The sequence below is a fragment of the Clostridioides sp. ZZV15-6598 genome, from assembly GCF_020657705.1.
In the GTDB taxonomy this organism is placed as follows: Bacteria; Bacillota; Clostridia; order Peptostreptococcales; family Peptostreptococcaceae; genus Clostridioides; species Clostridioides difficile_F.
Map to the genome: position 1 here is coordinate 57,672 of NZ_JAGWCS010000001.1, position 40,856 is coordinate 98,527.

Sequence of the window (40,856 nt, forward strand, 5' to 3'; positions counted from 1 at the left end):
GTATTTTCTGTATAGATAAGTATCTTGTGAATAAATAAGTATAATTAGAGGCACATTTAGTCATATTTTCTATGATAATGTGCCTCTAATTTTTGTTTTTGCTATATTTTATATTAATGTATCTATACATATTTAATTAAAGATATATAATTATAAGTAAATAAAGATAATGCATGTAATAAGTTTAATTTGCATAAGTTTATATACCTAAGAAAAATTGATTTATGTAAATAAATTTAATATGTCTCTAGTTAATTTTGGAGGAATAATTATGAATACTAGTATTTTATTTTTTAATCAAATCGATGAAGATAGCTTTAAACTAGTTGGGGGTAAAGGATTTAATCTTGGAAAAATGACTAGAAAAAAATTTCCTGTACCAGAAGGATTTTGCATAACTACAAGGGCTTTTTATGAATTTATAGAGCCTATAAAAAGTCATGAACTTTTTAAACAACTAGAAAGTATAGATGATGATGATTTAGAAAAAATTAATGAGTTAACAAAAGAGATAAGAAATTTAATTAAAAAACAGTCAATTTCAAATACTACAAAACAAGATATAGGAGAAGCACTAAAAAGCATTGGAGAAGATAATTTTTATGCTGTGCGTTCTAGTGCAACAGCAGAGGATTTACCAGATATGTCTTTTGCAGGTCAACAGGATACATATTTAAACGTATATGGATTTGAAAACTTAATTGAAAATATAAAATACTGCTGGGCTTCACTTTATACTCAGAGAGCAGTTATATACAGAAAGAAAAATAATTTGGATGAAAATGATATATTAATCTCTGTGGTAGTTCAAAAGATGGTAAGTTCACAAAAATCAGGAATTATGTTTACAGTTGACCCTATTAGCAATAATTATAATAACTTGACTATTGATGCAGGATTTGGACTTGGTGAAGCTTTGGTAGGGGGCTTAATAACACCAGATTTATACAAGGTAAATAAAAAGACAAGTGAAATTATATTAAAAGAAATAAATACAAAAAAGATAGCCATATATAGAAAAAATGGTGGGGGTACTGAGCAAGTTTCTTTGGAAAAATCTAAACAAAAAGAGCAAGTACTTTCAGATGAAGAAATTAATGTTATAGCAAAGTTAGGAAGCGAAATAGAAGAATATTATCAAGTACCACAAGATATAGAATGGGCAATTGATGAACATGGAAAGGTATACATATTACAAAGTAGAGCAATAACATCATTATACCCTAGAGTTGAAAGTAGTGATATAAATGAAAAATCTCAAGTATATATATCAGCAAGTCATCTTCAAGTAATGCTAAAGCCTATTAAACCTTTAGGTCTAGATATATTTAAAAGGATAATGCCCTTTGATAAAATCGAAGAGGGTAGCAATTTTAAGATAATGAATCAAGCTGGTGGTAGACTTTATGCTAATTGTACAGAAATAATAAGCTTACCTATAAGAGGTAAAATAATTAAAGATTTATTGCCAAATGTAGATTACTTAATGGCAAGTGCAATTGTAGAATATACTGAAAAATATCCTCTAAAGAAAAAACTGCCTTCTAAAAATATAATAAAAATGTTGAGATTTTTAGGAATGCCTATTTTAAAAGAGGCAAAGAAGAACTATTATTGTGAGGAAAAACCAGAATCATTAAGAAGTTTGATGAGTTTAAGAGATAAATTTATAGATGATACATCTAAAAACTTAAATAAAAGCAGTGACTTAAGTGAGAAGATTATGAATATAAAAGAAGTCTTATCAGCTTTTATATTTAAATTGGCAGAAAATTTTATTCCAAATGTAGTTCCAGGAGTTTTAAGTGATAGAAAGCTTAGAAATATACTTAATGAGCTGGATTTATTGTATTTAGAGGATAATTTTGTAAGTGGATTAAAAGGAAATATTACTACTGAAATGGGTCTGAAAGTAGGAGATTTAGCTGATTTAATAAGAGATGATTCAAAAGAAATAGAGATATTAAAAAATAACCCTGAAAATGCTCATTTGTTGCTTTTAAAAGAAGGTAATGAAGAATTAAAGAGAGAATTAAATGATTTCTTAGAACAATTTGGTATGAGAGGAATTGGAGAAATAGATATAACAAATCCTCGTTATCAAGAAGATTTTACTCCAATAAGTATGTCCATATTAAATAACATAAACACATTAAAGTCAAATGAACATAGAGAAAACTATCAGAGATTAGTTGAAAAATCAAATGAAAGTGAACGATTGATTTTAGAAGCATGTGAAGGATTAGGGAAAAAAGATTTAGCTAAAAAAGTCAAAAATCATCTCAACAATATAAGAACATTTTTACCTTTACGTGAATATGGTAAATATATTATAGTTGGTGTATTTAATGAGGTAAAAAAGGTACTTGAAGAAGTAGGGTATAAATTAGAAGAAGATGATTTGATTGAAAATAGACAAGATATATTTTACCTAAATCTTGATGAAATATATCAAATATTAAGTAAGGGAGTAAATTTTAGAGAGAATATAAAACGCAGAAAGATAGAGTATGACAAATATGAAAAATTGAATCCACCAAGGGTAATTACAAATGAAGGTGAGATATTCTCTGGAAGTTACTCAAAAGAGGGGATACCAGATGGTGCATTTGTTGGGATGCCTGTATCAGCTGGGATTTGCGAAGGATATGCTAGGGTTATATTAAATCCTAATGAAGATAGTTTACAAAAGGATGAGATTTTAGTGACTAAATTCACAGACCCTGGTTGGACACCACTCTTTATAAATGCAAAAGGATTAGTGCTTGAAGTTGGTGGACTTATGACTCATGGTGCGATAGTATCACGTGAGTATGGGATACCTGCTTTAGTTGGAGTGAAGGATGCAACAAGTCTGATTAAAACAGGAGATTATTTAAGAATAGATGCTTATAAAGGGTATGTTGAGATTATATCCAAATAGAGCGGAGTTATAAAAACATTATATATACAAAACATATAAAAAGAATTTGATTAAAAAGTATATGATATATAAAAATACTTCTATAACTATAAAAACACTTCTATAGATAATAAATTTATTGAAAGATAATAAATTTGTTTATAGAAGTGTTTTTAGTTATAATACTGTTTTTAGTTTTGTGAATATATCTGTTATAATACTGTTTTTAATTTTAGAAACATATATATTATAACCCTATTTTTAGTTTTAGAAATATATCTGTTATAATACTATTTCTAGCTGTAAGAATATATAGTTATGATACTATTTTTGTTTGTAAGATATAAAGATTTAACTTCATGTAGTTTATATAACTTTTTAATATATATATTTATCTTTATGTAATTTATATAACGCTTTAATATAGCTATTTTTTGTTAGTTGTTTTTTATAATATTTAAATTGGCACTTGTAGTATCCACATACATCTTTGCAGTTCCATTTTTATAAATATATGAATCACCATCCTGAAGTAATTTAAAACTACTATTTAAATTACCAGAGACCTTACTAAGATCTAAGGTAAATCCTGAATTTTCAGGAATATACAAATCAATATCGCCAGAAATAGTATCACATTTGAAATAAGATAACATTTCACTTGAATTAATTTTTATATCACCACTAGTTGCCTCAGATTTAATATTAGAAAATCTACCTTCTATATTAACTTTACCTGAAGTTGATTCGCATATAAGATTCTTATTGTCCATATTTTTTAAATCTATATCTCCGCTTGTTGTATTTATATTCAAATCGTCAATTTTACCATAAAGCTGAATTTTACCAGAGACTGAGTTACAGGTAACATTTTTACTATCAAGTTTTTTTATGTTGATATTGCTACTAGTTGTCTCTAAAGTCATTTTGTCAATCTTACCAGACATTTCTATATTGCCTGAAACTGATTCAATATCTGCCATGTTACTTTTAAGATAAGTACTATATATATCTGCTGAAGTAGTAGAGAGATTTATATTGTTATATAATTTTTCAGGTAAATATAGTTCAAGTACTGTTGATTTTGGAAGGCCAATTCCAATGAAGAATTTTTTTGCAGAATTATCAATGATAGAAAGAGTATTACCATCAACCTTTATTTTTGCAATCTTTTTCTTTGAAAAATTAGAAGGAGCTTTTTGAATTAATTTGATTTTATTAGAATCACTTTTTAAAACTCTAACTTCACCTGAAATCCAGTCAACATCAATATTATTTATTTTATTTGAAAAACTCTCACTTTTAACTGTTATATACTTATCATAATTTTTATTAGAGGATAAAAAACTTTCATTTTTAACTGAATTTTTAATCAAATCTTTGACATCATATTCAGATGAAGTTATAGTATTTGCAAGGAAAATAATAAATATTATAGAAAATACTATAGCTACAATACTCCAAACGATAATTTTTATTTTTAAAAATTTTTTATTCATATTTATCATCATCCTCCGCGTCTTTTAATTGTAGTACACCTTTAACTATATGAATTCCCGCAGCACCTATTATGAATATTATCCATGAAAAGCTCTCAGCATCAAAACATATATTAACAATTAAAAAAATGCCAACTATTATCATCCAATATGCACTCATAAATGACTTATAAGCAAGGTTTGTGCTTTCAGTTTTTACTCTCCATTCTTTGAATTCCTCTACCATAGTATCATCAGATGGACTATAGTTTTGTTTTGTCATTCCATTGTAGACTAGTAGGCCTGTTCCAACTGCTATTAATAGAAACATTGGAAGACTAGCTAGAGTTGGTTGAACACCAAAGGTTACAATTAAAACTGCAGTTAAAAATGGACTTATTATAAAAAGAGCAATTGCTATTGATACTCTCAAAGCTCTTTTCTTTCTTTCTTCAATTAATTCAGAAGACATAAAATATGGCTCTTTGACACTTTCAATTAATTCAGATAAATCTCCAATCCCAGATATTACTGAATTGTATGCTTCTTGCTTTGATTTACCATTTTGTATTTGGTCGTTGTATTTTTCCTTTAGATTTTCGAATAGTTCATCTTTAAGTTCTTTGACCTTTCTTGTTTCTTTAACTTCTGTAAAGCTTTGTTCAATATAATCATGTATTTTATCTAACATATTTTCACCTCCTAAATTAATGTGTCTATTAACAATTTTGTATTATCCCATTCTTCACGGCTTTTTTTATATTTTTCTCTACCTTCGCTTGTTATAGAATAATATTTTCTTCTAGCCCCAGTGGCTTCATCTCCCCAATAAGATGTTATTGCACCAGATTGTTCAAGTCTACGAAAGGCTGTGTATAAAGTTGCTTCTTTTAACTCATACAAACCTTGTGTTTTTTCTAATATAGATTTATTAATTTCATAACCATAGCTATCTTTTTCAAGTAAATGCTTTAAGATAATTGTTTCTGTATGACCTCTTATCATATCAGATGCGATTGTCATAAACATCACCTCCGTTTAAGTATATAATACTTTTATATACCTCGCCTGTCAATGTATTTCGTGTGATAAAATTTATTTTATTATAATTCTTACGGTTTTATGCCGTTTTAGGTAAGAATTACATACTAAATCATATAAAAAACGTACTTTTATAGTTATTTATAGAGAAATGATGTTGTTATTAAATTGGAAGAAGGAATAATGCTTAAATAGATTAGCATATGTAATGATATGATTAAAAAACAAAATAAAATTCAATTTATTTAGGATAATTCTATCAAGGTATTTACTACACGTGTAGAGTCGTATATAATTAAATTATATGGAAAATTTTAAAATTAAATTATTAATACACTAGGAGAAAACATTATGATAAAGTCAAATTTGTTTTGGAATACTTTCATTGCTATGTCTTTTATCATAGAATGGTTTGTTTGTAAAAAAATATTAGATTACACAAGTATACAAAGAATTTCCAATGAAAGAATAAATCTTTACATGATAGGTATTATTATTTTTGCTAACATATTTTATTTTTTTGACGTACTTCCAAATATAAGAGTAATTATATCTGTTATGATTATGATTGCATTTTACAAAATTTCATATAGCGTAAGGATTATAAAAGCCATACTAATATCTTTAATGTATTGGATGTTGTTAATGGGTATAGATGCTTTGAGTATGTCTTTAACAATTTGGATTAATTCTATAGAGGATACAAGCAAAATATTAACAGAAAATATATACAGGATTGAGTCAATTGTATCTGGTAAGATAATTTTGCTTTTAGTTTTATTTTTATATAAGACATTAAAAACAAAATTTAACATAGAAATAAATAAAAAGACTTTAGCATATGTAATTATACCTATACTTGCTAATATAGCGTCTTTTTTTACTATTTTTGAATACATATTTAATCCTAAAGCTAATGGTGGTTTAATACATAATTATCAATTACTCATTATCTCTGCAATGTTACTTCTATCAAGTTTTATATTGATTTTAATTGCTAAAAAATTACAACAGTATAATGCATTGATGGCAGAAAATAATATGATTAAAAACGTTTTACACACTAAAAATGAATATTATGAGGATATAGAAAAGAAACATTTAAAAACTAGATTATTAAGTCATGATATGAAAAATCATATCTTATGCATAAAGACTATGGTTAAAAAAGGTATTGATGTTACTTCATATTTAGATGACTTACAGACAGAGATTCAGGGTAATGATATTTCATTTAATACTGGTAATTTTATCTTGGATGCTATATTGAGTGAGAAGAAAGAAGTTTGTGATAAAAATAATATAGAACTTAAAATAGGAATAAATTTTGGTCACTGTGAAGCTATTGAATTAATAGATGTATGTCATATATTTTCAAATATCTTAGATAATGCAATTGAAGCATGCAAAAAAATTGATGAGGGAAGTAAAGTGATTTGTGTTAAAGGTGATGTTTTACAAAATTTTTATCTTATAAGGGTAGAAAACACTAAAGTAAATGAAATTATCACAAAGAATGGACAAATTGTAACAGATAAAAAAGGTGCACTTCATGGGTTAGGAATAAAAAGTATAAAAAACTCTGTAAATAAATATGGTGGAAATGTTGTAATTGAGTATGATGATAAAAAATTTGTAGTCAAGATTGCAATACCACTTAGAAAGGTAAAAAAAGCAATTAATATATAATTTGTTGTGTTATGAGTAAATAATATAATTTTATCAAGATAATGTGACTGGAAGTAGATAACATGGCCGGAATCAGTAAATAACATATAAAAAAGAAGTTGCATCGAAAGGAGAAAAACTCTTTAGAGATGTAACTTCTATTGCAATTAAAGTTATGTTATGCCTATATTTCCATTTCTGGAATTAGGCTTCTCATAGCCTCTATAGTTGTTTGTATAAGCTTGTCAAGTTCCCAATCAAGCATTTCTGCACCAGTTCTTATAACATCTCTAGAACAGCCAGCAGCAAAAGATTTATCTTTAAATTTCTTTTTAACAGACTTTAACTCTAAATCAGATACACTTTTTGAAGGACGCATTATTGCAGCAGCACCAATTAATCCAGTAAGTTCATCTACAGCAAATAAAACTTTTTCCATAAATTGCTCTGGTTTAACATCTGAGCCAGTCAATCCATATCCATGACTTACGGTAGAATCGATTATTGACTTATCTAAATCAAGTTCAGTCATTAATTCTCTTTGTTTAACACAATGTTCTTCAGGATACATCTCAAAGTCTAAGTCATGTAAAAGTCCAACGATTTCCCAAAATTCTACTTTTTCAGGGTCGTATTTTTTTGCATAATATCTCATAACACCAGATACAATTTGAGCGTGTCTTATATGAAATTCTTCCTTATTGTATTTTTTTAAGATTTCCCATGCTTGTTCTAAATTTGGCATGTAACTCATTACTATCACTCCTCTAGCTGAATATTTTGAATTTTTATAAAGCTTATTTTTCATTGATTATATCAATCAATTTCCAATACGTCAACACACTAATGCATAATTTTGCATTTAAATTCAGAAATTAGTGAAAATTAAAATTTTATCAGTGTATATGACATATTCGTATATTATGCTACAGTTGTATAGTTTTGTATGTTTTGTAAAGTTAACACTAAAATTAAACATAGTAGTGTATATATGAATATAATAGTAATGTATCTATGAATATAAATGTTATACTGATATTATTTGTGAAAAATACAATTGGATATATAATAAAATCCTTACTTGTTACACTTAGTACTTTTGTCTTTTAATATTACTTTTGAAATAATTGCTACAAAGAATGTAACTATACCAACTCCTAGGATAATAATGTAAACTCTATCTGATAATAAATCAAAAAGTTTACCATATATGACCTGACCAAGAGGCATTGCGGCTGCTGTTCCTGCAAAAAGTATAGCCATTACTTTTCCTAACAGTTCACTTGGCGTTTCTAATTGAGTGATTGTTATGGCAAATATTGAGATAATTGTTGTCATGAAAAATATTAACATAGAGGATATTACAAGAATTAAAAATGGTACTGCCAACCCTGTTTCTAATATAGGTGGATATACTGAAAATGCCATTGGAATAAACATTAGTGCACATACACAAAGGTATATATATAAATTACTAATTTTTAGATGTTTAGAGAACATGCCAACACTTATAGCAGCTACTAGCGAACTAAATGATATTGCTCCTTGTGCGGTGCCATATAAGGTATCATTAGCACCCATTGTTATTTTTATTATATAGGGGATACCTACAATTAGCATTGAAGTTAAAAAGAGGTTTAATGCCATTGCTATAAATAATATCTTTAATAGAGTAGGATTTTCTTTACACATGTGTATAACACCATCTTTTATATCATTAAAGATAGATTTTATGATATTACCAGACTGTTCTTGTTTAACAAAAGGCATCTGAATAAATATTTCCATAATCGCTGATAAAAAGAAGCTTATACAGCTGATAATTACAATAGCATTAATTCCAATAATGCCGTATAAAACACCACCTAGTACAGGTCCAGCGATATTTGTAAGAGATGCAACTCCAGCTACGATACCATTTGCATTCATTAAATTTTTACTATCAACTAGGATAGGTGTACTTGACTGAACAGTGGGTTGATACATCGTACTTATTATTGAAAGTATGGTCATGATAATTCCTACAAGTAGTATTGAACCTTTATTGTTAAATAAAAATAATGCTAAAACTAGAACAGTTAAACTACTTGAAAAATCAAAAATAACCATTAGATTTTTTTTGTTAAATTTATCTGCAATAGCTCCACCAATAGGGGAACATATTATAATTGGAATTGAGGATACTGCAAGTATTGTAGCAAATATTCCTGCTTTTCCAGTTATATCAAGTATGTATAGAGATAAAGCAAATTTAAGTATTGAGGCACCAAACAACGAAATTATTTGACCTAATACCATTAAATTGAAGTTCTTGTTGAAAGTATTTAGTGATTTTGTCATATATACACCTACCTATCTAAAATTATTAAAATATTTATAATAATTGTTATAACACCAATTACTATTGGAAATGTTCTTTTTATCTTAATTCCTAACACTATCAAAAATATAGAAAATATTATAGATAGAATAGAGTAGAAAGGCATAAGTTCACTACCAGGGTCTACAAGTTTTGTATGTATGTTTAATTTTTCATTTATTTTATATATAGCATCGTTTAATTTTTGTATTAGTTCAATCATAGAGCCTCCTAAAAGAGTTTTAAAGGAATTTTAACAGAAAAACAAAATTTATTATTTTTGCTGTGTAATTCACTTAATTTGTTTATTTAATTTGTTTATTTAATTTTATAGTTACTTATTCTACATAATCATTTATTTTACTTATATAATCTAGCAAAAGTAGCATATCATATTATTCAAATATGTCATCTACAAGACTCTCTATCATGAAATCAAATACTTCAAAATAGTCGTATCCAATATCTTCTTTTAACAGTAGACTTGATAATAGAGCATTACAAACACCATAGGCTTTTTCTTTCTCTATTTTTAGTTTAAAATCATATTTTTCAATTAAATCATAGAAGCTTTGTATATTGTTATGTTCAAGCTTTGAGACCATGTCTTTAGGTAGTTTGTTTAAAAAAGCAATAGAATCAGGATCTCTGGGTGCATATAAAAATGGATTTTTATCATATAAGCGATATAACATCTTTAAAGATGCTACAAATCCTTCTTTTGCAGGCATACTATTCAAGATTTCGTATAGTGATGATATAAGTCTATTTTGAATTCCATTTAATACTTCAAAAAATAACTTTTCTTTTGAATCAAAAAATGTGTAAAAAGAGCCTTTTGCAATTCCTGCCTTTGAACAAAGCTCATCAATATTAGTTTTTTTATATCCATATCTAGACCAGTGGTTTTCACATTCTAAAATTAATCTTTCTCTTATATTGTTTTTTTCAACTTCTGTGAAGCTTTTAGCCATATTTATCAATCCTCTCCATAACTATATATTTCGTATGACTTAAAAAGTTTTTTGAGTCATACATATATAATATTGTCCATTTATAAATTTGTCAAGCGTGATTTTGCCAACAAGCAACGTTTTTTTGCTCCAACCTGTCAGTAATCTCATACCTGTCAGTAATCTTATAGTAGAGGCAGCCATATGAAAAGAGCCAATATCCATAAGGAATGCCCTTACAGGTTATTGGCTCTGAGTCTGTGCATCTGGGCATATTAGCCATTCATATAGTAGAAGTATTTCACACCTTATTTATAATGTTTTCGATTTAATGATATATCATTTGAGCTAATATAAGGATTATGATATTTTTTGCGTTTTCGAGTGAAATAAGGGAAATTAATGGCTTCTTTTGGGCAAAATGAAATGCAAGCCATACATTGATTACATTGATGTTGAAATGTTGGTTTACCATTTTGCATTATTATGTTTTTGCAAGGACATACTTTAACACATAATTCGCAAGAAATGCAATCATCCCAAACAGTGAAATATTTGTCATTGCCTGGACAGTTCTTTATATAACGGTCCATTATTTTATGAAAAAGTGCGTTTACTAAAAAATTGGATTTTGGATAGCTTTTTATCTCTTTTCGTGATATTTCTTTTGATATAATTTTGAGCTGTTCTTCCGTTTTAGGAACACGCTTTTTAGGATTAGGTATTGGTGGATACATGGCTACATAGTTTGCGACACTATATACTTTATTTCCATAAGATAAATTACACCCCTTTTCCTTGAGTAACGATGCCAATGTTTCCATGCTTTTTCCGTTAATAAAAGCGGGCATAGAAATTGCGAATATATAGGTATCGGGAGATAACTCTAAATTTCTTATAAACTGAATTGCAGTTTCTGGCATAGTCCAATGATATACAGGAAAAATAAACCCTATTCGTTCGACATCTAAATTTGAACAATCAGATGGTGATGTTCTCATTGAGATAATCTCTGTATCCTTAAGTTCTTGTGCGATTACCTGAGCAGCTCGCATACTATTTCCTGTTCCAGTAAAATAATAGATTACATTACGCATATTTTTAACCTCCAAAATCTGTTGAATAAGACTTTTAACAGTCTGTTTTTTTGTTCTAATTGTTCTTTTGTTAGCTCAGTAATTGACCCTCTAATACACGTTTTCTTACCATAAATGTTCATTTTCAAAACAGAATAGTGTTCTGTTTAAATTATAGCACACAAATATATTAGGGTCAATAATTAACAGAATAATGTTCTTTTAATTGCATAATATGTTCTATTATTGTTGACATTATGATATGTGTAATTATATCTTGCAAGAAACTCAAGAGTGAAATGATGAGGGAATTATTTAAAATACAAAAAATACCGATTACAAAAAAATTTTTAAGGTAAACGTTTATGAAAAAAAGAAATGTTTACATAACAAATAAATGGCTATAATTTAAATACATAATGTTATATCAGAGAAAGGAATAAAAATATGTTTAATGAACTTAGAACCGAAGAAAATGTATATAAAAATTTAATAAATGGGAAATGGGTAGAATCTAATTCAAAGAAACCAATAGAAATTTACTCGCCAATAGATAACTCGCTTGTTGGAAAAGTACAATCTATGACAAAGCATGAAGTAGATGAAACCATTAAAAATACAAAAGAAAGTATAAAGGTATGGGCTGAGATGCCTGTATATAAGAGAGCTAATATATTTCATAAAGCAGCTGATTTGTTGCTAGAAAATATGGATGAAATAGCTAACATATTGGTACTTGAAATAGCCAAAGATATAAAATCTGCAAGAGCAGAAGTTGAAAGAACAGCAGATTTTTTAAGATACACAGCAGATGTAGGAAAGAATATGGAAGGTGAGGCTATTAGTGGTGACAATTTCCCTGGTGGAACACGTAATAAGATGTCATATGTTTCAAGAGTTCCATTGGGTACTGTTTTAGCTATATCTCCATTTAATTATCCTGTGAATTTATCAATGTCAAAGATTGCACCAGCACTTATTGGTGGAAATGCAGTTGTCCTAAAACCTGCTACACAAGGAGCTATTAGTGCACTTCATTTAGTAGAAATTATGAGAAAGGCTGGTATACCAGATGGTGTACTTAACACAATTACAGGTAGAGGTAGTGAAATAGGGGATTATGTTGTAACTCATAAGGGAATCAACTTTATAAATTTCACTGGTAGTACTGAGGTTGGTCAACATATATCCAAAATATCTAAAATGGTACCATTATTATTGGAGCTTGGAGGAAAAGATGCGGCTATTGTATTAGAAGATGCCGATTTGGATTTTGCAGCTAAAAATATAGTAGCTGGAGCTTACTCATATTCAGGTCAAAGATGTACAGCAGTAAAGAGAATTTTGGTTCAAGAGAGTGTGGCCGATAAACTAGTTGAAAAAATAAAACCGTTAGTAGAGAAGTTAACAATTGGGAATCCAATGGATGAAGTAGTCATTACACCTCTTATAGATAACAAATCAACTGATTTTGTTCAAGGCTTAGTAGATGATGCGTTGCATAAAGGTGCAAAATTAATAACAGGTAATGTTAGAAAAAATAATTTATTTTATCCAACATTATTAGATAATGTAAGTGTTGATATGAAAATTGCTTGGGAGGAACCTTTTGGTCCAGTACTTCCAATTATAAGAGTTAAGGATATAAATGAAGCAATTGAAATTGCTAATCAATCAGAGTATGGACTTCAATCATCAGTATTTACAAGTGATATTGATAAGGCTTTTTATATAGCTGATAAGCTTGAGGTTGGTACTGTTCAAATAAATAATAAGACTGAGAGGGGACCAGACCACTTCCCATTTTTAGGTGTAAAGGCATCTGGTATGGGAACTCAGGGCGTTAAGTATTCAATTGAGGCTATGACTAGACCTAAGGCAGTAGTAGTAAATGTTAAGGAGCTGTAGATTATACTAGCAATATAAGATAGAGTGGAGAAATTAATTTTTTCCACTTTATATTTTGCTTTTTAAAGCTTTATATAGCTCTAGAAAATAATGAAGTTTTAATCAAGATATAGATTTTGTATAAATTATATAGATATAAAAAAGGTTCACTCTAATTAGGGTGAACCTTTTTTATTTATTCATCAGAAGTAGATTTTTTATTTATATGGGCTAAATAATAACTATCATCAAAAATAATTAATATACACTCTAAGATTATTATAAAATTTCCAACTCCATAGACAGTCCAATACTCTTTAAATAGATAATTTCCGTTGAAAATTCTATTTACAAGAGGTGCTGAGTAATATATAGTTCCAAATATAGATATTAATATCATAATTGATATAAATAATAGATTGCTCAAAAACTTATGTCTTTTTTCTCCTCTTTTTAGAGAAAGAACTAAAACTAATCCAGATATTGCAGTAGGGCAATATTTAATATAAATATCATAATAATCTTCAATATGAATTTGCATGAAAAGAATAAGTATTATATGAATTATTAATGTCAAAATAATTATATTTGTTAGTATATTTCCATTTCTAATTTTTTTATTTAGCTTGAATTCATCAACTTTACTTTTCATAGATATCTGTGATAAATCTTGTCTATGAGATGTTAGAATGTGGTTACACTTGGGGCATATAGTTGTAGTATCGTCAAACTCTAAATCACAGTTCTTGCAATACATAAGCTATGCTTTCTTACCCATGTCCATATCTGAAGACTTTGCAGACATAGCATATGAATTTGCTGTTGTTGCTACAAAAAAAGTAGTTGCTAGTGTTAAACTTAATACCTTTGATTTAGTTTTTTTCATTTGTTTTCCCCCTCAAAATATATTTAATTAAAGTTAGAAAATTCTTGAAATTCTAACTAGAATTCAAGTTTTTTATCTGTGATATTATTATATGAATGAGAATTATATAAAGAGACTAGATGATTGATTTTAGAGTGGTAATCTGATAAATTTTATTCTATATAAGTAGTGTAGCAGAAAAAGTCAAAATATGTTCTTAAAAAATAAAAAAATACATATAAATAATTTAATGCAATGATTTCTTATTGTAGACTAAGAGATAAATAAGATTAATAGCCACTCTAAAGCGATTGGGAGTGGCTATAAAAGGGAGTTATCTATAAAATTAGCTAACTTTACATTATCCTATGATTTAATTATTCATAGAATTTTTATCAACTTTATACTTATGCTTTAAATTAATAGTAATAGCAATTGCTGTTGCTATTATAAACTCGCTTAATATTACACCTGGATTCCAAATTTCAAAATAGAAGTGTCCAATAATATATATAGCGAATGCAATTAAGTATGTGGCTAGACAGCTCAATACAATAAATAAGATTTTATCATTTTTTCTTTCATTTTCAACTAACTGCTGTTGCTGTTTTTCTAACATTTCTGTTCTGATTGATATCTCATCTATTTCAGATGGTTTCAAAAGATAATCTATTGTAACATTAAATATTTCGCTTAAAGCAATTAACTTTTCTGTTTCGGGAACAGATTGACCTGTTTCCCATTTTGATATACTTTGTCTTGATACATTAAGTTGTTCTGCTAAATTCTCCTGAGAGAGATTATTTGCTTTTCTTAGTTTTAAAATTTTTTCAGATATATCCATTTTATTTTCCTCCTCAATCCTTCTCAATCTTTATTCTAAAATCTTAACAAATATATAGGTTGCATACTATCAATCTTACTATGTTTTTTGTCAACCTTGAGTTGCATCCTTGTAATAATAGGCATTTTATATAAATTTTATTGTTTAATAAAGTAGTTTAAAAATTAGTAGATGTGGAAGGAGACTTAAGTGTGATATTAATAGTAAAATCAATTTGTATATTATTTTGTCTTAACACACAATTATTATATAAAACTCCCAAGCTCATTTGAATTTGGGAGTTATTTATTACCAAACTAGACTTTATATTGCCTCAATGTGATTTGAAATGATGTACCTTTTCCAATAGTGCTAGAAACTGAAATACTACCTTCATGTGCATCAATAATCTGCATAGAGATAAATAAACCTAATCCTTTACCTTGTGTATGATGTTTTTTGCTACTATAGTATTTATCAAATATATCACTTGTCATCTCTACATCCATACCAACACCATTATCAGTAATATCAATACAAATCCCTTTAGATGTTTGTTTTAAAACAACATTTATTTCTGTCCCATCAGGATTGTGTTCAACACAATTTATTAAAAGGTTATAAATGGCTCTGTACATTAGCATCTCATCAATAACTAGATGCAATTGTTCTAAATCTGTATGAAATTCAAATATCTGATTTTCTGATTTTGGATTATTGGCTACATCAGCAATGAGGTTTTGAAGAAAGGCAACCATTTCAACCTGTGTGTGCTTAAGCTGTACCTTCCCAGAGGAATCTATAAAAAAAGTCAGGCTTAAATCATCTATTAACTTTTCGATATAGACTCCCTTTTTATATATATTATTCAGAAATGTCATTCTCTCTTCTTCACTAAAATTGTGGTTTTTGTTAAGCATTAGAGAAGAGTATCCATTGATATATGAGAGTGGCGTTTTCAAATCATGTGATACACCAGCAAGCCAATCGGTTTTTGCAATTTCCAGCTTTTCTCGTTCAATCTCAGTTTCTTGAAGCTTATTTCCTAAAGCTTTTATATTTACAATGACTTCCTTATACATAAAGTGATACCATTTTAGCTTGCCATTTTTGGTAAAAGCTTTTTCAGCTATTATATAATCTCCTTTTGATAACTTACTTATTGAGCCAATTATCAAGTACAGTGGCCGAACGAGAAATAAGCAAAAAAGTATTCCTCCTGTAATAAAGCAAAAAGCAATTATAAGTATGCTTGGAAAATAGTTCATAGATGAATAATTAATTACATATGAAGGCTTAGATGCGCTTTCGGGGTATATCAACTGAGTGAGTAATATAAATAATGTTACGAAGTACACTAGGAATATAAAGAGACCTGTAGTAAAGTAGGCAATGAAACGAAAATATAATTTTTTCAATATATCAACTCCCATCTGGTGGTATAAACTTATAGCCAATTCCACGAAGGTTTGTGATAACCTTGTATGGTTTATTATCATCTAGTATCTTTTTTCTAAGTTTAGATATATGTATTGTAACAGTCTTTTCATCTCCATATCCTGATGGTCCCCAAATTGTATCATACAAATGTGATGTGGTAAAGACTTTATTTGGGTTTTGGCAAAAGAATTCCATCAGTTCAAGTTCTTTAGCTGTACATTCGATATCCTGATTATTTACAGTAAGTATCGCACGTGTCATATCAAGAACAATATAGCCATAACGATAAACCATAATACTTTCTGAATGAGTATTTAATGCTGAACGTTCAAGTTGCTGACGCCTAAAAATAGCCTTGATTCTCGCTACAAGTTCCATTGTATTAAATGGCTTTGTTATGTAGTCATCACCACCAATGGCAAGTCCTGATAACTTATCGTAATCACCAGTTCGGGCAGTCAGAAATATGATAGGTGCTATGGTTTGTCTGCGGATTTTTGTACATAAGTCAAATCCACAATAATCTGGTAGCATTACATCAAGAATGATAAGGTCGTATTGATTGTTTTTTATGCACTCAAGAGCTTCAGTACCTGTTGATACACAGGTAATATTATGATATTGCTCTTTATTTAAAGTTATTTTCACTAGTGTTAAAAGTCCTTCTTCATCGTCAACAACAAGTATCCTTTCGGGGTTTTCTAATCTGTCATCCATAATATTTCATCTCCCAATATACAAAAATAGTATCACCATAATATCATACATACAAAATGTAAGCAATAAATGTTATTTTATTTTTACCCTATACTTTACTTTTATTTTACTTTTATTTTACTTTCATACTGTATCTTATTTAGTAAGAATAAGGATAAAGATAAACATAGGAGGTAAAAAATGATAAAATCACTGAAATCAAAAGGATTAAGTGTTCTATTATGTGGAGCATTGATTGTTGGTGTAGCTACAGGATGTTCATCTCAAGCTACATCATCAAAAAGCACCAAAACTAAATCAACACCTAAACCGACACAAGCAATTACACGAGTAAGTTATGAAAAACAGGCAAAAGAACTTAAAGCAAAGTATGAGAAGAATCAAAATGATGAGGCTCTTAGATTAGAATATGCTCAAACGTTATTTAAATTGGGAGATATTACAGAGGCACAGGAGGTACTTAAGCCTTTACTAGATTCGAAGAAGCATTCAGCAGATGCAATTTATCTTTCTTCACGAATAGAATATTTGAATGGGAATTATACACAAGCTGAAAAGCTATGTAACACTCTTATAAAAGAGTACCCTGATAAATTCAAAGAAAAGGCTGAAGATGAACTGGCACTGATATATTATCAAACGAATCAATATCAAAAAGCTGACAAGTTATCTTCTACAGAGGGAAAAGTAAATAATGCTATATTGGAAATGATGAAATCTTTTGAAGATAAAAATCCAAATCAAATTGACTGGAACGGAAAAGATGAAACTGTTATTCCATTTGTAACAACTGAACCTCTACCTGTTATACCAGTAGAAATAAATGGTAGAAGAATAAATGCCATTATTGATAGTGGTGGTCCAATGTTTGTTGTTGATCAGAAAATTGCAAAAGAAATTGGTATTAAGACAGCTTCTAAAGAGGAAAGTAACAAATTTGCTGGAGGTAATAATGCTGAAACTGGTTTTGGTCAAGCTGATTCGTTTACTATAGGAGATGTAAATATGAAGAATATCCCTGTAATGTTAGGGCCATTTGATGGATTTGCAGAGCTATTTAAGGATTATGAAGATATTCATGGTATACTTGGAACGAGTGTACTTAAGGAATTTGTACCTACAATGGATTATCCTAGTGGTCAGCTAGTATTAAGACATAGAAATGAAGTAGGAAGAAATAATCTTAACAAAATGCTTGCAAGTGATAAAGTATTAGAAGAAGTTCCATTCACGCTTGCTTCCACTCATTTTATGTTTGGAAAAGGTTCAGTCAATCAAAAAACTAACCTAAATTTCTTTGTTGACTCAGGTTTTGGTGGCAGTAGAAAAGGTGCTGGAATTATATTACCTGACGAAACAATAAATTCTTTAGGGATTTCTATGCCTGAGTTAAATCAAGTTGAGAAAGGAAAAGGAGGAATGGGAGGAAGCGATTATCAAGAAGCTCATTTCGAACTTTCATCATATGGTCTAGGTAATTTGCAACTGAAAAATAGCCTTGGATATTACTTTACAGGTGGAGTGTTAGATTATAATGAAGCAGTTGGATTTTTTAGAGATGGATTAATAAGTCATAATTATTTGAAGAATTATAAATGGTCAATTGATTTTGATTCTAGGAAGATGACTTTCAGTAATCCAAAATAGTATACCAACTAAAGTCTAAATAGTGTATAAACCAAAGTTTAAATATTATACAAATCAAAATTTAAACAGGTATATAAACTAAATTTAGCTGATACTATTTTTTATTATAAAAACTATTATTGTAACACACATATATTTCAATATCCCTTATCTCATTGAAAAATATGTCAGTAAATCACATCATAATAAAGTCTAATTTTTTAAGACACAGCGATACAGATGTATCGCTGTGTTGTTTTGTTTGTCATATAAATAATAAATATTCTTTTATTTTTACTCTCACTTTACTTTTATTTTACTTTTATGTTGTATCTTATTATTAACAACAAAATAAATATAAAGAAGATAGAAATGGGAAATACAAAGAAGATAAAATAGGAGGTAAAAAATGACAGAATTACTAAACTCAAGAGACAAAATTACTCGTATAAATTATGAAAAACAAGCAGATGAACTTAAATCAAAATATTATAAAAATCAAAATAATAAAGAACTTGGATTAGAATATGCTCAAACATTATTTAAATTGGGAGATATTACAGAGGCACAAGAGGTACTTAAACCTTTATTAGATTCAAAGAAACCTTTAGCAGATACAATTTATCTTTCTGCACGAATAGAATATTTGAATGGAAATTATACACAAGCTGAAAAGCTATGTAATATTCTCATAAAAGAGTATCCTGATAAATTCAAAGAAAAGGCTGAAGATGAACTGGCACTGATATATTATCAAACAAATCAATATAAAAAAGCTGACAAGTTATCTTCTACAGAGGGAAAAGTAAATAACGTTATATTGGAAATGATGAAATCTTTTGAAGATAAAAATCCAAATCAAATTGACTGGAATGGAAAAGATGAAACTGTTATTCCATTTGTAACAACTGAACCTCTACCTGTTATACCAGTAGAAATAAATGGTAGAAGAATAAATGCCATTATTGATAGTGGTGGTCCAATGTTTGTTGTTGATAAGAAAATTGCAAAAGAAATTGGTATTAAGACAGCTTCTAAAGAGGAAAGCAATAAATTTGCTGGAGGTAATAGTGCTGAAACTGGTTTTGGTCAAGCTGATTCGTTTACTATAGGAGATGTAAACATGAAGAATATCCCTGTAATGTTAGGTCCATTTGATGGATTTGCAGAGCTATTTAAGGATTATGAAGATATTCATGGTATCCTTGGAACAAGTGTACTTAAGGAATTTGTACCTACAATGGATTATCCTAGTGGTCAGCTAGTATTAAGACCTAGAAATGAAGTAGGAAGAAATAATCTTAACAAAATGCTTAAAAATGATGAGGTATTAGAAGAAATTCCATTCACGCTTGCTTCTACTCATTTTATGTTTGGAAAAGGTTCAGTCAATCAAAAAACCAATCTAAATTTCTTTGTTGATTCAGGTTTTGGTGGCAGTAGAAAAGGTGCTGGAATTATATTACCTGATGAAACAATAAATTCTTTGGGGATTTCTATGCCTGAGTTAAATCAAGTTGAAAAAGGAAAAGGAGGAATGGGAGGAAGCGATTATAAAGAGGCCCATTTTGAACTTTTATCATATGGTCTAGGGAATTTACAACTTAAAAATGGTCTTGGATATTACTTTACAGGTGGAGTGTTAGATTATAATGAAGTAGTTGGATTTTTTAGAGATGGCTTGATAAGTCATAATTATTTGAAGAATTATAAATGGTCAATTGATTTTGATTCTATGAAGATGACATTCAGTAATTCAAAATAGTATATCAACTAAAATTTAAATAGTATATAAATCAAAAATTAAACAGGTATATAAACTAAAATTAGCTGATACTATTTTCTATATATAAGAACTATTATTGTCACACACATATATTTCAATACCCCTTGTCTCATTGAAAGATATGGCAGTAAGTCACATCATAATAAAGTCTAATTTTTAGGACACAGCGATACAGATGTATCACTGTGTTGTTTTGTTTGCAATATAAATATTTCTAATATTTAAAATGTAAATAATAAATATTCTTTTATTTTTACTCTCACTTTACTCTCACTTTACTTTCATGTTGTATCTTATTATTAACAACAAAATAAATATAAAGAAGAAAAAAAGAAATAGGAGGAAAAATGATGAAATCATTAAAATTAAGAGGTCTATGTGTTCTATTATGTGGAGCTTTAATTGTTGGTACAGCAACAGCATGTACATCTAAGTCTACATCATCAAAAAGCTCAGATGATAAATCAACACCTAAAGCCACAAAAGAGATTAACCGTATAAATTATGAAAAACAGGCGAATGAACTTAAAGAAAAATATGCGAAGAAACCAAATGATGAGACTTTAGGATTAGAGTATGCTCAAACACTATTTACATTAGGCGATTTTACAGAAGCACAAGAGATATTAAAGCCATTAGCAAGCTTAAAAAAGGTCTCACCAGAAGTTATTTATCTTTCAGCACAAATAGAACATCTGAATGGAAATTATACAGTAGCTGAAAAATTATACAATACTTTAATAGAAGAGTATCCTGACAAATTTAAAACAAAAGCTGAAGATGGATTAGTATTGACATATTACCAAACAAATCAATATGAAGAAGCTAGTAAATTATCTTCAGAAAAAGAAAAACAAAATAATGCCATATTAGAAATGATGCAATCTTTTGAGGATAAACAACCAAACCAGATTAACTGGAATGGAAAAGAAGAAAGTGTTATTCCATTTGTAACAAGTGAACCTCTACCTGTTGTTCCAGTTGAGATAAATGGAAAAAGAATAAATGCTTTTATTGATACTGGTGGTCCAATGTTTGTTGCTGATAGTAAACTTGCAAAAGAGCTTGGTATTAAAACAGCTTCAAAGAAAGAAGGTACATTCCAAGGAGGTAATACCGCCGAAGTTGGTTTTGGTCAAGTTGACTCACTTACTATAGGAGATGTAAACATGAAGAATATCCCTGTAATGATGGGTTCATTTGAGGGATTTGAAGAAGCATTTAAAGGTAAGGCGTCAAATGTTCATGGCATTATTGGTACAAGTGTACTTAAGGAATTTATACCTACAATGGATTATCCTAGTGGCCAGTTGGTATTAAGACCTAGAAATGAAGTAGGTATGGCCAACGCCAATAAAATGCTTGCTAACGATAAAGTATTAGAAGAGATTCCATTCACGCTTGCTTCTACTCATTACATGTATGCTAAAGGTTTAATAAATCAGAAAAGTGGAATGAACTTCTTTATGGATTCAGGGTTTGCTAATGGAGAAGGTGCTGGAATGCAACTACCTAAAGAAACAATGGGTTTAGCTGGGATTCCAATGCCTGAGTTAAATGAAGGACAAAGTAGTGGAATGGGAGGAAGTGATTATAAAGATGGTACTTTTGAAATCTCATCATATGGTCTAGGTAGCTTGCAACTGAAAAATGGAGTTGGGAACTATACAACAGGTGAGGAATCAAGATATTATGAGGAAGTTGGATTCTTTGAAGATGGTTTGATAGGTCATAATTATTTTAAGAATTACAAATGGACAATGGATTTTGAGTCTATGAAGATGACATTCAGTAATCTGAAATAGTATATAGATTAAAGCCTAAATAATATATAAATCAAACTTAGTTAACACTGCATTTTATTATAAAAACCACTATTAAAACATTACATATATTTTAACAACATGACAGTAAAAGAGATGTATTGTCGTGTTGTTTTATTTTATTTATAATATAAATTGTTTGTAAACTATTTAATTATCTTAATCATCATTCAAATCTATGTTTACTTGTATAGTTATCAACACTTCTATGGTATTTATTGATTAAATCTAAAAGAATGTAAGTTTAAATTAGATGACTCTGTTTTTATTTTTTTATGTTTATGTATAGTTCGATTCCTAAAAGAATTACCTTAACATTGTTGAAATAGAAACAAAAATTTAATATAATATTATTAATGTACTTACGGGTGGGAGGATATATACCATGAATAAAGAAGAACAGGTCATGATGGGTTTTAGAGATTTACTAAACAAGACTGTTTGGCTTAATAAGTTTAAGATGGAAGAGAGTCTCAAGGGTTATAAGTCTTCTGAAGTGCATTGTATTGAATACATTGGAAGAAATGTAGATTGCAATGTAACAAAACTGGCAGAATACTTTTATATGACAAGAGGTGCTATAAGTAAAGTAACTAAAAAGCTAATAAAAAAAGGTGTTATTGAAAGCTATCAGAAGCCTGATAACAAAAAAGAAATCTATTTTAGACTTACTGAAAAAGGTAAAAGCGTCTATAACATCCATGAGGGACTGCACAAAGAGTTTCAAGAACGTGATAAAGTTGTATTTGAAAAAGTAACTGATGAACAATTTGACAATATGATTAGCTTTGTGGAAAATTATAACCGACATTTAGATGAACAAATAAAGAAACAGGGGATAATATTAAAGCAGAATAAATTAGAATAATGAAAATGAAATTACATACAGCCTAACTCTATTGAGAATAGGCTGTATTTTTATTGTTATTTATTTTGTTGACAAGGAAACAAAAAAATGATACTATAAATATGTTTCCAAGGAATCAAAATAACGAATGTAGGAATATACCTCCAAATGGGGCGAAATGATAAAAAGATGAACATGTTACTAAGGAAATAAAATAATGAAAAAAGTAAAGCCGTAAAGACGTAAAGAGGTAAATAAGGAATAAAGAAATAAAGGAATATGTTTCTAAAGGAAACAAAATTATAACTTTTGAGAGGAGGATTTAAGTGTTTATATTTAAATCAAACAATGAACAGAATACAGAGCAAATTGTAGATAAAAAGGCTTTGATATTTGGTCTTATATCTGCATTTCTTTGCGGAATCGGATTCACTATCATATCACCTGTAGTTCCATTCTTAGTGCAACCTTATACAAATAGCCCATCAGAACAAGCTATAGTTGTTACAATGCTAACTTCAGTTTATGCAATCTGTGTGTTTTTTGCAGCTCCTGGGCTTGGAGCTTTGAGTGACCGATATGGACGTCGTCCATTACTCTTATCATGCCTTTTAGGTTCTGCAATAGGGTACTTAGTTTTTGGAATAGGAGGAGCTTTATGGGTACTATTTGCAGGGCGTATAATAGAAGGTATAACAGGTGGGAGCATAAGCACTATCTTTGCATATTTTGCAGACATCACTCCTAGAGAACATCGAAGCAAATACTTTGGATGGTTGAGTGCATTTTCAGGCGTAGGATGTGTTATTGGTCCAACTGTAGGTGGATTACTTGCTAAGTTTGGTTATTCTGTACCAATGTACTTTGGGGCAATAATAACTTTATTGAATGTAATTTATGGATTCTTATATATGCCTGAGAGCCTTGATAAAAAGAATAGATTAAAGGAGATTACACTTGTAAGGCTAAATCCATTTATACAACTTGCAAATGTACTTTCTGTAAAAAACTTAAAAAGACTGCTTGTGTCAGCATTCTTACTTTGGATACCAAATGGGTCTTTACAATCAGTCTTTTCACAATTTACAATAGATACTTTCAATTGGAAACCTGCAATAATTGGTCTTGTATTTTCAATTATGGGTATCCAAGACATCATTTCACAAGGATTTATAATGCCAAAGCTTTTGAGAAAACTTAGTGATGTACAGATAGCAATTCTTGGAATGATTTCGGAGATTATAGGTTACAGTTTTATTGCAGCATCGGCCTTGTTTTCATTCTATCCTATTTTTATTGTTGGAATGTTTATATTTGGTTTTGGCGATTCTATCTTTGGACCTTCATTCAATGGGATGATATCCAAGTCTGTCGATTCTAGCGAACAAGGAAGGATTCAAGGAGGTAGTCAATCTATTCAATCTTTAGCGAGAATAATTGGACCTATCATTGGAGGGCAAATCTATGTGTCTCTTGGTCATGCTGCACCTGCATTTATGGGGATTATACTTATAGCAGTGGCAATATCAGTCTTGTATAGGGGGACACATGCAAATGTGTAAACTTTGTAAAATCGAGTAAGCAAGAATTCACTTTATGGAGCAGTTAATTTTAATAGATTGACTGTTTTTTTGTATTATATTATTTTAAATTAAATAAATTTGACTTTTAAGATTTTTTATGCAAACTATTTGTCCAGTTATGCACTTTTATCGACTAGTTAAACGGATTATATTGAATATTTAGAAAATTGGTACTATCATATAAATAAATTTAAATATATAAGGAGGTTTTTTATATGAATATTCATTGTGGAGGATGGTCAAAATTTAGACCAGTAGAAAAAGAAGAAGTAGAAATATTCAATGAAGCTGTAGGAATGTTAAAAGGTGTTGATTATGAACCACTTATTGTTGCTACTCAAGTTGTAGCAGGTACAAATTTTAAATTTATTTGCAATGCTACTGCAATCACAAATCCTCCTAAGGATTATTTAGCAGAAATTATAATTTTCAAAGCTCTTCCTTGTGAAGAAAATAGTAACGCAACAATTACAAGTATTAATATACTAAAATAACATTAACACAAAAGGAGTTAGAAAATGAGGCTAAATATAACCCAACAAAATACTATAGAAGTTGAAAATAGCAAAAAAGAAGAGGTATATTTTGTAATAGTTGATAATGTTTTTTTTGAACGTAATGGAGACAAGTTTAATGATATTACAAATAATAATTTAAAGAATTATCAAGTAAAAATATTGCCAACTGATAACATTTACTTAGAATTAAAAATAACATCTACAGAAGAAATGGAACCTATTTTTGTAGTAGTAGAAGATAGACAATACAATCATAGTGGAGTGCTTTTAAAACCAACTGTAGAAGGATAATATGTAGAAAACATAATATAAAGTAGAACATGTAATTAGATGCATAAAATATGTAATTAGATATATAAAATAAAAAATATAATTAGATATATAAAACAAAATAACTGTGTTAGTAAAAGTCCTATTTTACAAGCACAGTTATTTTAACATTAAAGTTAACATTAAAAAATTCTATAAACAAGGGGGAAAATATATGGAAGAAAAAAATCAGCTTTTAGAAGAAATCAAAATCCTATTAGATAAAGGGAAAGTAGAAACAAATAAAGCTATGAATAAGAATCTAATTTTGATTCTTGGAGGCACAGGTTGTGGGAAAAGTACAGCAATTAATTATCTTGCAGGGTGTGAAATGAAGGAGGTAGAAGATGAAGATACTGGTATCTCCTATATTGAATGTGTAGACCCCGTTGCAGAAATTGGTTCAGGAGCTGTTTCGCAAACTTTGTATCCAAATATTGTAGATATGAGAAAAAACGTAGAAGGAATGGATGCAAATTTATGTGATACTGCAGGATTTAGTGATAACAGAGGAGTAGCACATGACATTAGTGCAGCAGTTTCGTTGGGAGAGGTGTTTAGAAATTCTGCATCTATATGTGGTGTAGTTGTACTAATACCAGAAGCTGATATATTAGAGGCTAGACTTACAAAAGTACTTGATTTATTTCAACAGTTAAATATGTGCCTTCATAAAGAAAATTTTAGAGGAAGTATCACTTTCTTTATCTCTAAAAGCTTTTTAGGAAGAACAGAAAAACAAATATATAATGTGATTAGAAAAAAATACGAACAATTGTGTGAAAGCCCAGAAAATAATATACAAGATAAAGCTTGGTTATTTGAAGAATTGCTAAAAGGAGAAGGAAAAAATATTCATCTTTGTAAACCACTTGAAGCAGAACAAAGAGAAGGATTATTAAAAGAAGTAATAAAATTAGAAGAAGTAAAAGATAAAACATCAGCATTCCAATACCCAATCAGTGCAGATGCAAGATTAGTTTTAGATACATTAATAAAAGATATTCAAGGTGGTATAGTATCTAGACTAGAAGTTTATGTTAAAGAATATACAGAAGACTTTATTGAAAAGGTTGAAAGAGTAACAATGATTCAAGAAATGTCAAAATATGATAGAGTAGTAGACATATTTAAAAACTGGTTAGAAAGTTCAGTTAATACAGCTAGTATTACTTTAGATAAATTTATCAATTTATTGTCAGGAGAAAGTGGATTATTCTTGGAAGATGCATGTATAAAATTACAAAATGAGATAAAGAGAAACTTAGATATAATTAAAGATTTAAATAAATATACAGACCATGGAGATGCTGAAATCTCACTATCTTCTGTATATATGGAATCTATTATAGAAAAAACAAGTAAAAGTATAATGGAACAAAAATTTATTATTATAAGAGAGAAAGTAGAAGAGATTTTAGTTTCTTATGAGGTACAAAAACAAGTATGGACTCTATCAAATAGAGATAAATTGATGGAAGTTGCAAATAAAGCAGACTACATATACAGTAAACGTGATTTTGAGCCTATTTTAAAGAATCTTGCAGATAGAAATAGTGAAGAATTAGAAGACAATATAACAAGATTAAATGCATATGGAGAAAAAGGTAATGAAATAATTAGAAATCTTGTAAGTAAATATATTTTAACTCCATTTATAATAAAAGCATTTATACTTAAAGAAAAGACAGTCATAGAAGTTAAAGCATTAATTAAAAATTTGGTAATTAGCAGTGTTCTAGAGGCTTTTAGGAATAGAAAAGTGGGAGAGGATGTCTCTACAATTATGTTTTCAGCTAAAGACACTATCTATATGGATGATAATCTTGGAATGGATTTTGCATCAGAAAAAAATATCATTATTTCCTGTAAGAACCTTGATGTAAGTAGTAACACTAAGATTAATGTAAGTGGAAAGAGTGGAAATATTATAGATAATTCTATATATGGAAGAAATGGTGAAGATGGTAGAGATGCAGGAAATATTTATTTATACATTAAAGAAGAAATTAAAAACTATCGCCCTACACTAATAGCAAATGGCGGAAATGGTTCAAGAGGAACAGATGGTAAAAATGGTGAGACTGGAAATGTTGGTAAAAATGGAACTGATGCAGGATATACAAGTAATTTCCATGGACAAATGTTTAAAGGTTATTTTGCATCAGGAACGAGTGGTACAAAAGGAGATAATGGCGGAAAAGGAGGAAATGCTGGAAGAGGTGGAAATGGAGGAAGCAAAGGAAAGATTTACTTCTTGGCAGATTCAGATGAAAAGAGAGATAAGTTAATCAGCTGTTGTGATATAACAGTAAGAGATGGAGAAAGAGGTCCAGATGGAAGACCAGGTTCTGGTGGAAATGGAGGAAAAGGTGGTTATCATGGTTATAATACACTTTCATTCTCTCCAAGTGCTATAGATTCCACTGTATACTATACAGGATATTTTACAAGTTGGGATTATAAGCTAACTGGTATTGCTAGCTATCGTATAACTCTTGAAGGTGGAAGTTGGAACGAAGGAAAAGAAGGTCCATCAAGAGAGTATGCTGATTATGGAGATAGAGGAGAATATGGAGGATATAATAATCCAAATTCTAAAGTATCAACAGCAGTTTTAAAAGTAGAAGAAAGCTTTATTAAAGATAAATATCAAAACTATTGTGCTGAAGTATAGAAAGGGATGAACATATGGCAAATGAATTGTACAATGGAATCATAAATCTTTTAGAAGATGGAAGGCATGAACTGGAAAGATACAATTTAGAAGAAAAATCGATTTTGTTATTCCTGGGTGCTTCAGGAGTTGGGAAAAGTACTTGTATCAACTATTTAAAAGGCTGTGAGATGGAAGAAAAAACAGATGCGGAAACTGGACAAGTATATATCACAGCTAAAGATTCAGCCGTTGATATTGGAAATGGTGTATATTCTAAGACTTTATGCCCAGAAGTTGTAGATATTGAAAATAAAGCATTTTCTTTATGCGATTGTCCTGGATTTTTTGATAATCGTGGAGCAGAGTATATGATTGCAGGAGCAATGCTTGTAAGAGAAACCATCTCTGCATCTTCAAATGTAAAAGGAATAGTAGTCATTTTAGACTACCAGTCTTTACTGGACTCCAGACATACACTGTTAATCGATACAGCTAAAAACTTAAAAGATATGTTTAATGAATATACACAGTATAAGGAAAATTTTTTCTTTCTTATCAATAAAATACCCAAGCCACTTAGTAGTAGCGTAACAAAAGAGAAAGTTAAAAATATACTGAAAAAAGTAAAAGAAGACCTAGATAATCAAGAAAAAGATTATGAAGGTTATAGAGAACTAGTATATTTGTTAAATGTGATACTATCAGATAATGTGTCTATAGAATTGTGTAATCCACTAGATACAAAGCCAGAAAATCTATTGGGAGAACTAGAAAAACTTCCAGCCACTTTCAAGAAAACGGATATGGGATTGATGCTTACTGCTTCTTGTAAAATAGAGGTACAAAAAGCTGTTGATATAACATATAAAGAACTAGAAAAACTTTTACCTTCTTATATAGAAAGTGTAAAAAAGGCGTTAGAAGATTCTATTTCTATTTTATCTTCTATAGAAAATCTAAAAGAGAAAAAAGCTCAGTTGGAACAAATGAGTCAGAGTTTAGACAAAACAAACAGTATTGAAGGACTCATGAGTTTTGTGCAAGAACTTTTCTATGGGGATGGTGTACAAAAAGTAAATATATTAGAAAAAATACGCCTTGTTTTAGAGTTAAATAGTTATTGTAGAGAAACTAATATTGTCGGTCTAAGTGAATTGTTAAAGTCATTATTAAATACAACACTAGAAGACACATTAAAATGTATTAAATACTGGATAGCAGAGAAGGAATTTGAAAAAGGAGAAGCTGAGAAGCTTCTAGATGCAGAATATAGAAGAGAAAAAATCCGAAATTCTACATATATAAAATCATATGAAAAAGAGAAAGTGCTTTCTATATATATTCCTGTACCTAAAGTGAATTTATCAGATTTGACTAAAATCATATCTGACTATAAACTTAATGAATTGTCATCCATATATATGTATGGAGAGTGTGAACTAAAAGTAGATTGTGATATGAAGAAGGAAGTTTTTTCAGGTAAAAACATAGTTCTATTGATTGAAAAATTATGTATACCAAAAGGTTCTTATTCAATTAATGTTTCTGGAAATGATGCAAAACAATTGGATGGAGAAAGTTCTATTTATAACGGAATGAATGGAAGAGCTGGAAATAATGCAGGAACTTCAGGCGATATTTTAATATCTTTTAAACATATACAAAAAGAAGGAGAACTTAAGCTTTATACTGATGGTGGACAAGGTGGAAATGGTCAAGATGGAAAAGTAGGAGAAACAGGAGCACCCGGAATAGCTGGAGCAAATGCAAAACTAGGTTCTAAACCAGAGAAAAAAGAGTTTACTAAGGAGAAACGTACAAAATACTATATAGTAGAAGCAGAAAAAGGAAAACAAGGAAATACTGGAGGAACAGGTGGAGATGGTGGAAATGCTGGTCTTGGAAGTAAGGCTGGACAGATTTATCTCCTTGGAGAAGCAACAGTTCTAAAAAATTCTATAAGCCAAAGAGATGGAAGACATGGCTTAGCAGGAAAAGGAGGTTCTGGAGGAGCAGGTGGAGCTGGAGGTCTTGGAGGAATCCGAGGAATTTTTGAAGAAACAATAAGATATATAGGGACTTCTGTTCCAATAGATGATAGTGACAGAAACTATTACTATTTTGATAGATATGTGATAGGGCGTGGTTCAGACAGTAAGGAAACAGCAGATGATGGAAAGGCATTAGATGCTCTTTATACAAAACACAAGGACTGGACAATTAAAAAGCTTGCAGACTCAGGTTTAGATGGAGCACAGGGAAAAGAAGGACATCCTGGAAAATCATTAGTAGAAAACGAATTGCTAAAGCAGGAGTATTCTCTATCACTGGATACATTTTTCTATCAATTCTTTGAAAGATTTGGTTTTTCTGGAAGTAAAGGATATAGAAACCTTAAACTTTTATGTGCAGTAGGAATTTTAGAAGCGGATATTTTAGAAATTTCACATATCTATGAGATTTTTAATGCAGTTGAGAAAGTGGAAATGCAGTTAAATAGAGAAATTCTTCAGAAGTATTATAAATCTGACAAGAAAAATAAAGACGTAATTTCTTTAGATTACATGCATATGAAGAAAGAATTTTATCAAGAAGGAAAAGAGATTTATGGCTATCTTATAAATAAATTGATGCACTCTAATAGAATTGAAGCTTTTGTAGAAGAAAATCAGAATTTTAGTGAATGGAGCATGATTTTATTTGCACTTGAACAGAAAGCAGCATTTTATATGCAGATGATAGAAGAAGATGAAATTGGAGGAAATCGTGTTACAGATATTCGTACTCTGACAGATTATCTAGAGAAGACTTTAAAAGAATTAGAACAAGGAAAGAAAGAAGAACTAAAAGAGGCATATTTCAATACCTATAAGGAAAGTGTCTTAACTCAAATTGACTCAGGAAATCAACAAATAGAAGTTTTGAAAAAAGAGCTTGAAAATAAAATGCTTTCTGTTGGAGCAAAAATGAATCTGTTGATTCAAGAAATTCTAAAGCTAAAAGAAGATGAAAAAGAAGATATAAAAAAACTAGAAGAAAAGAAGGAAAAACTTCAGGAACAAATGAAAACACAGCTAATTCTTTCTGGAATACAGAGTGCGTTGAGTCTACTGACATCATTAAGTGGTGTTGGTCAAGCTTGTCTGGGAGCTTTTGATAGTGCAAAATCTTTAAAAGAAAATCTTTCAGCTAAAGAAGAAGAGTACCAATGGACTAACAGAATGATTAATTTTTCAGATTTTAAAATGGATTCCGAAGGTATGAGTTTTGTCCTTGGAACTCAGTTAAATGAAGATAGAAAGAATGCTTTAGGAGCAATGACAAATAAACTAGTCGGTGTTGATGATGGAAAAATAGATAATTTTAATAAGATTAAAGAGATTATGACTAAGTCTTTAGATAATGGTGATTACCAAGGTAAAGAAAATGACATTGTAGTAGCAAAAAATGGTTTGGACGATGGTGAGTATGAAAAGATATACTCAAACATTCAGAAAAAAGAAATGGGTATGTTGGAAGCAAATTATAGTAATAAACAACAAAAAGATAAGTTGGCCGCACTAGAGAAGTGTAAAGCCTCTATTGAAAGACAACAACGAACAGCTACTATTAAAAATGCATTAAGCATTGGTAGTGCAAGTTGTTCTTTTATCAATACAGCAATTAGTAGTGTTAATAATTGTCTAAATGTAAAAGCTAGTTTTGAAGATAAAATAAAAGTAATCAAGGATGCGATTAAGACAAAAGAGGATAATATTAAAAAACTAGATAATTTAAATACTCAGATGGCAGAGTTCAAAGATAAAACATTGAAAGAATCTATTATACCATTTGTAGACGGTTTTGATACTACAGTTAAAAACCAAGATATTTTTGAAAATGAGATAAGCAGACTAAAAATGAAAGATGTCTTAACTGAATTGAGTAAGAAGTTTGAAATCTTGAAAATGGAAAATGCAGAGGATATTTCTGGGATTTTCAAAAAAGTACAGGATATGATGGATGCTCAGATTATTATTACTGATAAGATTGATAAGAAAAAAGACAATCTTGCAATGGGAGAACTGATTTATCAGATGTCAGACAGTGGTAACCAAATGAATGAGTATCAGAAAAAGCTTATTCATCAAATTGAATTGAATCAGATTAGATATTTGTGCCAAGTGGAGGCAGCAGCTTTTCAATTATGGACGTTTCCATTTGGAAGCAATATAGTAAATATCTTAAATAGATGCCATGTAGGGATAACAGAAAATGAAGATGAGGTGCTAAAGCAGGCAAAGGAACAAAATAGACAAATTAAAGAGTTTTTAGCTCAAGATACTTATCAATGGCAAAAAACAGACAATCATATTTTAAAAATACCATTAGCAGGAAGCTTGGCTGGAAAATCACGTGTGGGATTTGAAAATACATTTTCTTTATATGATTGTAATGAAGAAGAAGTGAAAAAGCTTTTGACAGGAGAAGAAATTAGCTTTGAAATTCCAATAAATCAAAACTATGATGCAATGAAATATGTAACTATTTATGCAAATATACCTAATCTTAGACGAAATATTTTAGATGATAGTGTAAACATAAATGTACATATGCATTTATATGATAAAGGATATTTTTCTCTATATGATGATAACAAAGATACGTATTATCAATATGTATTTCCACAAAATTATATCGATATTACACATGGATTGGATGTTAAATATAGAAAAGATGATGATTCAGATTCAGTAAACTCTATCTGGTCTTCAATAGAAGATAAAGGAATAGAAAAGTTTAAAAATGCAGGATTAAACTCTGGTAGAAGCCCATATTCTATGGCTAAGCTTTCTTTGAGAGCACATTTTAATAAGAAGCTTTCTTATGACTTATTGACAAGTGAGCAAAGTAAAAAGCTAAAGTCATATTTTGAGAAGAGTAGCGAAGATGCATGGAATGAGAGTATAGAGACCTTTAAAAAACTTGGATACATTGATAAAAGAGGAGTCTTGCTAAAAAACTGGTCTGAAATTAAAAAAGATATGGATAATGATGGAGAAATCATGAAGTATTTCTCTATATTACAGGCTGATTTGTGGGAAAAGATTATATATGGACAGATGAGTATACTGAAAGAGAATATACCAAATCTAACAATTGAGTTTATTGGTTGTGGTATTTATGTAGAGTCTGAATTTAGCTATCTAAAACAAAATGAACTAAAATGCTATGAACAGAGATTGATTGAAATATAGCAGTTTTAAGTGAGGTAGCAATATTATGGAAACTTACCTTTGATATTGAGAAGTAATATTGAAGTAGGTTGATTTTAGTTATAAAATTTAGTCAAAAAAGCACTTTTAAATATTATTGTTTAAGAGTGCTTTTTTTAATATGAATTATAAATTTTTTAGATAGAAATGTGTTATACAAGGGGGTTTAATTGTAATTATAAGTATTAGGTTTATCTAATAAATTTGTCATACTGTTTAAACTTATTCCAACAGTAGAAGCATTATGTAAAAATGCGGATGTACTTGGTCTAATAAAGCCACCTACACCAAGAAAAATCAGACCTAAGTTGAAAGCAATAATAAATTTAGAACTTAAACCAATTCTTTTCATAAGTTTATTGCTAATTTGTTTTAAAACAATTAAATTATTTAAGTTATCTGCTGATATAGTAATATCTGAAATTTCTCTTGCTATTTCAGCACCTTCACTCATTGCAATTCCAACATCTGACTCAGAGATAGCAGGGGAATCGTTGATTCCATCACCAATCATAATAACTTTACGACCTTTTAGTTTTTCCTCTTTAATAAAATTGGCTTTGTCCTCTGGTAGAACTTCTGAATAATATTCATCCACTCCAATTTTACTGGCTATAGACTTAGCTGTTTTTTCACTATCACCAGTCATCATTACAATTTTTTTGAGTCTATATTGTCTTAAGTTTGAAATTACATCTTTAGCTTCTGCTCGTAAAGGGTCACTGATACAAATAACAGCTGATAATTTTCCTGATATTGCCATAAATAGGTGAGAATATTCGTCTGAAAGATTATTATATTTATACTCCTCGCCATCTGGTATAATACATTTTTCATCTTCAAATACGAAGTGTTTACTACCTATTATGACCTTTTTATTATCGACTTTTGTTGAAATACCATGTGCAATAATATATTCGACTTCTGTATGCATTTCCTTATGACTGAGACCTTGTTTTTCAGCTTCATGAACTACTGCATTAGCTATAGAATGTGGGAAATGTTCCTCTAAACAAGCAGCTAGTCTTAACATATCTTTTTTATTATAATCTTGGAAGGTAATTATATCTGAAACAGTTGGTTGAGCCTTTGTCAATGTGCCTGTTTTATCAAACACAATAGTATCTGCATAGGCAACATTTTCAAGGAATTTCCCACCTTTTACAGCAATATTATAATTGTTACATTCTCTCATGGCTGATAATACAGAAATAGGGATAGAGAGTTTTAATGCACAAGAAAAATCTACCATCAAAATAGAAAGTGCTTTTATAGGGTTTCTAGTAACTGCATAAGTAAATAGAGTTCCTAAAAAACTATATGGAACTAAGGTATCCGCTAAATGTTCAAATTTTCCTTCTACAGAAGACTTAAGTTTCTCAGATTCTTCAATCATAGTTACAATTTTTTGAAATCTGGTAGTACCAGCCTTTTCTTTGACACACATTACAATATTACCTTGTTCTATTACAGTTCCAGCATATATGTAAGAGCCTTCTCTTTTATTAACTGCAAGAGATTCACCTGTAAGAGAGGCTTGATTAATCATTGCTTCACCAGATTCAATAACTCCATCTAATGGAATCATATTTCCCATATTTACACTAACTAAATCGTTTTCTTTTATTTCTGAAATTGGAACTAAAATTTCAGTATCATCATTTTTTAACCATACTTTTTCAATATTTAACGACATACTTTGAGCTAAATCATCTATAGATTTTTTTCTAGTCCATTCTTCTAGTAATTCGCCTATACCAAGAAGAAACATCACTGACCCAGCTGTGTTTATGTCTTTTCTAAAAATGGAGATACCTATTGCAGTTGCATCCAAAACAGAAATTTCTATCTTTTTATTTAATAAAGAAGAGATACCTTTTTTGAAATATTTTATAGAGTGAAGTCCTATAAAAAAAAATCTTAAAGATTTTGGAAAAAATATCTTAGATACACTCTTTACCAATAGCTTATTTACTAATTTATCTCTGTAGTAATTATTTAACTCTCTACCAGTATGTTCAGGGACTAACTTTTCTATTTCACTATTGTTAAAACTGAACTTAGTGATTTCTTTTATTATCGAGTTTCTTTCACCAGTGTAATAAACAACAGCGTCACCAGTTCTATCATAAACTTTTGCTTTGGTAACACCATTTATAGAAGTCAAATAATATAGTAGAGTATCTGCCTGTTTGTTATTCAATTTACCAAGCTGTAAATCAAAACGTATACGACCTCTGATTTCATGCTTTATATAAAGATTCAATTTACTTCCTCCTGATACTATTAATCATAATACTTGATATTATTAATCATAACACCTGATAGTATTAACCATAATAATCGTTAAATTTATTCTGCTGTGCAAGTACTATTTTTTTCTTCAGTACCATTTCCCTTGATGTCTTCACATTTAATGCTATCAGAATCAGTATCTTTTTCTACAGTTTGTACAGTTTCATCTTTAAGAACTTCTTGTACAACTTTAGCATCTTCTTGTACATTTTTTGCTTTAGATGAAGATAATTCTTCTAGTTCATTGATTTCTTTTGCTTCAGCTAAAATATCTTCCATATTTTCTTGGATTTTAGTAGTTGTCTCGAGAACAGAATCCTTAACTTTCAACGCTCCAGCAGTTGCTTTAGTACAAGATTTTTTTACACAATCACTTGAAAGTATTTTTACACCTACAGTACCTAAAAGTACTCCTTCTAAAAATATCCCTGTTTTTTTCATTTTTAAAATATTCATTTTATCTTATCCTTTCATTAAGTTAAATTTTATATATCTTGTGTATAGAGTAATAAATGCTAAAAATAGAGTATATGTTTTACAAAAGTAGTACTATATAGTTCTATTATATTTTGAGAGTCCTATATGCTTTTGCATAGTCCTATATATTCTTGTATAGTTTTATGTGTTTTTTATATAGCCTCTATAATTATCTTATATTTTAATAATTCTATTATGTTTTAGAGAATTCTCATATATTTTAGAGAATTCTTGATATTTATTTCGAAATTTAAAAGTTAATAATAATTATTATTAATAGAATTGTAAAATCATATGACATTTATTACCATTTATGCAATTAAGTATAGCACGCATGAATGTAATTTTCAACAGAAAATGATAATTTATATCAATTAATTGGCTTATTTTATGAAAAATATTATTTTATCACTACTCAAGGCTCAATTATTGAAAGTTTTATTTGTAACATATTCCTATAAGTATTACATTGTTTAGAGGAACAAACTTATTCTTGTTTATAGTTGATTTTATTATATTAAATCTAGTTTCTAAACAATATTTGATTATGCAAAATTCTATGAAGCAGGAACCCTGTGACTTTAGTCATAGGAGATTCAGGATAATAGGTATATATGATGTTGAAAAGAAAAAGGAGTTATTAGAATAAAAGTTCAGGTAAAATATGGAAAAACATATGTTATGATATTTATATCAAGAAGATGTAACCTATAATTTAAGAGTGGAGTTCATACTGAGATAAAACCTACTTCCTAATGAAAGGAGCTGGGAAGTAGGAATAACTTTTTACTTAATGTAATAGTTGGCGTTGTTGCTAGTTTAATATTTTACTTAATCTGCAAAGTATTTATAAAAGTAAAAAGCCACTCAACTCGTGGCAAGAGTAAAAGTGGCTGGGAATTTGATTTTAAAATCAAGTTCCATAAGTTCAAATAGTTTCATTTAATTATGAACTTCACTCTATGACGAAATAGATTGTAGTTCTTCTTGCTTTTATTATACCACAAATTGGTACAGCTATTTAAAAACAATATTTTTACTCTTATAGGAATTTGTTAAGTATAGTTATCCTTTTATGAGTGCATTTTCGATTGCTTTTTTTATAACTTTGCTTGAATTTGTTGCACCTGATACAGCGTCTACATCTACTTTTTGCTTGTTAAGTACTTTATCAATAACTTTTTCTGCTGTTTTTCCTCGTTCATTTTTATGTTCCAAAAGATTAATGTTTGAAATTTTACCACTCTTTACAGTGACTTCTACTTTAGCAGATATGATATTTACATTACATTCTCCAACATAGGTTCCATCAGCAATGGCAGAGATATTTATTTTTTTAAAGGTCATATTTTCCACTGTTTGTTTGTAATCTTTAACTTGTTTTAAATATATTCCAAGGCATGCAAGTCCTATCAGCAAAACTATAACGATAATACGATAAATGATTTTTTTCTTGATTACTTTCATTTCTAATACCTCTCAATCCTTTTAGTTAGAGTATTTGGTAATTGTTTTGAATATCTCTAAAGTTGATTGTCATTTTTGTTTTAATGGAATTTCAGATATATTCAAATATATAAAGTGATGATGTCTATTATAAGAAATTGTATAGTTGTATATTTGTAGATTTATCTTATCTATTTAGAAATAGAGCGATAAAGCATATCAAATCCGTATTTAAGAAATTCATGTTTAGAAAGTTTTACTTCTTGTTTGATATAAGCTTCTTTATTTGCTGCTGTCTGTATAATGCCAGATAACATTCCCCAAAGTGAAAATATAGTAGGCATAATTTCAATATCTTCTCTAAGTTCACCTGATAAGATACCAGCCTTTAGTAACTGCTTTATTTTCTCATTGATTTCTTCACCAACACGAAAGGTTTCTTTTTCCTCAGGTAAGTAGTCAGTATTTTCAAAGTCAATGTTGATTTCATCGAGAGCTATTTTAAAATAAAATGGAAATTCTTCTTGATATTTTAATAGTGCATTGCAGATAAAGTCATATCTTGTTTTTGTACTTTTTTGTTCTTCTAGAGCAGAAGTGATGTATGTATGCAGTTTTTTCATGCTTTCAAGTACTAATACACCAACAATTTCTTCTTTGTTTTTAAAATATACATATAAGGTTGCTTTACTATAACCAGCTTTTTTTGCAATATCATCCATTGACGTTGCTTCAATTCCTTTTTGCATAAATAAAACTTGAGCAGCAGAAGCAATATTTTCACGATGCACACTTTTTGGCTCTTTTTTTCTTCTTCCCATGTCATATTCCTTTCATAAAATTAATTAAACTATTAGTTTAATTATAATTAGGTTTAATTTTTTTGTCAATTGCTATTCTAAAACTTACTGCATAAAAAAGCACCAAAGATATGACAACATAGTATTTATCATTCTTTGGCGCTATTTATATTAAATTATTTTATTTATGTTTTCCTGCTATATTTTTTTGTATGTTTAAATATCTTAAAGATAGAGGAATTTACAAAAATTCATTAAGTAATTACAGAGCATAAAGCATTTAAGTATTTACAGGTTACAAAGCATTTAGGTATTTACAGATTATAAAGCATCTAGGTATTTACAGAGCATAAAGCATTTAGGTATTTACAGCTTACAAAGCATTTAAGTATTTACAGATTGTAAAATTAAAAATAGCATTTATTGTTGTTTTATTTATCTAAAATTCTAATACTGTCGTTTTCAATTAATATTGCTTGATTATCATTAATGTTTTTTAATTCTAAAGTTTTAGAATATGCATTTACTATTTTTTCTACAGATTTTCCAAATTCCCAGTTTTGGAAATGTGGTACTACATAAAAATCAATTAAATTCAAACCAGAATAGTCTTTTAAGGAAGGAGCCTTTTCTATATCGTCCATTTCAGATGAATATTCAATATTAGGGGCAACAACAATGGCACCTGCTGACTCTCCTATATAAAATTTCCCTTTGTTTATTTCTTCTATCAACAACTTATCTGCACCTGTTCTTTTTAATTCTTGTAACAAGAAAAAAGTATTACCACCTGTTACATATATATAGTCATTTTTTTCTAATTTATCTTTAATTGTTTCATAGGTCGATGTGGAAATTTCTAGTTCATCAACAATTAATCCTAGTCTTTTTAATCTCCATTTACCTATTCTAACAAAAAAGCCTAATCTTTCTACAGTACTTGCGGTTGGAATATATGTTACTGTTTTATTTTTTAGATTAGGCTCAACTGTTTTTAATATATTTGAAACATTTTGGAACATAGATACCAATAGCATTTTTTTCATAATATTCCCCCTTTGTTTTTTATTTACTGAGAGATAAATATTTATTTTTTTATAATATTACAAATATCTGGAATATAGAGTGTTATATATAGTAGAGCAAATAAAGTTGTTAATAGAGGGTTAAGACCTAAAACTAAGCTAATTCCTATATCTATAAACAATCCTATTGTAAATTTGATACCTTTATTAAGTTTCAATCAAATCACCATCCTTTTCTTTTTTATTACCCAATTTAACTAAAAATATATACTAATTAAATTATAAGGGATAATTTGTAATTAGGTCATAAAAGTGTTTTTTATGATTAGATATAAATTCATATAACATATGTAAAAGAGAGTATAATTTGTAGTTATAATTATAAAATGGAATTTATGATAATAATAATAAAATTATATAACATATGCAAAATAATATTGTACTTAATGTCTTTAGTCTTAATGTAAATATATATAAGTGATGCTGAAATCACTACTCTTGGAAGAATAGACGCTAATAAGGATAAAAATAAATTAAAATTTGGAAAACCAACACTAGTATAGTGAATGAGTAAAAAAGTTATGAGATTGACTATAATTGCAATCTTCATTACAGTGTTATTTTTCATATCTAGTACATTAGAAGCAATGTTAAAAAACATACCTCTAAATATTAATTCTTCTATAAATGGTATGTATGTGAAAGAAGCTATAAAAATGGCAAGACTAAGCTCTGTGTCAGAACCATATTCCTTTGTTAAGCCATATATAATTACTGCTAGTATTTTACAAAATACTATAGATATTATTAATAGTGATAATGTCAATGAGATATATTTTTTGTCAGAGTTTAAAAAACTTTTTATAGAAAGCTTTTTGTATGAATCCTCTAGTATACCTTCATTATATACTTTAGCTAATATGAATACGATTATAAAAGAAATTATAAAAGTTGACATAGAATTAATCGTTTGATTTGAGAACAATTTATTAGTTGATTCAAAAGCTGAAGCAATAAGATATACGAAAACTATTAATATAGATACTAGTATTGCTCCAAAAAGATTTAAAAAATACTTTTTTATGTTTGAAAAATTCATAAATCCTCCTTAAAATAATTAACTTAAAAAAATTAATAAAATAATCAATTTAAAAATAATTAACTTAAAAATAATTAATAAAACAATTAGTTTAAAAAT

Annotated in this window: 33 protein-coding genes; 13 read left to right on the forward strand and 20 right to left on the reverse strand. The window is 28.9% G+C overall.

Annotation, left to right across the window (positions count from 1 at the left end):
• Nucleotides 1-271 precede the first annotated feature (271 nt).
• A complete protein-coding gene (locus KGF50_RS00265; RefSeq protein ID WP_227846295.1) occupies nt 272-2,923 on the forward strand; it encodes a phosphoenolpyruvate synthase in 2,652 nt (883 codons plus the stop codon).
• 416 nt (nt 2,924-3,339) lie between these two features.
• On the opposite strand, the gene KGF50_RS00270 is transcribed toward KGF50_RS00265, so the two are convergent.
• Genes KGF50_RS00270 through KGF50_RS00280 form a run of 3 tightly spaced genes read right to left on the reverse strand, consistent with a single transcriptional unit; the run spans nt 3,340 to nt 5,403 of the window.
• The gene (locus KGF50_RS00270) at nt 3,340-4,401 is read right to left on the reverse strand and encodes a DUF4097 family beta strand repeat-containing protein (RefSeq protein ID WP_227846296.1); all 1,062 of its coding nucleotides are present in this window, start codon (nt 4,399-4,401) and stop codon (nt 3,340-3,342) included.
• The gene (locus KGF50_RS00275) at nt 4,394-5,071 is read right to left on the reverse strand and encodes a TMEM198/TM7SF3 family protein (protein WP_227846297.1); all 678 of its coding nucleotides are present in this window, start codon (nt 5,069-5,071) and stop codon (nt 4,394-4,396) included. Before KGF50_RS00275 ends, KGF50_RS00270 begins: the two co-directional genes overlap by 8 nt.
• A gap of 11 nt (nt 5,072-5,082) precedes the next feature.
• Nucleotides 5,083-5,403 (reverse strand): PadR family transcriptional regulator, encoded by a 321-nt coding sequence (locus tag KGF50_RS00280; protein ID WP_227830303.1) that lies wholly within the window; start codon nt 5,401-5,403, stop codon nt 5,083-5,085.
• Between the two features lie 369 nt (nt 5,404-5,772).
• On the opposite strand from KGF50_RS00280, the gene KGF50_RS00285 reads away from it, so the two are divergent.
• Complete coding sequence (locus KGF50_RS00285; protein WP_227846298.1) at nt 5,773-7,110, forward strand: sensor histidine kinase; 1,338 nt, start codon at nt 5,773-5,775, stop codon at nt 7,108-7,110.
• A gap of 163 nt (nt 7,111-7,273) precedes the next feature.
• Here the strand turns inward: KGF50_RS00285 and KGF50_RS00290 are convergent, their stop codons facing one another.
• The 6 genes from KGF50_RS00290 to KGF50_RS00315 form a co-directional block, all read right to left on the reverse strand.
• Entirely contained in the window at nt 7,274-7,843 is a 570-nt protein-coding gene (locus KGF50_RS00290; RefSeq protein ID WP_227846299.1) for a hydrolase, read from the reverse strand.
• A 323-nt stretch (nt 7,844-8,166) separates the two neighbouring features.
• Nucleotides 8,167-9,429, reverse strand: coding sequence for an MFS transporter (locus tag KGF50_RS00295; RefSeq protein ID WP_227846300.1), 1,263 nt, complete (start codon nt 9,427-9,429; stop codon nt 8,167-8,169).
• 8 nt (nt 9,430-9,437) lie between these two features.
• Complete coding sequence (locus KGF50_RS00300) at nt 9,438-9,671, reverse strand: hypothetical protein (RefSeq protein ID WP_227846301.1); 234 nt, start codon at nt 9,669-9,671, stop codon at nt 9,438-9,440.
• A 172-nt stretch (nt 9,672-9,843) separates the two neighbouring features.
• Nucleotides 9,844-10,422, reverse strand: coding sequence for a TetR/AcrR family transcriptional regulator (locus tag KGF50_RS00305; RefSeq protein ID WP_227846302.1), 579 nt, complete (start codon nt 10,420-10,422; stop codon nt 9,844-9,846).
• Between the two features lie 39 nt (nt 10,423-10,461).
• A complete protein-coding gene (locus KGF50_RS00310) occupies nt 10,462-10,605 on the reverse strand; it encodes a hypothetical protein (protein WP_227846303.1) in 144 nt (47 codons plus the stop codon).
• Nucleotides 10,606-10,709: 104 nt separating this feature from the next.
• Nucleotides 10,710-11,498, reverse strand: a complete 789-nt coding sequence (locus tag KGF50_RS00315) for an EFR1 family ferrodoxin (protein ID WP_227846304.1) — start codon at nt 11,496-11,498, stop codon at nt 10,710-10,712.
• 426 nt (nt 11,499-11,924) lie between these two features.
• Here KGF50_RS00315 and KGF50_RS00320 point away from each other — a divergent pair, with 426 nt between their 5' ends.
• Nucleotides 11,925-13,385: an NADP-dependent glyceraldehyde-3-phosphate dehydrogenase gene (locus KGF50_RS00320; protein WP_227846305.1), complete on the forward strand. Its 1,461-nt coding sequence runs from the start codon at nt 11,925-11,927 to the stop codon at nt 13,383-13,385.
• 175 nt (nt 13,386-13,560) lie between these two features.
• On the opposite strand, the gene KGF50_RS00325 is transcribed toward KGF50_RS00320, so the two are convergent.
• From KGF50_RS00325 to KGF50_RS00340, 5 genes are all read right to left on the reverse strand, one after another.
• Nucleotides 13,561-14,121: a hypothetical protein gene (locus tag KGF50_RS00325; protein ID WP_227846306.1), complete on the reverse strand. Its 561-nt coding sequence runs from the start codon at nt 14,119-14,121 to the stop codon at nt 13,561-13,563.
• Between the two features lie 3 nt (nt 14,122-14,124).
• Nucleotides 14,125-14,250 carry a hypothetical protein gene (locus KGF50_RS22265; RefSeq protein ID WP_255654675.1) on the reverse strand — a complete coding sequence of 42 codons (126 nt, stop codon included), beginning with the start codon at nt 14,248-14,250 and terminating at the stop codon, nt 14,125-14,127.
• Nucleotides 14,251-14,602: 352 nt separating this feature from the next.
• Nucleotides 14,603-15,073: a helix-turn-helix domain-containing protein gene (locus KGF50_RS00330; protein ID WP_227846307.1), complete on the reverse strand. Its 471-nt coding sequence runs from the start codon at nt 15,071-15,073 to the stop codon at nt 14,603-14,605.
• A gap of 296 nt (nt 15,074-15,369) precedes the next feature.
• Nucleotides 15,370-16,230: a sensor histidine kinase gene (locus tag KGF50_RS00335; RefSeq protein WP_227846308.1), complete on the reverse strand. Its 861-nt coding sequence runs from the start codon at nt 16,228-16,230 to the stop codon at nt 15,370-15,372.
• 244 nt (nt 16,231-16,474) lie between these two features.
• Nucleotides 16,475-17,209, reverse strand: coding sequence for a response regulator transcription factor (locus tag KGF50_RS00340; RefSeq protein WP_227846309.1), 735 nt, complete (start codon nt 17,207-17,209; stop codon nt 16,475-16,477).
• 180 nt (nt 17,210-17,389) lie between these two features.
• Here KGF50_RS00340 and KGF50_RS00345 point away from each other — a divergent pair, with 180 nt between their 5' ends.
• From KGF50_RS00345 to KGF50_RS00385, 9 genes are all read left to right on the forward strand, one after another.
• On the forward strand, nt 17,390-18,856 hold the full coding sequence (locus tag KGF50_RS00345) for an aspartyl protease family protein (protein ID WP_227846310.1): 1,467 nt from the start codon (nt 17,390-17,392) through the stop codon (nt 18,854-18,856).
• Between the two features lie 388 nt (nt 18,857-19,244).
• Nucleotides 19,245-20,600: an aspartyl protease family protein gene (locus KGF50_RS00350; protein WP_227846311.1), complete on the forward strand. Its 1,356-nt coding sequence runs from the start codon at nt 19,245-19,247 to the stop codon at nt 20,598-20,600.
• 371 nt (nt 20,601-20,971) lie between these two features.
• Nucleotides 20,972-22,426, forward strand: a complete 1,455-nt coding sequence (locus KGF50_RS00355) for an aspartyl protease family protein (RefSeq protein ID WP_227846312.1) — start codon at nt 20,972-20,974, stop codon at nt 22,424-22,426.
• A gap of 403 nt (nt 22,427-22,829) precedes the next feature.
• Entirely contained in the window at nt 22,830-23,312 is a 483-nt protein-coding gene (locus tag KGF50_RS00360; protein WP_227846313.1) for a MarR family transcriptional regulator, read from the forward strand.
• A 305-nt stretch (nt 23,313-23,617) separates the two neighbouring features.
• Nucleotides 23,618-24,853, forward strand: a complete 1,236-nt coding sequence (locus KGF50_RS00365; RefSeq protein ID WP_227846314.1) for an MFS transporter — start codon at nt 23,618-23,620, stop codon at nt 24,851-24,853.
• Between the two features lie 236 nt (nt 24,854-25,089).
• Nucleotides 25,090-25,368, forward strand: coding sequence for a hypothetical protein (locus KGF50_RS00370; RefSeq protein ID WP_227846315.1), 279 nt, complete (start codon nt 25,090-25,092; stop codon nt 25,366-25,368).
• 24 nt (nt 25,369-25,392) lie between these two features.
• Nucleotides 25,393-25,683: a hypothetical protein gene (locus KGF50_RS00375; protein ID WP_227846316.1), complete on the forward strand. Its 291-nt coding sequence runs from the start codon at nt 25,393-25,395 to the stop codon at nt 25,681-25,683.
• Between the two features lie 193 nt (nt 25,684-25,876).
• Nucleotides 25,877-28,378 (forward strand): ATP-binding protein, encoded by a 2,502-nt coding sequence (locus KGF50_RS00380; protein WP_227846317.1) that lies wholly within the window; start codon nt 25,877-25,879, stop codon nt 28,376-28,378.
• Nucleotides 28,379-28,392: 14 nt separating this feature from the next.
• Complete coding sequence (locus tag KGF50_RS00385) at nt 28,393-33,597, forward strand: GTPase (RefSeq protein ID WP_227846318.1); 5,205 nt, start codon at nt 28,393-28,395, stop codon at nt 33,595-33,597.
• A gap of 184 nt (nt 33,598-33,781) precedes the next feature.
• Here the strand turns inward: KGF50_RS00385 and KGF50_RS00390 are convergent, their stop codons facing one another.
• Nucleotides 33,782-35,881 (reverse strand): heavy metal translocating P-type ATPase, encoded by a 2,100-nt coding sequence (locus KGF50_RS00390; RefSeq protein ID WP_227846319.1) that lies wholly within the window; start codon nt 35,879-35,881, stop codon nt 33,782-33,784.
• Between the two features lie 86 nt (nt 35,882-35,967).
• On the reverse strand, nt 35,968-36,366 hold the full coding sequence (locus tag KGF50_RS00395) for a DUF6110 family protein (RefSeq protein WP_227846320.1): 399 nt from the start codon (nt 36,364-36,366) through the stop codon (nt 35,968-35,970).
• A 786-nt stretch (nt 36,367-37,152) separates the two neighbouring features.
• Here KGF50_RS00395 and KGF50_RS22495 point away from each other — a divergent pair.
• On the forward strand, nt 37,153-37,323 hold the full coding sequence (locus KGF50_RS22495; RefSeq protein ID WP_413926772.1) for a type I toxin-antitoxin system toxin: 171 nt from the start codon (nt 37,153-37,155) through the stop codon (nt 37,321-37,323).
• Nucleotides 37,324-37,452: 129 nt separating this feature from the next.
• Here the strand turns inward: KGF50_RS22495 and KGF50_RS00400 are convergent, their stop codons facing one another.
• The 4 genes from KGF50_RS00400 to KGF50_RS00415 form a co-directional block, all read right to left on the reverse strand.
• A complete protein-coding gene (locus KGF50_RS00400; RefSeq protein WP_227846321.1) occupies nt 37,453-37,854 on the reverse strand; it encodes an FMN-binding protein in 402 nt (133 codons plus the stop codon).
• Between the two features lie 170 nt (nt 37,855-38,024).
• On the reverse strand, nt 38,025-38,654 hold the full coding sequence (locus KGF50_RS00405; RefSeq protein ID WP_227846322.1) for a TetR/AcrR family transcriptional regulator: 630 nt from the start codon (nt 38,652-38,654) through the stop codon (nt 38,025-38,027).
• A gap of 410 nt (nt 38,655-39,064) precedes the next feature.
• Nucleotides 39,065-39,679, reverse strand: a complete 615-nt coding sequence (locus KGF50_RS00410; RefSeq protein ID WP_227846323.1) for a Type 1 glutamine amidotransferase-like domain-containing protein — start codon at nt 39,677-39,679, stop codon at nt 39,065-39,067.
• A gap of 358 nt (nt 39,680-40,037) precedes the next feature.
• Entirely contained in the window at nt 40,038-40,757 is a 720-nt protein-coding gene (locus KGF50_RS00415; RefSeq protein ID WP_227846324.1) for a CPBP family intramembrane glutamic endopeptidase, read from the reverse strand.
• Between the last annotated feature and the right edge of the window lie 99 nt (nt 40,758-40,856).

Excerpts from the sequence above, each read along its gene's own strand:
- KGF50_RS00415 (WP_227846324.1), bottom strand. The coding sequence starts at position 40,757 with ATGAATTTTTCAAACATAAAAAAGTATTTTTTAAATCTTTTTGGAGCA.
- KGF50_RS00350 (WP_227846311.1), top strand. The coding sequence starts at position 19,245 with ATGACAGAATTACTAAACTCAAGAGACAAAATTACTCGTATAAATTAT.
- KGF50_RS00325 (WP_227846306.1), bottom strand. The coding sequence starts at position 14,121 with ATGTATTGCAAGAACTGTGATTTAGAGTTTGACGATACTACAACTATA.
- KGF50_RS00285 (WP_227846298.1), top strand. The coding sequence starts at position 5,773 with ATGATAAAGTCAAATTTGTTTTGGAATACTTTCATTGCTATGTCTTTT.
- KGF50_RS00340 (WP_227846309.1), bottom strand. The coding sequence starts at position 17,209 with ATGGATGACAGATTAGAAAACCCCGAAAGGATACTTGTTGTTGACGAT.
- KGF50_RS00320 (WP_227846305.1), top strand. The coding sequence starts at position 11,925 with ATGTTTAATGAACTTAGAACCGAAGAAAATGTATATAAAAATTTAATA.
- KGF50_RS00305 (WP_227846302.1), bottom strand. The coding sequence starts at position 10,422 with ATGGCTAAAAGCTTCACAGAAGTTGAAAAAAACAATATAAGAGAAAGA.
- KGF50_RS00315 (WP_227846304.1), bottom strand. The coding sequence starts at position 11,498 with ATGCGTAATGTAATCTATTATTTTACTGGAACAGGAAATAGTATGCGA.
- KGF50_RS00275 (WP_227846297.1), bottom strand. The coding sequence starts at position 5,071 with ATGTTAGATAAAATACATGATTATATTGAACAAAGCTTTACAGAAGTT.
- KGF50_RS00385 (WP_227846318.1), top strand. The coding sequence starts at position 28,393 with ATGGCAAATGAATTGTACAATGGAATCATAAATCTTTTAGAAGATGGA.
- KGF50_RS00270 (WP_227846296.1), bottom strand. The coding sequence starts at position 4,401 with ATGAATAAAAAATTTTTAAAAATAAAAATTATCGTTTGGAGTATTGTA.
- KGF50_RS22265 (WP_255654675.1), bottom strand. The coding sequence starts at position 14,250 with ATGAAAAAAACTAAATCAAAGGTATTAAGTTTAACACTAGCAACTACT.
- KGF50_RS00295 (WP_227846300.1), bottom strand. The coding sequence starts at position 9,429 with ATGACAAAATCACTAAATACTTTCAACAAGAACTTCAATTTAATGGTA.
- KGF50_RS00410 (WP_227846323.1), bottom strand. The coding sequence starts at position 39,679 with ATGAAAAAAATGCTATTGGTATCTATGTTCCAAAATGTTTCAAATATA.
- KGF50_RS00265 (WP_227846295.1), top strand. The coding sequence starts at position 272 with ATGAATACTAGTATTTTATTTTTTAATCAAATCGATGAAGATAGCTTT.
- KGF50_RS00400 (WP_227846321.1), bottom strand. The coding sequence starts at position 37,854 with ATGAAAGTAATCAAGAAAAAAATCATTTATCGTATTATCGTTATAGTT.
- KGF50_RS00355 (WP_227846312.1), top strand. The coding sequence starts at position 20,972 with ATGAAATCATTAAAATTAAGAGGTCTATGTGTTCTATTATGTGGAGCT.
- KGF50_RS00375 (WP_227846316.1), top strand. The coding sequence starts at position 25,393 with ATGAGGCTAAATATAACCCAACAAAATACTATAGAAGTTGAAAATAGC.
- KGF50_RS00380 (WP_227846317.1), top strand. The coding sequence starts at position 25,877 with ATGGAAGAAAAAAATCAGCTTTTAGAAGAAATCAAAATCCTATTAGAT.
- KGF50_RS00280 (WP_227830303.1), bottom strand. The coding sequence starts at position 5,403 with ATGACAATCGCATCTGATATGATAAGAGGTCATACAGAAACAATTATC.
- KGF50_RS00300 (WP_227846301.1), bottom strand. The coding sequence starts at position 9,671 with ATGATTGAACTAATACAAAAATTAAACGATGCTATATATAAAATAAAT.
- KGF50_RS00310 (WP_227846303.1), bottom strand. The coding sequence starts at position 10,605 with ATGGCTGCCTCTACTATAAGATTACTGACAGGTATGAGATTACTGACA.
- KGF50_RS00345 (WP_227846310.1), top strand. The coding sequence starts at position 17,390 with ATGATAAAATCACTGAAATCAAAAGGATTAAGTGTTCTATTATGTGGA.
- KGF50_RS00405 (WP_227846322.1), bottom strand. The coding sequence starts at position 38,654 with ATGGGAAGAAGAAAAAAAGAGCCAAAAAGTGTGCATCGTGAAAATATT.
- KGF50_RS00290 (WP_227846299.1), bottom strand. The coding sequence starts at position 7,843 with ATGAGTTACATGCCAAATTTAGAACAAGCATGGGAAATCTTAAAAAAA.
- KGF50_RS00395 (WP_227846320.1), bottom strand. The coding sequence starts at position 36,366 with ATGAATATTTTAAAAATGAAAAAAACAGGGATATTTTTAGAAGGAGTA.
- KGF50_RS00360 (WP_227846313.1), top strand. The coding sequence starts at position 22,830 with ATGAATAAAGAAGAACAGGTCATGATGGGTTTTAGAGATTTACTAAAC.
- KGF50_RS00330 (WP_227846307.1), bottom strand. The coding sequence starts at position 15,073 with ATGGATATATCTGAAAAAATTTTAAAACTAAGAAAAGCAAATAATCTC.
- KGF50_RS00370 (WP_227846315.1), top strand. The coding sequence starts at position 25,090 with ATGAATATTCATTGTGGAGGATGGTCAAAATTTAGACCAGTAGAAAAA.